This window comes from Vibrio sp. Isolate22 (assembly GCF_022398115.1).
Classification (GTDB): Bacteria; Pseudomonadota; Gammaproteobacteria; order Enterobacterales; family Vibrionaceae; genus Vibrio.
On the sequence record NZ_JAKEUW010000002.1, the window covers coordinates 230,686 to 278,134 of the forward strand.

Consider the following 47,449-nt stretch of genomic DNA (forward strand, 5'->3'; position numbering starts at 1 on the left):
ACAGTTCAATTCATTGCTGAGAATGCGAAAGAGTGTGTGCAGTGGCTGATTGATGGCGGTGTTCCATTTGATAAAGATGAGAACAGCACTGATGGTCAACCTAAGTACCACCTAACTCGTGAAGGTGGACACAGCCACCGCAGAATCCTGCACGCTGCCGATGCAACTGGCATGGCGATGCAAACCTCATTGCAAGATAACGTCAAGAATCACCCGAACATCGAGATCTTCGAGCGCCACAACGCGCTGGATTTGATCACTGAAGATAAGATTGGTGGCTCGAAAGACAAGGTTATCGGTGCCTACATCTGGAACCGTAACCAAGAACACGTAGAAACCGTACGCGCTAAATTTGTTGTGCTTGCTACTGGCGGCGCATCAAAAGTGTACCAATACACTTCTAACCCAGATGTCTCTTCTGGTGATGGTATTGCTATCGCTTGGCGTGCGGGTTGTCGTGTAGCAAACCTAGAGTTCAACCAATTCCACCCGACTTGCTTGTTCCACCCAGAAGCACGCAACTTCCTACTAACGGAAGCACTTCGTGGCGAAGGCGCTTACCTGCGTCGTCCGGACGGTACGCGCTTCATGAAAGACTTCGATGAACGTGGTGAATTGGCGCCTCGTGATGTGGTTGCTCGCGCAATCGACTTCGAAATGAAGCGATTAGGTGCAGACTGCATGTACGTCGACATCAGCCACAAGCCTGAAGAGTTCATCACTGCGCACTTCCCAATGATCCATACACGTTTGATGGACTTGGGTATCGATATGACTAAAGAGCCGATCCCGATCGTACCGGCTGCGCACTACACCTGTGGTGGTGTGATGGTCAATAAAGATGGTCAAACGGATCTGCAAAACCTCTACGCAATTGGTGAAGTGAGCTATACCGGCCTTCACGGTGCGAACCGTATGGCATCAAACTCACTACTAGAATGTGTGGTTTACGCGTGGTCGGCAGCAAAACACATTGTAGAGAACATTGAACAGTCCCAATTGTGTGCGGAACTTCCAGCATGGGATGAAAGCCAAGTCACCAACAGTGATGAAGAGGTTATTATCCAGCACAACTGGCATGAACTTCGCCTATTCATGTGGGATTACATGGGTATCGTACGTACAGACAAGCGTCTTGAGCGCGCAATGCGTCGTATTCAGATGTTGCAGCAAGAAACTCACGAGTATTACAGCAACTTTAAGGTGTCTAACAACCTTTTAGAGCTGCGTAACCTACTTCAAGTCGCTGAGCTAATGGTTCGCTGTGCAATGCAACGCAAAGAGAGCCGCGGCCTGCACTACACATTGGATTACCCAGAGCTGGCTGAAGACAGTGGCCCAACGATTCTGACACCAGAGAAACGTCAATCGTAACTTGGCGCATTCGTCAGTCACGAAAAGTAATCAAACGAAAGGGAGCCTAGTGCTCCCTTTTCTTTTAGCTCATGACTTGTCGATTACTTTAGCTTAGCGAACGCATTCGTTGTAAGTTTGCCAAAAAGTGCCGATATTCTTGCTCTTGGCAACTGTCTCGCCATAGTAGTACCGAGTGACCACATTCAAATTGTAATTTTACGAAGAATTGCGCCCAAATCTGATCGACCGACTTTAAGCTATATGTACTGCCATTCAAACGCACTTCACCATCATCCTTATAATCAAGACATCCTTGAGCGCTGGTGATAAGCATGTGGTTGGAACGAAACAGATTGAAGGTTAAATACAGACAATAAAGGCTGACAGCCAATGGAAGAGAAGAGACAACGATAAAAAACAAAAGGCACCCGAAAACAGTGCCTTTTGTTAATAATGCGAAATACGAAGGGTTAAGCTGGAGCTTAACGAACCTTGCTGAGGTTGTGTGCGACAATTTTATCAACCATTGATGCGTGACCCAAGTTTTCACTACGGCCGTGGCCCATCACCCAAGTAAACAGGTCTGGATCATCACACTCTAGTAAAGAAACAAACTCGCGCTGTTCCTGCTCTTGCAATGAATCAAAACACTCTTCGAAAAATGGCATGATGACTACATCAAGTTCTAACATGCCGCGACGGCAACCCCATTTAATTCGTGCTTTCTGCTCTGCAGTGTACATTGGCTATCCTCACCTATAATTTTTCTTTCTTGGAGTGTAACAAGTCATACGCTCTGCAACTACTATGTGGGTCACAGTCCCTATCTCCGCTCACAAAAAAACCTAGGCTGACAAAGAAACAGAACAGGATTAACATAGAGCCAAATAAAATTCTTAGGAAAGATAAAATGGATTGGAAAAACACCTTTCAGCCGCACGCTCATACGCAAAACGATTCGCTTCCAGAACTGATGATGACACACGTGTCAGACTGGAGTGCAATTACCATGGTAGGCGATGACAAAAAATCGTACCTACAAGGTCAAGTAACGTGCGACGTCGTGACTCTTCCTAATGATGAATCTACATTAGGCGCTCACTGTGATGCAAAAGGAAAGGTATGGAGTATCTTCCGCCTATTCCACCACAACGGTGGTTACGCGCTTATGCAGCCTAAGTCAGCGATTGAAGTTGAGCTCGTAGAAATCAAAAAATACGCGGTCTTCTCTAAAGTCGATATTGAGCAAAGCAGCGATGTGGTTATCGGTGTGATGGGCGCTGCTGCGGATCAGTACATCGACTCTATCTCAGAGAGCCAAGGTAAAGTTCGTGCGATTTCAGGCGGTACAGCTGTTCAAGTTGCTGACAACCGCTGGGCTCTGCTTGTGACAGAACAAGCTGCAGAAGCGTTGGTAACTAACAGCTCTGCGGAGAAAGTTTCAGAGGCGCTATGGCAGTATCATGAAATTATCGATGCTCAGCCTAACCTAACCAAAGCAGAGCAAAATGAACATATCCCTCAGGCGCTAAACCTACAAGCGATTGGTGGCATCAGTTTCACCAAGGGCTGTTACACAGGTCAAGAAACAGTAGCTCGCGCTAAATACCGTGGCATGAACAAACGTGAAATGCGCATTGTTTCAGGCCCAACAGCGGAAGTTTTAACACTAGAAAGCCCTATTGAGCTAGAGCGCAGCGTTGGTGAAAACTGGCGTGGAGCGGGTCAACTGATCAACGTATATCAATTTGCTGACAGCCAAGCAATTGGCCTAATGGTACTACCGAACAACTTAGATGACGATGTTCAGCTGCGTTTGACAGCACAACCCGATCAAATCTGGAAGATCCTGCCACTGCCTTACAGCCTTGACGACGAGTAATTACGTGGAAACAGTGATTACACAATGGCTAGATCAACAGCAGGTGAACTATCGCCTGCTGTTACAAAGTAAGCCAACCACCAGCATCGAGGAAACCGCGCAAGAACGAGGCATCGACCCATCTCAAATGGTGAAATGTATTCTACTCAAAGACATGGGTAATCAGTACGCGCTAGCCTGCACGTCGGGTGATCGCTCAGTCGATCCGAAGAAAGTGCGCTCAATTCTAAATTGCCGCCGCATGACCTGTGTCTCGTTAAGCGATGTAGAGTCTATTACTGGCTTTAAGGCCGGTTGTGTTGGCCCGCTTGCATTAAAGAGGCACATGCCGATCATCTTTGATCCTTCGATCCAGAACAATTCAACGGTGACCATCAGCTCTGGGGATCGAATGGCAGGTATCGCTCTGGATCCCAATGATCTCATGACGCTATGTGCGCCGATCATCGCTGAGATCAGTCGATGATCGGATCAATACAGTGATTGATCGCAAACTCTTTCCCTAGTTTTCACCGGATACATATTTAGTGTGAAGTTCGTCATAAGATAACTAGATTAAAGTTAAATATTTAATCAAAATTAAAGCATAAGTAGTCACAGGTAAAAATCTGCGTTATTGTGAATTTACTGACTAGCCCCTAGGCAAATCAGTACAAGTGAATCCACTGAGTAACATCAGTATCCACTTTTGTGTAATGCATCTGTGACTATTCGCCCGTTTTAGACGGGCTTTTTTTTGTCTTAATTTTACAATTTGATTACACAAACAAAAAAATCCCGCCTATTCTTATACTTGTCACATTTAAGCTGCTTAATACCGAACAGGAAAGTTCACGGCAGTTCACTACTCAGTATTATTTTGGGGAGGAGCTCACGTAAAAATAGATATTTACTGTAGAAAGTGCTTAGAACAGCACAAATATCTAATTAACGTCAACGCTACTGCATATTACTCCATGCTTATCACAATTATTATCTCGGAGTTTTTCTATAATGTGCAGGCTAGGTAAATATAAGGATAATTAAAAATGAGACTGTTTAAGCGCTATACACCGAGTATGATTGCTAAACATGTAAGTCGACTTTTCAAAGGGCGAATCTACATTTACGGCGTAGGGAAATTTGAGTTCGATAACGGCAAGCTAGTGCTGCCAGACCGAGCAGAGAAACGCCACTTTGAAACAGTGAAAGAAATAAATAGTGAAATTATGAAGCTGCGCTGTGCTTACGCATAATCAAATTATCTAGAGAATTCAAAACAAAAAGGGTTGGCTAACGCCAACCCTTTTTTCATACCAATGATTCGAACGAAACTTTGGTGCGAAAAATTGGTACGAAACATTAGAAACAAAGTCACTATCGATGAATCACAGGGGGCTTCGCTAAGTCAGGAAGGTTGCCCGCAAGACCTAAAGCTCGCTTCATGATTTCATCTTTCGCACCAGGAAGTTGACCTGCGAGCTTCATACCGATACCACGAATCAGCTTCTTCGCCGGATTATCGCCTTCAAATAGGTCTTTAAAGCCTTGCATTGATGCAATCATCTTCGCGGCTTCTGCTTTTCTCCAACGCTCATAACCACGTAAGTTACGTTTGGTACCAATGTCCTCGCCCGCAGCCCAGAGCTTTAACAGCTCTTGTGCTAGGCTGGCAGCATCTAACAACCCAAGGTTAACGCCCTGCCCTGCAAGCGGGTGAATGGTATGCGCGGCATCCCCCACCAAAGCCACACGCTCTACGGCGAAGTCTCTCGCGTATCGCATGCGCAGCGGGAAAGCAAAACGCTCGCCAACCACTTCACACAAGCCTAGTTTAGAGTCGAATTCAGCTGTTAGCTGTTTATTAAACTCCGCATCCGACATAGATACGAGCTTCTCGGCACGATTCGGCTCAGTCGACCAAACGATAGAGCTCATGTTACTCGGCTGCATTGGTAAAAATGCCAATGGGCCCTGTGGTGTAAATATTTGACGAGCCACACTATGGTGCGTTTCTGCAGTTTTAACGTTCGCAACAATTGCACTGTGTCCGTAGTCCCAATGTGTTAGAGGGATATCTTGCTGCTTGCGAACCCAAGAATTGGCACCATCTGCGCCTACGACAAGCTTAGCCGTCAGTGCTTGACCATTGTCTAAAGTCAGCCATGCTTCGCTTTCACCAATTGCCATTGTTTTGCACGTTGCTGGCATGTATAGACTGACGTTTTCTTGCTTTTTAACCTGCTCAAGCAACGCCAATTGAATCACACGGTTCTCAACAATATGACCTAAATTAGGCTGCGCTAAACGCGTTGAATCAAATTCAATGCGAGCGAAGCTATCTTGTTCCCACACTTCCATCGCTTGATAAGGTGCAGCACGTCTTTGCTCAATTCCCTGCCACGCACCTAGATTACGCAAAATCACTTCACTAGAACGGCTCAATGCAGAAACACGTACGTCAGGCAGTTCATTAAGCCCTTCGCTTGGTGCCTTGCCTTCAATTACTGCCACTCTCAGATCACTGTCTTTCAAAGCCGCTGCAAGGGCTAAGCCAACCATGCCTCCACCAACAATTGCGATATCAACACTTTGCATCATTATTTATCTACCTTATCTTTCTACTAGGCCAAGCGTATGACGCAAAAGTGGACCTTTAAGTGGTGGAAGGTTATCCATAACAGCTAACCCAAGGTTTCGCCCGATACGAGCGGTTAAAAAGTCATTTGAGAACAGATGTACTAGGCTCGATGTCAGTGTAATCGTCGCCCCTCTGTCCTGTTCTCTACGTTTTCTAAAGTTAACAAGACCAGTGTATCGACCAACATCATCCAACTGAGTACACAACTCTTCGGCTAAAGAAGCCACATCACGAATGCCGAGGTTAAAGCCTTGACCCGCGATCGGGTGAAGAGTTTGAGCGGCATTGCCGACAATCGCAAATCGATGAGAGATATTTTGCTGACGATGACGAAGGATTAGAGGATAGCTCGCACGCTTACCCACCTTCTCTAAACGACCTAGTCGCCAACCAAAATCATTCTGCAGCTGTTCAAGGAACTGGCTGTCATTTAAAGCCATGACTTTGTCAGCTTGTTCTGGCGGTAAGCACCACACTAGCGATAGACGGTTGTCCGTCATTGGTAATAACGCAACTGGCCCATGATGGGTAAAACGCTCAAAGGCGCGACCTTGATGAGGCTCGCTCGCCACAATGTTAGCAATGACAGCTACTTGCTCAAAGTCATGCTCGCTCAACGAAATATTCAGTTGTTGGCAGCAGGTAGAGATCGCTCCGTCAGCAGCAACCAACAACTTAGTAGTAATGGTTTGCCCGCTATTAAGGTCAATGGTCGTCAGTAAATCACTACGCTCAATTTTCGCTACTGAGTCAGGGCACAGCATCGTGATGCTCGATTCAGACTCCAGTTTTTGCTGATAGATTCGACCGACATCCGCCAACTCGACCACATAACCAAGCGCATCAACCGCAAGATCTTCGCTGTAGATATCAGTCATTCCTGCATGCCCGCGATCCGAGACATGAATATCTTTAATCGGAGTTGCTACTGGAGCGATCGATTGCCACAACTGCAATGAACCAAGGATCTGCACTGTGCCATAAGACAAAGCAATAGAACGAGAATCAAACCCAGGGTGAGCTTGATGATCAACCTGATAAGGTTCCACTACCGCAATCGATAGCGAACCTTGGCTTAGGTGATTCAAGGCAAGCGCTAAAGTCGCCCCTGCCATCGCGCCACCAGCAATTACAACATCATACTGAGCCATCATAACCTCAAACTGGCAAACGATTAGTGAATGGTTGGAGCTACATCTTCAGACGGGCGTGCACCAAACTCAGCATGAATGGTTAATGCACACGCTTTTACGTGCTCAATGACGTGCTCTAGAAGTTGCGCTTGCTCTTCTAGATCATCATCTTCATCAATGCCTAGCTTTGCCATCTCTTCAAGATCAGCCAGCGCTTCTTTAGTGCCTTCCGACGCCTTATTTAACTGAGCGCCAACGAGTCCTAAACCAGAGATGAAGTGGTTGATCCAATCAGACACACCGTCAGCTAAATCAAACAGGCTCGCACTTGCGTCTTCGTCAGGCAGTAGCATAGACAATTCCATGCCTGAACCCGTAATCTCACTAGTGGTTACTTTCAATGTAGCTTCCGCTAACGTTAATGCGCGATCCGGCCAACCCATACCTTCGTTGGTGTAATCAAAGATCAGTGGTTGCCAGCTCTTATCTGCTAGGCTTAAGCCTCCGCTTAACATACCCGTTAATAAGCCATGCATCTCAGCAGGGGTTACGGCTAGACTTGCCGATTGAAGTTCAGTCGCAACCGTTAGGTAGTCAGGTAAAGTAGTTTCGCTCATCAGATAGCTCGCTCAGTTATTCTTTATATCGATAGTATAATCGTACCACTTCACCCCAATTCTGGTAAGCATCGATCCCTAGCAATTGAAGGATGACTGACTACCAATTGTTCAATTTGCTGAATTACTGTGTGCTCAAGCTCTCATTTACAAACAGTCACTCTGAAAAGCTTGAATCTTAATAGCGGTTTACCTATAGTTTCTCCCTCAGAGGAGATTGCTTCCTCATCGGTACTTGCACTTTTTGTTTCAAGAAAATAACGAAGAGCAACAGCCTTAAAATAGCGCGTTAAAGAGTTCATCCATCATGAGTAATCAAGCGGTAGACGTTGAAATATTAGGAAAACTGACTCGAGTAAATTGTCCAGCAGGGCAAGAGGAGTCATTGATTGCAGCGGCGGCCGATCTTGATAATCGATTGAAAGAGATGGCTGAACGTACTAAGGTAACTAATGAAGTGAAGCTGCTGACTATCGCAGCTCTGAACATTTGCTATGAATTACAAACCAAGAAGTTTGAAGCAAATGACGAACAAAACGCACTGACCGAGCGAATGGAACAGCTCACAACATCGCTTTCAGATGTTCTCAGTAAGGTTAAGCACGGACAGCAATAGCGTACACAAAATTTACCCTGGAGTGTTTGTCAGAGGATTCACGTCCCCGAGCCGATAAGCAATCCCTAAGGGTTAGTACTTGAGTGCTATTGAGCATGCTCGGCCCGACCGAGAAGCCTACGGTAATCATTGCTGATCCGCCTTGAACTCGCTGGTTCAAGGGCCATCTATTCTCAACGGCACTTTGGGGTATCCCTTCTTATGAAGACGCTCACACGCAGCGAATTTCGCAAACAGATCCGCATCAAACGCAATTCCCTATCTAGCGAACAACAAACTCAATCCAGCATAGACCTAGTTAAGCAGTGCGCTCAACTTGATGATATTCAGTCTGCCCAACATATCGCACTTTATATCTCTATCGATGGTGAGCTTGATACCCAACCTTTAATCGAGTGGTTGTGGGCGCAAGGTAAGCAGACCTATTTACCTGTATTGCACCCCTTCTCTGACGGGCACCTACTGTTTTTGCACTACTCTCCGACAACCCCTACGGTATTAAATAAATACGGCATCGTTGAACCAGAGCTTAATCAAACGTTGGTGAAACCTTGCCATCAACTCGACCTGATTCTTACACCGCTGGTTGGTTTTGACTCTCATGGCCATAGGTTAGGCATGGGTGGTGGCTATTACGATCGTACTCTGGCGAAATGGTTCGAGACAGGACAAGGGGCAACACCAATTGGTTTGGCTCACGATTGCCAACATGTCGATACCCTACCAATTGAAGAGTGGGATGTTCCGTTACCTAAAATCGTGACTCCAAGTAAAACTTGGCAATGGGAAAACAACCGTTAAAGCGCTATAATCGCGCCGCAAACGTTAACCTCGATACTCAAACGTTAACCTCGATACTCAAACGTTAACTTAATACGCGAAAGACTAATTCAAAGCGCAAGATCTTATTCAGGAGAATGGCATGACTCAAGATGAAATGAAAAAAGCAGCTGGTTGGGCAGCACTTAAATATGTTGAAGAAGGCAGCATTGTAGGTGTTGGTACTGGCTCTACAGTAAATCACTTCATCGACGCACTAGGCACAATGAAAGACAAAATCAAAGGTGCAGTTTCAAGCTCTGTTGCTTCAACGCAACGCCTAGAAGAGCTAGAGATCAAAGTGTATGAGTGTAATGATGTTGCTAAGTTAGACATCTATGTTGATGGCGCAGACGAGATCAACCCAACTCGCGACATGATCAAGGGCGGTGGTGCAGCTCTAACTCGTGAAAAAATCGTAGCGGCTATCTCTGATAAATTTGTATGTATTGTTGATGGTACAAAAGCTGTTGATGTACTAGGTAAATTCCCTCTACCGGTAGAAGTTATCCCAATGGCGCGTTCATACGTTGCGCGTGAGCTAGTTAAGCTTGGTGGTGACCCGGTTTACCGTGAAGGTTGTACAACGGATAACGGCAACGTGATCCTAGATGTTTACGGCATGGCGATTGAGAACCCGAAACAACTAGAAGATATCATCAATGGTATCGCTGGTGTGGTAACAGTTGGCCTATTCGCACACCGTGGTGCAGATGTGGTTATCACAGGTACACCTGAAGGTGCAAAAATCGAAGAATAAATAATAGAAGATTGAGTTTTTCTGTTACTTCATTACATACGGTGCCCAAGGGCGCCGTTTTTTTTGCTTTGCACCTGTAAAATTATGTCTTATTCCGTAATTTTCTTACCCAAAACAATTTTTTTTTGTTACTTTATTGTTCAGAAGACGCACAGGGAAAACGTTTGTCTCCTAACAAAGTGGTGAATTTGTTCCCCTTTCAGCCATTTTGTAGCACGTGCGCCGCATTTGCCCAACCTTTCCATTTTAAGGACGAGAACAATGGCCAAAGTTTCACTGGAAAAAGAAAAAATAAAAATTCTACTTCTAGAAGGTCTACATCCTTCTTCAGTAGAAGTACTTCAAGCCGCTGGTTACACAAATATTGAGTACCACAAAGGCTCACTACCTGAAGATGAACTACTTGAAGCAGTTAAAGATGCTCACTTCATCGGTATTCGTTCTCGCACAAACCTTTCCCAAGAAGTGATTGATGCTGCTGAAAAATTGGTTGCTATCGGTTGTTTCTGTATCGGTACTAACCAAGTAAACCTTGAAGCAGCTGCAAGACGTGGCGTACCTGTCTTCAACGCACCATTCTCAAACACTCGAAGCGTTGCTGAGCTAGTTCTTGGTCAGGTTCTATTGCTGCTACGTGGCATCCCAGAAAAGAATGCTCTTGCGCACCGTGGCATTTGGGAAAAGAGTGCAGACAACTCTTACGAAGCTCGTGGTAAGCGTTTAGGTATTATCGGTTACGGTCACATTGGTACTCAGCTGGGTATCATTGCGGAAAACCTAGGTATGCGCGTTTACTTCTACGATATTGAAAACAAGCTTTCACTGGGTAACGCAACGCAAATTCACACCATGACTGAACTGTTGAACAAGTGTGACGTGATCTCACTACATATTCCAGAGACAAACGAAACCAAGAACATGATGGGTAAAGAAGAGTTCGATCGTATGAAGCCGGGCGCAATCTTTATCAACGCTGCGCGTGGTACTGTGGTAGATATCCCAGCTCTGTGTGGCGCTCTAGATTCTGGTCACTTAGGTGGTGCGGCGATTGACGTATTCCCAACCGAACCAAAAACCAATGCTGACCCATTTGAGTCACCATTGATGCAGTTCGATAACGTGATTCTAACTCCACACGTTGGTGGTTCTACTCAAGAAGCTCAAGAGAACATCGGTGTAGAAGTGGCAGGGAAACTGGCGAAATACTCTGATAACGGTTCAACGCTATCAAGTGTTAACTTCCCAGAGGTATCGCTACCATTGCATACGGGCACATCTCGCCTATTGCACATTCACCAGAACCGTCCAGGCATTCTGACTCAAATCAACACCATCTTCGCAGAAGAAGGCATCAACATCGCAGGTCAGTACCTACAGACTGCCGCTGATATGGGTTACGTAGTGATCGATGTTGAGGCAGACCGCTCTGAAGAAGCACTGCTAAAACTAAAAGAGATCGAAGGCACTATCCGTGCTCGTCTACTTCACTAATCATCGAATTCGATATTAGAAAAACAAAAAGGCTCTCATTGCGAGAGCCTTTTTAGTATTCGGCCTATGGTAGGCAATTAGATCATGATGATCTAATTACTCTTCAAGCTGATAGATCACATTCACACGATCACGAATGGTGATCGTTGAATCTTCATAAGAGTTCGACTCCGTTCTCGCATCCATCGCCATAGAACGCATTAGTACCGGCTGAGAAGACTGTGCGTTGTAATCAACACGCCACACGCCTCCAAGCTCACGCTCAAAACCAGTCGCTAATGATTTAGCTTTTGCTCTTGCGTCTTTGATTGCTTCTAAACGCGCTTGCTCTTGATATTTCGCTTGGTCACGCACTTGCAATTGGATGTTATCGATCTGATTAATCCCTTGAGCAATGGCAATGTCCATATACTCATTAAGATTCGACAAATCCTTAACTTCAACCGTCACATTACGCGAAGCTCGGTAACCGACTAACTCCGGCCTACCGTCTTTCGGGTAGTGATATTGAGGCGCTAGGTACAGGTTAGAGCTATGAACACTCGCCTCATCAACCCCAGCTTTATGCAGCTTATTAAGGAAGCTCGTCACCACTTTATCAACGGTGATCTTTGCTTGCTCTGCGGTCATCGTTGACTCTACAACTCTGACTGAAAATGTCGCCATATCTGGCGTCGCCACCACTTCACCGTAACCGGTCGTCGAAATGTGTGGAAAAGATGGCGAATTAGCCAGTGCTGTGAAACTTACAGCACTCAGAGCAGCTGTAAGAGTAAGAGAGGTTGCTAACATCTTTGGTACAAACTTCATGGGGGGAGACCTATGCTAAACAAATGTCTTTTCATCATAGAGTAATTTGCCGTTTATCCAATCTAGACGCCGCACTTCTAACAGAACTTTGACGCTGAAAAAACCACCAGCTTACTGTGGTAAATGTTCGTGAGCAAAACTCAAAATCGCTTGTGAGATCTCTTTAAGTACCCCACTTTCAAGCTGCCAATGGTGCCAGTAAATCCGATAGGACAATAAAAAACCGGGCGTAATATCAATCAACGAACCTGATTCTAGCTCCTCGATGATCTGTAACCTTGGAATCAAACAGTAGGCAACACCCGACAATGCCAAACGCACAAATGCTTCAGAGCTGCCAACTGTATGGTTGATGACACTATCTCTAGGCACGTTAAAGTGATCATGCAGAAACTTCTTATGAAGGTCATCATATTGATCATAAGACACTGCTGGAGCTTTTCTCAATGTGGTGTAGTTGACCCCTTCCGAGAAGTAACGTTTATGAAAGTCTGGACTCGCCACACACACATAATCCATACGACCAAGGTAGTCGGCACTGCAACCTGGAATCGCTTGAGACTCCAAACTAATTGCACCTGCAACTTCACCACTTTTTATCTTCTCTATGGTTCTCGATTCACCATGGATAGCGAGGTTCAATTCCACTTGGCGCGACTTCATCACATCCGACAAAGCTGGCAGTAACCAAGTTGCTAAGCTATCCGCGTTGGTAGCAATAGATATTGATAGAGGTTGATTACCATCTTCATTCATCAGCTCGGGAACCAGTTCATGCTCCAGCAAACGGACTCGGCGATATAAGCCTAGTAACTTTTTACCAGCCGGGGTTGGCCTAGGTGGATTTTCCCTTACCAAGGCTGGTTGAGCGAGCCACTTTTCTAGCTGTTTAATGCGCTGCGATACTGCTGATTGGGAGATATATAACTGCTCTGCAGCCCTTTCGAAGCTACGTTGTTTCACCACAGCATCCAGCGCTTCTATCCACTTATAATCCAATCCACGCATCAATTTGCTTCCTTTTTAAGCTAACTCACCCCCCACATTAGCAACTCTAATAATAGATTAAAATCATTAATTATACTTATTTTAAGGGTCGGAGTATCTTCGCCATATAGCACGTAAATATCGTTAAATAAGTGGAGGTTAAAATGAGTTTTTGGGTTTTATTACAAGGTTTTGGTCTAGGGGCAAGCATGATTATCCCTATTGGCGCTCAGAATGCGTACGTCCTAAATCAAGGGATAAAACGCAATCACCATTTAACCACAGCAACAATTTGTAGCTTGCTCGACACCCTATTTATCTCGCTAGGCATTTTTGGTGGTGGCGCTATCTTGTCGCAAAATGAAGTCCTGCTCACTTCAGTGACACTAGGTGGTATCGCTTTCCTGACTGTCTATGGTTTGTTGTCACTGCGGAGTGCTTTTAAAGCACCATCAGACAAGGAATCAAAAGGTGAAATATTGGCTCGTGGTAAACGTACTGTCATCCTAGGAGCATTGGCAGTTACAGTATTAAACCCACACCTCTATTTGGATACTGTTGTGATTCTTGGTTCCATCGGTGGGCAATTTGAAGGCAATGATAGAATCGCGTTTGCTATCGGGACCATCTTGGCATCATTTGTTTGGTTTTACTCGCTCTCACTGGGTGCTGCAAAACTTGGTCCAACGCTATCTAAACCAAGTGTTAAGAAAGGGATTGATATCGCTGTTGCGACCATGATGTTTGCTATCGCAGCGGTACTCGCCAATGGACTTATTGAGCAGTATTGGTAGAAGTCGTTTGAAAATATAAGCTCCAAGAAAAAAGGCGGATAACCTAAGTTATCCGCCTTTTTATTCAACTTGTCGAAGCTTTATTAGCCCTCAACTTTGTTCATGTGAACATCCATTTGTGGGAATGGGATTTCGATACCTTCTTTATCCAAGCCTTCTTTGATTGCTTGCATTAGGTCGAAGTAAACATTCCAGTACTCAGCAGTGCTAACCCATGGGCGAACCACGAAGTTAACTGAAGAGTCAGCTAGCGTGTGAACACCAACTTGAACACCAGGTTCTTTCAATACACGCTCGTCAGATTCACAGATCTTAGTCAAAAGTTCTTTGGTCTTTTGTAGATCTGCACCGTAAGAAACACCGATCATTAGGTCGATACGACGTGTCGCATGACGAGAGTAGTTAGTGATTGGGCTGCCGATAACGCTGCCGTTTGGTACGACAACCATTTTGTTATCAGGCGTTGTTAGAACCGTTTGGAAGATTTGAATCGAATCAACTGAACCTGCAACACCGCCAATTTCTACGTAATCACCAGATTTAAATGGGCGGAATGCAACGATAAGTACGCCTGCTGCAAAGTTCGATAGTGAGCCTTGTAGTGCAAGACCAACGGCTAAACCAGCGGCACCAATTACCGCAACGACAGACGCAGTTTGAACACCAAGGCGACCAAGAGCTGCAATCAGAACGATAACAAACAACAAGTAACGAACTAAACCATGGATGAACTCAACAACCGCTCGGTCCATCTTTTTCTTCTGAAGAACCTTAGCCACACTGTTCGCTACAGCTTTTACGATTAGGTTACCAATAAACAGAATAACCAGCGCAGATATAATGTTTACCCCGTACTGAATAAACAAATCTGAGTTATCCGTTAACCACTGTTCTGCGTTTGAAAGACCATCCACAAGCGGGGTCTCAATCGCTGTAGAACTCTCAGCCATAATGTGCATCCTCTATGTAATATGCTATGAGCTAAACTGCCTTAAACCAAGCCTTACCATTTAACCGCCACCTTTAGTTTATGTAATTAAATCATAACGTTAACGTAAAAACTTGCTAAGTCCTTTTTACGAAACAGAGTGTCTACCCCTGTTTTTCGGCACGATATCCTATCTTTGACAGATTGCAAAGTCATATTTATGTAAGCCTTTGAATAAACGAAGCTTACGCATAAACACAAATACCGATAACTAAAAGACTACGAAATTTATTCACCACACGCTAGGTTTTTCACATAAATAATACAACTTTTTATCAGACATAAAAAAACCCGCTCAATGAGCGGGTTTTTAAAACTTAGAGAGTACTTAATTCAAAGAATTATAGTACGTCTACAGCGTTAAGGTCAGCGAATGCTTTCTCAAGACGAGTAACCATAGAAGCTTGACCAGCACGTAGCCATACGCGTGGATCGTAGTACTTCTTGTTTGGTGCATCTTCACCAGTTGGGTTACCGATTTGACCTTGTAGGTAGTCACGGTTTTCCGCTTCGTATGCACGGATACCATCCCATGTAGCCCACTGAGTATCAGTATCGATGTTCATTTTGATAACACCGTAGCCGATAGACTCTTGGATTTCTGCTTCAGTAGAACCAGAACCACCGTGGAATACGAAGTTTAGAGCGTTAGGTGCAATACCAAACTTCTCTGCACAGTATGCTTGAGAGTCACGTAGGATAGTTGGAGTTAGAACAACGTTACCTGGCTTGTATACACCGTGTACGTTACCGAAAGATGCAGCGATAGTGAAACGTGGGCTAACAGCGCTTAGTTTCTCGTATGCGTAAGCAACGTCTTCTGGAGAAGTGTAAAGCTCAGATGCATCCATATCAGAGTTATCAACGCCGTCTTCTTCACCACCAGTACAACCAAGTTCGATCTCGATTGTCATGTTCATTTTAGCCATGCGCTCTAGGTACTTAGCACATGTTTCGATGTTCTCTTCTAGAGACTCTTCAGAAAGGTCTAGCATGTGAGAAGAGAATAGAGGCTTACCAGTTTGAGCGAAGAACTCTTCACCAGCGTCTAGTAGACCGTCGATCCATGGAAGTAGTTTCTTAGCAGCGTGGTCAGTGTGTAGAATAACTGGAACACCGTAAGCTTCAGCTACAGCGTGTACGTATTTAGCACCAGCTACAGCACCAAGGATTTGTGCACCTTGACCTTCAAGTTTAACGCCTTTACCTGCGAAGAATGCAGCGCCACCGTTAGAGAACTGAACAACTACTGGAGATTTAACTTTAGCAGCTGCTTCTAGTACTGCGTTTACAGAGTCAGTACCAACAACGTTTACAGCAGGAAGAGCAAATTTGTTTTCTTTTGCTACTTCAAATACTTTCTGTACGTCATCGCCAGAAATCACACCAGGTTTTACAAAATCGAAGATCTTAGACATGGAAATAGTCCTATTTATTCTATCGTTTTAAGATTAAAAAACTTAAGTTTAAAAACTTGCAATCGTTTGCTCACAACTTATGCCATTCTAGCAAAAAAGTGTGATATGCAGCAAACGTTAAAAGGCGAGATTCGCATCTCGCCTTTCTAAATCAATTATGCTTTAGCACGCTCTTCAAGCATTGCTACTGCAGGAAGTACTTTACCTTCAACGAACTCAAGGAAAGCGCCGCCGCCAGTAGAGATGTAAGAAACGTCAGCTTTGATACCGAACTTGTCGATAGCTGCTAGCGTGTCACCACCACCTGCTACAGAGAAACCTGCAGACTCAGCGATTGCTTTAGAAATACCAGCAGTACCCGCTTCGAAGTTCTTGAATTCGAATACGCCCACAGGGCCGTTCCAAAGGATAGTTTTTGCGTTGCCGATGATTTCAGCTAGAGCAGCAGTTGAATCTGGACCTAGGTCGAAGATCATGTCGTCGTCTGCAACTTCAGAAACGTGCTTGATTTCAGCTTCTGCGTTCTCGTCGAATGCTTTCGCACATGCAACGTCAGTTGCTACTGGAATAGCACACTCTTTCATTAGTTTTTGAGCAGTTTCAACTAGGTCTGCTTCGTATAGAGACTTACCTACGTTGTGGCCTTCAGCAGCGATGAACGTGTTCGCGATACCACCACCAACAACAAGTTGGTCAGCAACTTTAGATAGAGACTCAAGAACAGTTAGCTTAGTAGAAACTTTAGAACCACCAACGATAGCAACTAGTGGACGCTCTGGGTTGTCCATTGCTTTACCTAGTGCTTCTAGTTCAGCAGCAAGAAGAGGGCCAGCACATGCTACAGGAGCGTGAGTACCAACACCGTGAGTAGATGCTTGTGCACGGTGAGCCGTACCGAATGCATCCATTACGAAGATGTCACATAGAGATGCGTATGCTTTAGATAGCTCTTCTTCGTTCTTCTTTTCGCCTTTGTTGAAGCGAACGTTTTCTAGAACAACTAGTTCACCAGCATTTAGCTCTAGGCCGTTTAGGTAGTCTTTAGCTAGTTTAACTTCGCAGTCTAGTGCGTCGTTTAGGTAGTTAACTACAGGAGCTAGAGAGAACTCTTCGTTGTACTCGCCTTCAGTAGGACGACCAAGGTGAGAAGTAACCATTACTTTTGCACCAGCTTCTAGACAAAGCTTGATAGTTGGTAGAGATGCTAGGATACGTGCATCTGAAGTTACTTTACCGTCTTTTACTGGTACGTTTAGGTCAGCACGGATAAATACGCGTTTACCTGCAAGTTCCAGGTCAGTCATCTTGATCACAGACATGATTTGTCCTCTCAAATTTAAATAAAAATAAAGTTTGGAAACTCAGCAACCCTGCTAAGCCTATAAATTATTCAACTGGTAGTTCTTTAACTACTAGTAATATGTGGACTCTCGTTATTTATTTCAAGCTAAAAAATAAATAATCCGCACATTTGCTCCTAGGTCTTACTTCTTGCCTTCAGAAGCTTGCATTGCAAGAACCGTATCTAGCATTCGGTTCGCAAAGCCCCATTCGTTATCACACCACACTAGCATTTTCACTAAGTGGCCATTGCTCACTCGAGTTTGTGAACCATCAACAATTGCGCTATGGGGATCGTGATTAAAGTCGATGGAAACAAGCGGCGCTTCAGTATAGTCAACTATATTGTGTAATGTACACTGGGATGCATTAACAATGGTTTGATTTACGTCATTAACTTTCACATTTGTATTAATTGTGACACTTAAATCCATCGCTGTTACGTTTACCGTCGGTACACGCACAGATATTGCTTCGAACTTGTTAGAAAATTTCGGGAAGATTCTTTCAATACCTTTATGCAATTTGGTATCGACAGGAATAATGGATTGGCTTGCTGCACGAGTACGGCGAAGATCGCTGTGGTAAGCATCAATAACTTGCTGATCATTCATTGAAGAGTGAATGGTCGTGATGGTGCCTGACTCGATGCCAAAGGCTTCATCAAGAACCTTAATGATAGGCACGATACAGTTAGTAGTACATGAACCGTTAGAAACGATTCTGTGGTCAGCTTCGATAGTATCGTGATTCACGCCGTAGATAATGGTGTTGTCTAAGTCGTTAGCACCCGGGTGAGAAAACAGCACCTTTTTAGCGCCAGCCGCAATATGTGCTAGACCATCAGCTCGACAGCCGTAAACACCGGTACAATCGAGAACGATGTCCACTTCTAGGTCGCGCCAAGGCAACAACTCGATATCAGCAAGGTGCAAAATACGAATCGTATCGAAGTCACCTTTGTCTTCCGCACCGAGGCCATGATGGACATAGATGTGCTCTTGGTCGTTAGAGATCTTCTTACCGAAGCGACCGTGACTGGTATCGTACTGTAATAGGTGAGCCATAGCGTCAGGCTGAGCCAGCTCATTGACAGCTACTACTTTGATTTGTTGGCTTTTGCCACTTTCGTAAACAGCGCGTAATACGTTACGCCCTATTCGTCCAAATCCGTTTATCGCGACTTTTAGCATAGTTCCGTACATCTAACCAAAATTTCGTGCAACAGATAATAACTGAATCCTACCCAAAAGGCATTAGTTGAATAACCCCGTTGATTTAAGACAGGTTAATCTGTTGCTAGTAGAGATAAGCCTAGAAGAAAACGAATCCCAAATACAAAAAAACCGAGCTCAGCGCTCGGTTTTTCTTGCATTTCACTGTTAGCTCGAGGCTAACAATCAATGATTAAGCAAGAAGCTCTTTTGCTGTGTTTACTACGTTTTCAGTAGTGAAACCGAACATCTTGAATAGCTCACCAGCAGGTGCAGATTCGCCGAATGTTGTCATACCGATGATCTTGCCACCGAAGCCAACGTACTTGTACCAGAAGTCAGCGATGCCAGCTTCTACAGCGATACGAGCTGTTACGTCAGATGGAAGTACAGATTCACGGTACTCAGCATCTTGCTTATCGAATGCGTCAGTTGCAGGCATAGATACTACACGTACTTTCTTGCCTTCAGCTGTCAGTTCAGCCGCAGCGTTAACCGCTAGCTCAACTTCAGAACCTGTAGCGATAAGGATTAGCTCTGGCTTGCCTTCACAATCTTTTAGGATGTAACCACCCTTCGCGATGTTCGCTACTTGCTCTTCGCTACGCTCTTGCTGTGCAAGGTTTTGACGAGAGAAGATTAGAGACGTTGGACCGTCTTTACGTTCGATAGCCAGTTTCCAAGCTACTGCAGACTCAACTTGGTCACATGGACGCCATGTGCTCATGTTTGGAGTTAGACGTAGAGAAGCCATTTGCTCAACTGGTTGGTGAGTTGGGCCATCTTCGCCAAGACCGATAGAGTCGTGCGTGTAAACTTGAATGTTCTGAACTTTCATCAGAGCAGCCATACGCATTGCATTACGAGCGTATTCCATAAACATTAGGAAAGTAGCGCCGTATGGCACGAAACCACCGTGCAGAGCGATACCGTTCATGATAGCCGTCATACCGAATTCACGTACACCGTAGTGGATGTAGTTACCAGAGAAGTCATTTGCTTCTAGAGACTTAGAACCAGACCACATTGTTAGGTTAGAAGGTGCTAGGTCAGCAGAGCCGCCCATGAATTCTGGAAGCATTTGACCGAACGCCTCTAGAGCATTTTGAGATGCTTTACGTGAAGCGATGTTTGCAGGGTTAGCTTGAAGGTCAGCAATGATTGCGTTTGCTTTCTCTTCCCACTGTGCTGGAAGCTCACCGTTAGTACGACGTTTGAATTCTGCTGCTAGCTCAGGGTAAGCCGCTGCGTATGCGTCAAACTTCGCGTTCCATGCCGCTTCTTTTGCTGCGCCCGCTTCTTTCGCATTCCACTCAGCAGCGATATCTGCAGGGATCTCGAAAGGACCGTGTTCCCAACCAAGCGCCGCTTTAGTTGCTGTAATTTCATCAGCGCCTAATGGAGCACCGTGGCAGTCGTGTGTACCCGCTTTGTTTGGAGAACCAAAACCGATGATAGTTTTAGTACAGATAAGTGACGGACGAGGGTCAGCTTTAGCCGCTTCGATAGCTGCGTTGATTGCTTCAGGATCGTGACCGTCTACTGCTGGAATTACGTGCCAGCCGTATGCTTCAAAACGCTTAGGTGTATCGTCAGAGAACCAACCTTCCACTTCGCCATCGATAGAGATACCGTTGTCATCCCAGAAAGCAACCAGCTTACCAAGACCTAGCGTACCAGCTAGTGAACATGCTTCGTGAGAGATACCTTCCATCAGACAGCCATCACCCATGAATGCATAAGTGTAGTGGTCTACGATGTCGTGGCCTTCTTTGTTGAACTGTGCAGCCAGTGCTTTCTCTGCCATTGCCATACCAACAGCGTTAGTGATGCCTTGACCTAGAGGACCCGTCGTTGTCTCGATACCAGGAGCGTAACCGTACTCTGGGTGACCAGGAGTCTTAGAGTGCAGTTGACGGAAGTTTTTCAGATCTTCAATTGAAAGCTCGTAGCCTGCAAGGTGAAGCAGAGAGTAAATCAACATTGAACCATGGCCGTTAGACAGGATAAAACGGTCGCGGTCAGCCCACTCTGGGTTTGCTGGGTTGTGGTTCAAGTGGCCACGCCAAAGAACTTCAGCGATGTCAGCCATACCCATAGGTGCGCCTGGGTGGCCTGAATTTGCTTGTTGAACACCGTCCATGCTAAGTGCGCGGATTGCATTGGCTAGATCTTTACGAGAAGGCATGTCTGCTCCTGGATACATAAGCGATTTAAAAAAGAGATAGTGCTAATGTTTTCATTTTAATTAGCGCGGGTATTCTCTCAAACGAATATTGCGACTGCAAACGTTTTACTGGCATTTTAACGGTCATTTTTCGCAATTTTCGAACATTTACATCACTTGTCAGCCGCTTATCTCAACCAACACGCAAACGTTTAGTTATGGCATATCATAAAAAAGAGCTTGTAATTCGACCGCTGGAATTTAGAATAGACGTCTAGATGTAGAAACACCTACAAAATATACTGTATTTAATGGCGGCGCTTCCTAGCTTGCGACGCCATGAACTATTTACACCAAAAACTAAAAGTGGAGCTCTCATGGCTAAGCACCTATTCACTTCTGAATCTGTTTCAGAAGGTCATCCAGATAAAATTGCAGACCAAATCTCTGATGCTGTTCTTGATGCCATCTTAGAACAAGATCCAAAAGCACGTGTTGCTTGTGAGACTTACGTAAAAACCGGCATGGTTATGGTTGGCGGTGAAGTAACAACTTCTGCATGGGTTGATATCGAAGAGATCACTCGTGAAACCGTTCGTGAAATTGGTTACGTTCACTCTGATATGGGCTTTGACGCTGACTCTTGTGCCGTTCTAAACACAATTGGTAAGCAGTCTCCAGACATCAACCAAGGTGTTGATAAAGCAGACCCGAAAGAGCAAGGCGCAGGCGACCAAGGCATCATGTTTGGTTACGCGACTAACGAAACTGAAATCCTAATGCCAGCTCCAATCACTTACTCTCACCTTCTTGTTAAAAAGCAAGCTGAAGTACGTAAGAGCGGCAAGCTAGACTTCCTTCGTCCAGATGCGAAATCTCAGGTTACTTTCCAGTACGACCAAGGTAAGATCGTTGGTATCGATGCTGTTGTTCTTTCTACTCAACACTGTGATTCAGTAACAACACCTGACCTACGTGAAGCGGTAATGGAAGAGATCATCAAGCCAGTACTTCCTTCAGAGTGGATCAACAAAGACACTAACTTCTTCATCAACCCAACAGGCCGTTTCGTAATCGGTGGCCCAATGGGTGACTGTGGTCTAACTGGTCGTAAGATCATCGTTGATACCTACGGCGGCGCAGCTCGTCACGGTGGCGGTGCATTCTCTGGTAAAGATCCATCAAAGGTTGACCGTTCTGCAGCTTACGCAGCACGCTACGTTGCGAAAAACATCGTTGCCGCTGGTATGGCTGACCGTTGTGAGATTCAACTGTCTTACGCTATCGGTGTTGCTGATCCAACATCAATCATGGTTGAAACGTTCGGTACTGAGAAAGTAGCGCACGAAATCATCATTGAAGCAGTTCGTCAAAACTTCGACCTACGTCCATACGGTCTTCAAGAGATGCTGAACCTTCTTCAGCCTATCTACAAGCAGACTGCAGCATACGGTCACTTCGGTCGTGAAGAGTTCCCTTGGGAAGCGACTGACAAAGCAGCAATCCTTGCTGACTTCGCTGGCCTAAAATAATTTAGCCACTGCGATTTGTTTCTTTAAAGCCCTTACTGCTTAGTAAGGGCTTTATTTTTATGTACTTACCGAACCTTCACTAGCTACTTCTTTCTCTAACGCCCTTCTTTACCGTTAACCACTAAGTATAAAAAGCCGCTGATAATTTGTGTTTTCTAACACTACTGACAATAGTTAAGGTAACTCCTAAGCGATCAAGCTCACATTTAACTTAAATTAATTCAGTCTGATAACGCTCGTTAAATGCACGCTAGAACAAAAACTGGGATGACAATGAGCAATTTAGCTCAACACCATAACTCTCACACAAGCCACACCGATGAGCCTTATGGAATTATAACTAGGACGTTATTTAACTAGGGGGATCTATGCCTCGTACCGCGCACCCATCCGAACTGAACGATAAAAAACACAAGGTCAGCGATAAGGATTACGCTCGCACCATTCCTTGCAACCAAATCAGTATTTCCGCACCCTTTCATTGGTTGTCGCTTGCTCTGCATGACTTAGTAAGAATGCCATTAATCAGCGCATTTTACGGTTTGTGCTTTATGGGAGCGGCAATCGCCATTGTTCAACTTGTCCAATGGCAAGGAACACACTTGGTGGTGATGCCAAGCTTAATTGTGTACATGCTGATAGGACCTTTTCTTGCTCTGGGCTTGTATGACGCAGCCTGGGAAAGAGAAAAAGGGCACAACGCCAGCCTATTCCATTCAATGAAAGCCATTACTCGCAACTCGACTCACCAGTGGGCCTTTGCGATTGTATTAATGGTCGCGATGATATTCTGGATGCGTATCGCCGCTCTATTGCACGCTTTGTATCCATCTGTACAAGGCGCACCATTAGCAGAGTTTGCGCCCTTCTTGATCACGGGTTCTGTCATTGGATTTGTTATCGCCAGCCTAATCTTCAGCATCTCGGCATTTTCTATTCCATTGATGATGGAGAGACGCGTGGATGTGATGAGCGCAATCTTCACCAGCTTCAATGCCGTGAAATCCAACATCCCTGCAATGGTGGTGTGGGCAAGTATTATTTGTGCCGGTATTCTGGTGGGCTTTGCAACCTACGGCATTGGTATGATCGTCACCATGCCGCTACTTGGTTATGGTACATGGCATGCTTATCACGAAATCATCAAGAAAAAACATCACGTCTAAATAGTCGCCAGACTAACGAGCAATGTTATGATGAGACCTCAGCTACAGTGCTGAGGTCTTTTTTTGGAGTTAACAAAGTTTGTCTTACACCCCGCAACAGCACAGAGCAAATAAGAAACTGGCCGAATGCCTAGCTATCGCCAACCAGCATTTCTCTCGTGAATTTCCCTCCCCAACGATCACTTACAAGCTAAGAGGCAAAGCGGCGGGAAAAGCCTACCTTCAACTCAATGAGATTAAACTCAATCCGGTTCTATTCACCGAAAACGAAGACGCCTTCATCAACGAGGTATTACCCCATGAGCTTGCACACCTGATCACTCACCAAGTGTTTGGGCGAGTGAGACCTCATGGAAATGAATGGAAATACGTAATGGAAAAGGTATTCAACGTGCCAGCCAAAACAACTCATAGCTTTGAGGTTTCCTCTGTGCAAGGAAAGACCTTTGAGTATCGCTGTGCCTGCACGGTTTACTCACTTTCCATAAGACGCCATAACAAGGTATTGCGTAACCAATCAAGCTATCGCTGCCAACAGTGCAATCAAACCTTATCCTTCACAGGCACACAACTCAGCTAGTGCTCTCAACCGGCGCTAGCTTTCTTTTATAGCGTTCTCCCTCTCCAATTTAGAAAACTGTACTCAATAGAGTTAGTGATAGAAATGTAATGGAGAAATCCATCCTTTGAGTGCTAGACTGATGTTTATCATACTTTTATCAGTCTTTTTCTATGCAAAAAATCACTCCCAAAGCATTTGGCCTATCAGTGTCTTTTTACTTAACGATAGTATTTGGCCTACTGGTAACCCAAAGCGTTTCTGCCGCTCCGCCCAGTTCATTTTCCAAAGCCAAAAAAGAAGCGGTGAAGATTTACCTTGATCACCCAACGTCATTTTATTGTGGCTGTGACATAACATGGAAAGACAAAAAGAAAGGCATTCCAGACCTTGATGGCTGTGGCTATCAAGTGCGAAAGCAGCAAAAACGTGCCAGTCGAATTGAGTGGGAACATGTGGTTCCCGCTTGGCAATTCGGCCACCAGCGTCAATGCTGGCAAGATGGCGGGCGTAAAAACTGTACCCGCAATGATAAAGTATTCAAATCCATGGAAGCCGATCTTCACAACTTGACGCCGGCGATTGGTGAGGTTAACGGAGATCGCTCCAACTACAATTTCAGCCAGTGGAATGGTATGGATGGAGTAAGTTATGGTCAGTGTGAAATGCAGGTCAACTTCAAGCAACGTAAAGTAATGCCGCCAGACAGAGCGAAAGGCTCTATCGCACGAACTTATCTGTACATGAGCCAAGAGTACGGTTTTAAGCTATCGAAACAACAAACCAACCTGATGATGGCCTGGAATAAACAGTTCCCTGTCAACGAATGGGAATGTACTCGTGATGAGCGTATCTTTGCCATTCAAGGGAATCACAACCCGTTTGTTTACCAAGCTTGCAAATAACACTTATTGCATCACAGCAACATTCAACAGAGTAGTCTCACCCAAGAGTTTCAGAATTGCCCCTGAAACTCTTGCTCTACCCTTGTTTTTTCAACTAAAAGCATCCATGTTAGGCAGAGACAAAATACCCTAATGACACTATTTATAGGTTTACCAGCATGAGAATCCCTCGTATCCATCACCCTGAACTCATTCACCAGTTAGGTTCACTCGCTTTAGGCGAAGATGCCGCGGGTCATGTTGGTCGTGTCCTTCGTATGAAAGAAGGTCAAGAAGTTCTTCTTTTTGATGGCAGCGGCGCTGAATTTCCAGCGACAATCACTGAAGTATCAAAGAAGAATGTCACTGTTGACGTGACTGAGCGTATCGAGCGCAGCAGTGAATCTCCATTAGACTTACACTTGGGACAAGTGATCTCACGTGGTGACAAAATGGAGTTCACGATCCAAAAGTCGGTAGAGCTTGGTGTAAACACCATCACACCTCTGATTTCAGAACGCTGCGGCGTTAAACTGGATGCTAAACGCTTCGAGAAAAAACTCGCCCAGTGGCAAAAAATTGCTATCGCAGCATGTGAACAGTGCGGTCGTAATACAGTTCCAGTGATTCGCCCTATCATGCAACTTGAAGAGTGGTGTAGCGAACCTAGTGAAGCATTAAAGCTGAACCTGCACCCTCGCGCAAAATACTCAATTAATACCCTTCCAGAACCTATCAGTAAGGTACGCCTATTGATCGGCCCTGAAGGTGGCTTGTCTGCTGAAGAGATCGGCATGACAGAACAATACAAATTTGAAGAGACGCTACTCGGCCCACGTGTACTTCGTACCGAAACAGCAGCTCTAACCGCAATTACTGCCTTACAAGTCCGTTTTGGCGATCTAGGCTAGGAGAAAAAAATGATCAAACTTGGCATCGTAATGGATCCAATTTCATCCATTAACATCAAAAAAGACTCTAGCTTTGCCATGATGCTTGAAGCTCAGCGTCGTGGTTACGAAATCCATTACATGGAAATGAATGATCTACACTTAGATCAAGGCGTAGCGATTGCAGACACTAAAGTCGTTGAGCTAAAAGAAGATCCAAATGGCTGGTATGAATTCAAGTCAGAGCAAACTATCGCGCTATCTGATTTAGATGCAGTGCTGATGCGTAAAGATCCTCCGTTTGATACTGAGTACATCTACGCAACCTACATTCTTGAGCGTGCTGAAGAAAATGGCGCACTGATCGTAAACAAACCACAAAGCCTACGTGACTGTAACGAGAAGCTATTCACAGCGTGGTTCCCTGAGCTAACACCAACTACTATCGTGACTCGTAAAGCGGAGAAAATTAAAGAATTCCGCGAGAAGCATGGTGATGTGATCCTTAAGCCACTTGATGGTATGGGTGGTGCATCGATCTTCCGCGTAAAAGAAGGCGATCCAAACGTATCAGTGATTATCGAGACACTGACTAACCATGGCCAAAACTACGCGATGGCACAAACTTTTGTTCCTGACATCAGCAACGGTGACAAGCGTATTCTTGTAGTTGATGGCGAACCAATGCCTTACTGTCTAGCTCGTATTCCAGCTAAAGGCGAAACTCGAGGTAACCTTGCAGCTGGCGGTACTGGTGAAGCGCGTCCTCTCAGTGACACAGACTGGGCGATCGCAAGAGCCGTTGCTCCTGCGCTAAAAGAAAAAGGTCTAATCTTCGTTGGCCTAGACGTTATCGGTGATAAGCTAACTGAAATCAACGTAACAAGCCCTACATGTATCCGCGAAATTGAAGCCGCTTTCGATATCTCGGTAACGGGCAAGTTAATGGATGCAATTGAGCGTCGCGTTAACGCAAAATAACCTAAGCTAAAAGAAAGCCCTAGCGCTTCACACATACGTCTTAGGGATAGAATGAGCGGCTTTACGCCGCTCTTTTCCTTTATTGGTGACACACTGGCAGGAGGCTCTATGAACCTAACGAACCACTTTTTGGTCGCTATGCCCGGGATGAAAGATCCGTACTTTCAAAACTCGGTAATCTACCTCTGTGAACACAACGAGGAAGGTGCGATGGGGTTAATGATAAACGCTCCTATCGATGTCACTGTCGGCAGTATGCTTAAACAAGTTGAGGTTGAGTCTGAACAACCAAAACAGAATCAAGCTAGCCTCGATAAGCCAGTATTAAATGGTGGACCGGTTGCTGAAGACCGTGGGTTTATTCTGCACAAACCTAAAGGCAGCTATCAATCAAGCATCAGCATGACCGACCAAATCTCGGTAACGACCTCAAAAGATATTTTAATGGTGTTAGGCACTGAAGATGAGCCGATGCACTACTTGGTCGCCCTTGGCTATGCAGGTTGGGAACCCGGCCAACTAGAAACCGAGCTAACGGAAAACTCATGGTTAACCGTTGAAGCGGACCCGAAAGTCATCTTTGATACGCCAATTTCAGAGCGCTGGAAAGTTGCGGTACAAATGTTAGGTATCAACGCCGCGCAGCTTTCGTCTGACGCTGGTCACGCCTAACCTCAAAACAGAAACACTCAAACACAGATAAATTTGGAAGCCCCATGTCACGAACAATTATGGCATTTGATTACGGTACAAAAAGTATCGGCAGCGCGATTGGACAAGAAATCACTGGCACAGCAAGCCCTTTAAAAGCGTTTAAAGCTAAAGACGGTATCCCGAACTGGGACGACATCGAAAAACAGATTAAAGAGTGGCAACCAAATCTTATCGTCGTCGGGCTACCTACCGATCTTCACGGTCGTGACCTAGAAACCATCACGCCTAGAGCTAAAAAGTTTGCTAACCGCTTAAAAGGCCGTTTTGGTGTTGATGTTGAGCTGCATGACGAAAGGTTATCGACCGCCGAAGCAAGAGCCGACCTCTTTGACATGGGTGGCTACAAAGCATTAAGTAAAGGGAATGTCGATAACCAGTCCGCAGTTGTCATTCTCGAAAGCTGGTTTGAAGCACAATATTCTTAACGAAAATTAAGTGAGCAAAAAGCAATCTAATTTGTGATCCCGCACGAATTTCGCGCCGTAAAGACGGTGCAATTCATTAATAGGTAAGTGGGAGTTCACATGAAAATTTATCTAGCAATCTTCGCCGCTCTAGCTATAACTGCATGTAGTTCAATGGGTGGTGGTTCAGCAGGTTACGATGGTCAGCAATATCCAACAAAAATCAAATTAGAGAAAGAGCGCGGTTACTCAGGTGACAACGGCAGATTTGCTAATCACTAGCTATACAGTTCTAAAAAACCCGCTGCAGAGCGGGTTTTTATTTATACAAAGCAAGATTCCTATAGACGCCTAGCATTTAATCCATATCAATCTTCACGCCAGATAAAGATCCATTACCGTAATCACCATCACCTCGTCTGGTTTTAAGCATTAAGCGTAAGTCATTAGCCGAATCGGCGCTGTGGAACGCATCTTCTTCGCTAATCTTTCCTGCTACGACCAAATCATACAAAGCTTGATCAAAAGTCTGCATGCCGACTTCTTTCGATTTTGCCATCGTTGCTTTTAACTCGTGTAACTCACCGCGGCGAATCAAATCAGATACGCGTGGGCTGTTGAGTAGAATCTCAAACACACCATGGCGCCCACTGCCATTTTTATCTCTGATTAACTGCTGAGCAACCACACCACGCAGGTTCATCGACAGATCAAACAGGAACTGCTCTTTCTGCTCTTTCGGCACCAAGTGGAGAATACGCTCTAGCGCTTGGTTGGCATTATTCGCGTGTAAAGTTGCCATACACAGGTGACCCGTCTCAGCAAAGGTCATCGCATATTCCATGGTTTCACGGCTACGGATTTCACCAATCAGAATCATATCTGGCGCTTGGCGTAATGAGTTCTTTAGTGCGACTTCATAACTCTCAGTATCAAGCCCAACTTCGCGCTGAGTCACGATACATTTCTTGTGCTCGTGAACAAATTCAATCGGGTCTTCAACCGTCAAGATATGCCCCGAGCGATTGGTATTGCGATAGCCTGTCATTGCGGCCATTGAGGTCGACTTACCAGAGCCTGTCGCCCCAACCACCAGCACGAGTCCACGTTTAGCGATAGACAAGTCCTGTAGTACATCAGGAAGCTTTAATTGTTCAAAGGTCGGGATGTTGGTCTCGATGCGTCGAATTACCGCACCAGGTAGTTCTCGCTGAAAGAACGCACTAACACGAAAACGACCAAAATCGCGCACAATCGCAAAGTTAGCCTCGCGTGTTTGCTGATATTCATCACGTCGTTCTTGATCCATCATCGCATCAAGTAATTGAGCGACCTGAGCTGAATTCAGCTTCTCGCCTTGCGGTCGCAGCTCACCATCGACACGGAACAAAACCGGCGCATCAACCGTGATGTAAAGATCGGACGCTTTTTGAGAAAGCATTCCTTCAAGGATTTGATTCAATTCCATTGTGTGCACCTTGATTAGAACATTGAGGTTTCAATTTCGATCTTTTTCTCGACCTCTTCCGAGTCAACCAAGCCTTGGGCCATCAGCTGCTTCGCATTTTGCTCCATAGTTTGCATGCCATGTGCCGCACCCGTTTGAATGATCGAATACATCTGAGCGACTTTATCTTCACGAATCAAGTTTCTGATCGCCGGTGTCGCCATCATGATTTCATGACAAGCCACACGCCCACCACCGACACGCTTTAATAGTTTCTGTGCAATCACCGAGCGTAATGATTCAGACAACATCGAGCGAACCATGTCTTTATCGCTACCAGGGAAAACATCAATGATACGGTCAATCGTTTTTGCTGCTGAACTGGTATGTAAAGTACCAAAAACCAAGTGACCAGTTTCTGCAGCCGTAAGCGCTAAACTAATGGTTTCTTGGTCACGCAGTTCACCAACAAGGATAACGTCAGGGTCTTCACGTAACGCACTGCGCAGCGCCGCTTTAAAGCTATGAGTATCACGATGAACCTCACGCTGGTTCACTAGGCACTTATTGTTGGTGTGAACAAATTCAATCGGGTCTTCTATGGTGAGAATATGCTTATTGTGGTTACGGTTTACGTAATCGACCATCGCCGCAAGAGTGGTTGATTTACCAGAACCTGTAGGGCCTGTCACTAGCACTAGACCCTTTTCAAAATTAGCAATCTTTTCAAAGATATCAGGAGCGCCTAACTGTTCTAACGTCGGAATCTCGACAGGGATAGTACGAAAGACAGCTGAGCAACCACGGGATTGGTTAAAAGCGTTAACACGGAAACGACCGACATTGGGTAATTCAAAAGAGAAGTCGACTTCCAGTTTTTCCTCGAACTCACCGCGCTGTGAGTCGCTCATGATCTCAAAAACTAAACGGTGTACATCAGCATGACTCAAAGCTGGTATTCCAAGCTTCCTTACTTCACCATCTATACGTACCATTGGAGATACACCCGCAGAAAGATGTAGATCTGACGCGTTATGCTTTACACTAAAATCTAGTAACTCAGTGATATCCATTTATTTTCCCTTAAGTAAAGTCAGCTATGAGTAGTATTCAACAAAACATCGAACAAATCACCTCACAGATTCGTAGCGCTGAGCAAAAGTGCGGACGAGCTCCAGAGTCCGTACAACTTTTAGCCGTCAGCAAAACTAAACCGATTGATGCGATTCTAGAAGCCGCGCTCGGAGGCCAAGTTGCCTTTGGTGAAAACTATGTTCAAGAAGGTGTCGATAAAGTAAAACACTTTTCAGAACAACATTCTAACCTAAATTTGGAATGGCACTTTATTGGTCCAATCCAGTCAAATAAAACTCGCCCTATTGCAGAAAGCTTCGCATGGGTACATTCCATCGATCGCGATAAGATCGCTCAGAGACTGAATGACCAACGTCCAAGCGAGCTTCCCCCTTTGCAAGTGTTAATTCAAGTAAACACCAGTGGTGAAGCGTCCAAGTCTGGCACATCTGAAGAGTCAGTTTTTGCACTAGCAGAGTTGATTTCCTCACTGCCCAACCTCACTTTAAGAGGGGTGATGTCGATTCCTGCAAACGTTTCTGACTATCAATCACAGCTTAGCGCTTTCTCTCAACTGGCAGAGCTTAAAGATAAGCTAGCTGCAAAGTATCCTGATATTGATACCCTTTCGATGGGCATGAGTGGTGATATGGAAGCAGCAGTCGAGGCTGGCAGCACCATGGTTCGTATTGGAACCGCGATTTTCGGTGCTCGTGATTACGCGAAATAGCAACACCTTAACAACCTAAAAAGTATAAGTATTGATACCGCTCCGCTTTCACCGCGTAGCGACACGCTCAGGATTTGATATATGGAACATAAGAACATCGCCTTCATCGGGGCGGGAAACATGGTTCGCTCAATTGTAGCGGGCTTAGTAGCGAGTGGTTACCCAGCGCAAAAGATTACAGCGACAGCACCTTCTGACACCAGAAGAGTACCGTTAGAGCAAGAGTACGGCATCAATACCACCAGCGATAACATTGCCGCAGCAGAGCAAGCAGACGTTGTTGTATTATCAGTGAAGCCACAGATGATGGCTGATGTATGTAAACCCTTACAAAGCATCGGTTTTAGCAACAAACTAGTAATCTCAATTGCCGCAGGTATTAATGCGAATCGACTCAATGAGATGTTAGACTGCCAACTGAACTTGGTGCGTGTGATGCCAAACACGCCATCACTGCTTGGTAAGGGTATGAGTGGCCTTTATGCTGATTCAACTGTTAGCCAATCAGATAAAGACTTTGCATCACAGCTAATGCAAGCTGTAGGTGAAGTGAGCTGGGTTGAACAAGAATCTGGTATCAACAACATCATTGCGGCGGCAGGTAGCGCTCCGGCTTACTTCTTCCTATTTATGGAAGCGATGCAAGCAGAAGCAATCAATCAAGGCTTCGACCAAGAAACAGCCCGTAAATTAGTGCAACAGTCAGCACTAGGTGCGGCAGAGATGGTGGTCGCGAACCCTGACACAGAATTATCAACACTGCGTGAGCAAGTGACTTCAAAAGGCGGCACAACCGCAGAAGCGCTACGCACGTTTAACGAACATCAACTATCAGACATCGTAGCTAAAGCCATGCAAGCGGCAGTCGCTCGAGCTGAAGAGATGGAAAAACTGTTTTAGTACCAACCAAGGTACAAAAGCATTGTGCCGTTTGGGTGGTACCTGAGCGGCAAGTAAATCCGAAAAAGGAAACAATATGAACTCGATGAGCTTTCTGATCTCGACCGTTTTTGATCTTTACATCATGGTTGTGATCTTGCGTATCTGGCTACAAGCATCACGTGCAGATTTCTACAACCCATTCTCACAATTCATCGTAAAAGCGACACAACCAGTTGTTGCACCACTACGCCGAGTTATTCCATCAATCGGCAGCATTGACTTAGCGACAGTCGTTTTCGCTTACGTGCTATGTGTACTTAAGTTCGTCGCTCTGAACCTGATTATCTCTGGTGGCGCGGCAGTGTTCGATATCAGCTTCCTAATCTTTGGCGGACTCTCTCTGATCAAAGCAGCTGGTGGTTTGATTTTCTGGGTACTACTAATCCGTGCAATCCTAAGCTGGGTTAGCCAAGGTCGTAGCCCAATCGAGTACGTGTTCCATCAACTGACTGAGCCTATGCTAATGCCTATCCGTCGCATCCTGCCAGATATGGGTGGTTTCGACCTAAGCGTGTTGGTTCTGTTCATTGTTCTTCAATTTGCGAACTTCCTAATGGGCGACATGATTGGTCCTATTTGGTACCAGCTATAATTCAAGTACGAACATCAGGTACTTTGACGATGCCAAAAGCGGTTTGGGTCGAAGAAGAAGACATTCTCCTTAGGCTCTATATCCAGCCCAAAGCAAGCCGAGACAAAATCGTCGGCTTGCACGGCGAAGAACTAAGAATTGCCATCACTGCACCACCTGTTGATGGCAAAGCCAATGCCCACTTAGCGAAATACCTTGCAAAGCAATTTAAGGTCGCTAAAGGGCAAATTAAAATTGAAAAAGGAGAACTCGGCCGGCACAAACAAGTTCGAATATGCTCGCCAAGCCAAATCCCCACTGAAGTCAAAGCCATCCTATGATGGCTTTTTGCTATTTATTGGAGTCATTATGCGTCTATGGATAACAGCACTACTTACCGCTCTCATTGCCCTGCCAAGCTCAGCAGGACAATTTAAAAACATTAAAGATATCGAGGTTCACTACTCGGCCTTTAACTCGACATTTTTAACGGCTCAAGTCGCTAAACAATACAAGCTCAAGCGAAACGGCTACTCAGCTATTTTAAACATCAGCGTACTAGACAATGCCTCCCTTGGAAAACCTGCGACAACCGCTAAAATAACGGGAACAGCCAAGAACCTGGTGGGCAATACTCGCACGCTTAACTTCCGTAAAATTAAAGAAGGTGATGCCATCTATTACCTTGCAGAGTTCCCTATTACGCACGAAGAAAACATCACGTTTAATATCGATGTTAACGCCGGTTTGAAAGGCACTGGCCCATTACGTTTCACGCAAAAATTCTATACAGAAGAGTAAGCTCACTGTTCTGTTCATTAACTTATTTAGAGCCCCATTCCATGAGTAAGATTGTTTTAGCTACAGGCAACCAAGGCAAAGTCCGCGAGATGGCAGATATTCTGTCTGAGTTCGGTTTTGACGTTGTCGCACAAAGTGAATTTAACGTTTCAGAAGTCGCTGAAACAGGAACAACATTCATTGAAAATGCCATCATTAAAGCCCGTCATGCAGCGAAAGAAACCGGTCTACCAGCAATTGCGGATGACTCTGGTTTAGAGGTGGATTACTTAAATGGCGCGCCAGGAATCTACTCAGCTCGTTATTCAGGAGAAGGCGCTACTGATAAGCAGAACATCGAAAAACTGCTTGATGCTATGCAAGGTGTAGATACTGAAAAGCGTACCGCTCGTTTCCACTGTGTGTTGGTTTTAATGCGTCACGAAAATGATCCGACACCATTGGTATGTCATGGTAAATGGGAAGGAAAAATCCTGATTGAAGAGCACGGTGAGAACGGCTTTGGCTACGATCCTGTATTCTTTGTTCCAGAAGATAACTGTGCATCTGCTGAGCTTGACCCTTCACGAAAAAAGCAACTATCACACCGTGGTAAAGCCCTTGCGTCACTATTCAAAGCACTGAAAGAGCAAGCTCTGTAATGCACAACGCAGCACTCGTTCCACCAGCTCTTAGCCTTTATGTACACATCCCATGGTGTGTACAAAAGTGTCCCTATTGTGATTTCAACTCACACGCTCTGAAAGCCGAGATCCCAGAAAAAGAGTACATCGATGCGCTACTTGAGGATCTCGATACTGATATCGAAAAGTACCAACTCAATGGTGTACCTCGTCCGCTGCATTCGATCTTTATTGGTGGCGGCACTCCAAGCCTGTTCTCTCCAGAAGGTATCGGTCGACTGCTTCAAGGTATTGAGCAACGCATCCCATTCAAACCTGAAATTGAAATCACCATGGAAGCCAACCCGGGCACCATTGAAGCTGAGCGTTTCGCTGGTTACCAAAAAGCAGGGATTACTCGTATATCGGTTGGTGTACAAAGCTTTGAGCAAGAAAAGCTAGAAAGACTGGGCCGTATCCATGGTCAAGATGAAGCGGTCAACGCTGCTCACCTTGCACATAAAATCGGTCTAAACAGCTTTAACCTCGATCTTATGCATGGCTTGCCGGATCAAAGTATCGATCAAGCATTGGCAGATCTAGATAAAGCGATCGAGCTAAATCCGCCACATTTGTCTTGGTACCAGCTAACAATAGAACCTAACACCATGTTCTATTACAAAACGCCAATCCTACCGGACGACGATGATCTCTGGGATATCTTCGAATTAGGCCACAAAAAGCTCGCTGATGCAGGGTATGTGCAATACGAAATTTCAGGCTACAGCAAGCGGGGCTACCAGTGTCAGCACAACCTCAACTACTGGCGCTTCGGCGACTACTTAGGCATTGGCTGCGGCTCTCATGGCAAGCTGAGTTTTGCTGATGGACGAATTATTAGAACGACTAAGGTTAAGCATCCAAGAGGCTACCTAGCGGCTTATCAGAATATGGTGAAGCCTTATATTTCGGATGAATTTGAAGTAGCAAACGAGGACCGCCCTTTCGAATTCTTTATGAACCGTTTCAGGTTAATGGAAGCGTGTCCTAAGCAAGATTTCATTGATACGACAGGTCTTGGTTTTGACGCTGTTCAATCAACGATTGAGTGGGCAAAAGAGCTAGGTTACTTGAACGAAACCGACACTCACTGGCAAATCACAGAAAAAGGGAAACTTTTCCTCAACGATTTGCTGGAAGCCTTCATGGCCGAGGAAGACGAATAGTTTGAGATTCGAGATTCGAGATTCGAGATTCGAGATTCGAGATTCGAGATTCGAGATTCGAGATTCGAGATTCGAGATTCGAGATTCGAGATTCGAGATTCGAGAAAAATGATAAAAGGGTTGGCTTTAGGGTCAACCCTTTTTATTGGAAGAGTCTTTCTCGAAGCGAAGCGCTCTATAGGACGAAGTCCGTGCTCGCATCTCGCATCTTTCTTCTAAAAAATCGAACGACCAATACGTTCTGAAAGCAGCTCGAGAGCCTTAGTGCCAGCCAGTGAGTTACCAGAAGGATCCAGCTCTGGAGACCACACAGCAATCGTCATTTCACCAGGAACGATAGCGATAATCCCGCCACCTACTCCCGATTTGCCCGGCATGCCGACGCGATAAGCAAACTCACCTGCGCCATCATACAAACCACAAGTTGCAAGCAAAGCATTCAGCTGCTTGGTCTGTACCGGCGTGATGATCTCTTTCTTAGTCTGTACTGATACACCTTTGTTCGCTAAGTAACTAAAGGTTTTCGCCAAATCCACACAAGTCATCTTGAGTGCGCAAGCATGGAAGTAATTATTGAGTACAGGGATAACATCGTTCTCAAAATTACCAAATGAACGCATCAAGTACGCAATAGCGGCATTACGATCGCTGTGCATCATTTCTGAAGCCGCTACTACCTTGTCGTACACGATATGCGTATCGCCCGATAACTGACGCACGAACTCCAATAAACGCTGTCTTGGCGCTGACAAGCGGCTTTGTAATAGATCAGCAACAACAATCGCACCAGCATTAATAAATGGGTTTCGAGGGATACCCTGTTCCATCTCAAGCTGAATCATCGAATTAAAGGCTTGCCCTGAAGGCTCTTTACCTACACGCTGCCAAATCTCTTCCGGCTTATAGAGCACCATTGCTAACGTCAAACTCAAAGCCTTAGAGATCGATTGTACAGAGAAGGCTTCCTCTGCATCACCAGCTTGAATCACTTCTCCTTCATTGGTGTATACCGCAATCGCCAGTTTCTGGTTCGATACACGCGCTAATGCAGGAATATAATCAGCGACCTTTCCCTGACCGATTAAAGGGCGAACTTCTTCTAAGATCTCGGCCAAAATAGCTTGAGTTGGTTTCATGTGTGCTTACTTCTATATTGTTATTTTTGTAGGGACGTAACATATACCAATCGTAATAAATAACGGCTCACTCTAGCTTGTTAAAATACTCGATAACTGCGTTAGAATTTTTGATTGTAGAGTAACTACTTATCGAAAAATGCTGCCTTGTTCTCAAGCCTTTTTCCTACGCTATTTCTGATCACTTACTTACTGTGATTGGTATTACTTTCTGTCGTTAAGCCTTTACTGAAATAAAAGCCTAAGGACAAAAAAGCCAACACTACAATAATGTTGGCTTTTATCAATCCCACAAAGTGTAAGGTTAAGATCCTAATCAAATCTCACCTTATATTTGTTGAGGTTCAGAATTACTTAGTACGCTTGTACTTAATATCCCAAACACCATGACCTAAACGGTGGCCACGAGCTTCAAATTTAGTCAATGGACGCTCATCCGGGCGAGGGATGTAATCACCATCTTCAGCGATATTCTCGAAACCTGGTGCAGCATTCATTACTTCAATCATGTGCTCTGCGTAGTTTTCCCAGTCAGTTGCCATGTGGAAAATACCAGTTTCAAGGTGTAGTTTAGCGCGAACCATTTCAGCAAATTCAGCTTTAACGATACGACGCTTGTGGTGACGAGCTTTGTGCCATGGGTCAGGGAAAAACAGTTGCAGTGTATGCAGGCTGCTATCTGGAATCATGTGTTCAAATACTTCAACAGCATCGTGACACATTACACGTAGGTTAGTTACGCCAGCATCGCGCGCAGTACCCAAACAAGCACCAACACCAGGGCTATGAACTTCAATACCTAAGAAGTTCTTCTCAGGTGCATTCTTTGCCATTTCAACCAGTGATGCACCCATACCGAAGCCAATCTCTAGTACAACTGGGTTATCGTTGCCAAATACTTCTTTCCAGTTAAGAAGCTCTGGGTTGTAGTCGATACCCATTGTTGGCCAACATTCATTCATCGCGTTCTCTTGGCCTTTTGTTAAGCGGCCTTCGCGGCGAACAAAACTACGGATCTTACGAACCAGTTTGCCGTCTTCAGTATATTCGTTAGTGGTCACTTCACTCATTGATTTTTGCCTGCACATTGATTAATCAAAGCGGGGATTATCCAAAGAATTGCCTTCGAAGCAAGTCTTTCCGTGGATAAATTCCCACACAATTTGTCTGTTTTACATCCAACGTTAAGTGTGGTGCAATTTCGCTTCTAATAATAGCAAAGCATAGAGCATGTCGTGACTCCTTTCGCAACCGCCATATTAAAGTGGTATGACGCTTACGGGCGCAAAGAATTACCTTGGCAACAAAACAAAACCGCCTACACCGTTTGGCTATCTGAAATCATGCTTCAGCAGACTCAGGTCACCACGGTGATTCCATACTACCAGCGTTTCTTGGAACGTTTCCCAACAGTTATCGACTTAGCAAACGCCGAGCAAGATGAAGTGCTTCACCTATGGACAGGGCTTGGTTACTACGCACGAGCTCGTAACCTACACAAAGCTGCCAAGATTGTTGCAGAGCAGTATGGTGGGGAGTTTCCACTTTCCCTCGAAGAGATGAATGCGCTTCCAGGCATTGGTCGTTCAACAGCGGCAGCCGTTCTATCTTCTGTCTACAAGCTCCCTCATGCGATTCTTGATGGTAACGTGAAGCGAACGCTTGCAAGAAGCTTTGCTGTCGAGGGTTGGCCTGGTCAAAAGAAGGTTGAAAACCAACTTTGGGAACACGCAGAGGCACATACACCAAAGCAAGATGTTGATAAGTACAATCAAGCTATGATGGATATGGGAGCAATGGTTTGTACTCGTAGCAAGCCTAAATGCACTCTTTGCCCAATTGAAAGCATGTGTGAAGCTAAAAAGCTCGATAGACAGCTCGACTTCCCTGGTAAAAAGCAAAAGAAAGAGAAACCAGTAAAAGAGACCTGGTTTGTAATCCTGTATCACGATAACCAAGTGTGGCTTGAGCAGCGCCCTCAATCAGGTATCTGGGGAGGCTTATTCTGTTTCCCTCAAAATGAAAATGCAGAGATCGAACACCAATTGGATCTTCGTTCGATCAAAAACACAGATTCAATCAAAACCATGATTGCGTTTAGGCACACTTTCAGCCACTACCACTTAGATATCACTCCAGTATTAGTAAAATTAGATAAACAACCAAATTTGATAATGGAAGGGACTAAAGGTCTCTGGTATAACTTATCAAAACCAGAAGAAATTGGCCTAGCCGCTCCTGTAAAGCAGCTTATTGAAAGCCTACCCTTTGAACTGAATGACGACGTTTGAATCAACGAACGCGATAAGAGGAACCACTATGAGCCGCACTGTATTTTGTGCTCGCCTCCAGAAAGATGCTGAAGGCTTAGAATTTCAACTTTACCCAGGTGACTTAGGTAAGCGTATCTTTGACAACATCTCTAAAGAAGCTTGGGGACAATGGCAAAGCAAACAAACCATGCTTATCAATGAAAAGAAGCTGAATATGATGGATCCAGAACATCGTAAACTTCTTGAAACTGAGATGGTTAACTTCCTTTTCGAAGGTAAAGATGTCGTTATTGATGGTTACACTCCACCAAGCGAATAAGACATTTATTTAAGCAAATTTTAATGACATCATGGTTTACGCTGCGATGTCATTTTTGTATGAGGAACTATGAAAAAGCTAAGTTACTTCCTAACCGCCATGCTACTCACAGGTTGCAGTCGAGAGTTCGTTGAGAGCATTTATGATGTGAATTACGAGCCAACCAACCGATTCGTAAACAACTTGGCGGAGCTACCCGGTCAGTTTGAAAAAGATACAGGCGCATTAGACGCTTTGATCAATAGCTTTTCTGGCAATATCCAAAAGCGCTGGGGTAGCAGTGAAGTAAAAATGGCAGGTAAGAGTAACTATGTGAAATATATAGACAATTACTTAAGCCGTTCAGAAGTTAACTTTAGCGAAGGTCTGATAACGGTAGAAACTGTCTCCTCTACAGAGCCTAAAAAACACCTCAAAAACGCCATTATGACAACGCTGCTTACGCCAGATGACCCAGCGCATGTCGACCTATTCTCTTCAAAAAGCATCAAGTTAGAAGGTAAACCTTTTCTCTACAATCAAGTTGTAGACCAAGAGAAGAAACCGATCCAATGGACATGGCGCGCCAACAAATTTGCTGATTACCTGATAGCCAACAATCTAAAAACCAAAGAAGTCGACTTTAAAAAAGCCTACTACGTTGAGATCCCTATGGTGGCCGATCACGCAAGCCAACGTAGTTACCAGTATGCAGATATCGTTCGACGCGCATCTAAACGTTATGACATCCCAGAAGACTTAATCTACGCAATCATTAAGACTGAGAGCAGCTTTAACCCGTATGCGGTTAGTTGGGCAAATGCATACGGCTTGATGCAGGTCGTGCCGAAAACAGCAGGTCGAGATGTCTTTAAGTTGGTCAAAAACAAGCCCGGAGAGCCGACTCCTGAGTATTTATTTAACCCAGAAAACAACATTGACGCGGGTACTGCGTACTTTTACATCCTTAAAAATCGCTATTTGAAAGACGTGCAACACCCGACAACACTCGAATACAGCATGATCTCTGCGTACAACGGTGGCACGGGTGGTGTACTCAATACCTTCAGCAAGGACAGAAAACGAGCAATGCGTGACTTAAATTCACTGCAACCTAGCCAAGCTTACTGGGCACTCACCAAAAAACACCCGAATAAAGAATCGCGCCGATACCTAGAAAAAGTAACAAAGTTCAAGAAAGATTTTAACCAAGGTAAAACGTAAGCCTCACTTTTGAATAAAAAAACAACTAACGAACGTTTTTTTTAATTATTTTCAAAAAAGGTGTTGACGGTTATGCAGAAAATCCGTTTAATAGCGCTCCGTTGCCCGGATAGCTCAGTCGGTAGAGCAGAGGATTGAAAATCCTCGTGTCGGTGGTTCGATTCCGCCTCCGGGCACCACAAATTGATTTGTTGGTGTCATTACTCTTTAACAGGGAGTAGCACGGACAAAAGCACAAAGAATACAGTGTGCCGACTTAGCTCAGTAGGTAGAGCAACTGACTTGTAATCAGTAGGTCACCAGTTCGATTCCGGTAGTCGGCACCATTCTTTTGCCTCGATAGCTCAGTCGGTAGAGCAGCGGATTGAAAATCCGCGTGTCGGTGGTTCGATTCCGCCTCGAGGCACCATTATTTGGTGTTTAACTTAATTAAGTTAACGCAAGTAATTCCCCCTTAGTTCAGTTGGTAGAACGGCGGACTGTTAATCCGTATGTCGCAGGTTCGAGTCCCGCAGGGGGAGCCATTTACAATTGAAGTGATTGATATCATTTCATATAAAACCGAAGATTAACGTCTTCAGTAAAAGATATAGTGTGCCGACTTAGCTCAGTAGGTAGAGCAACTGACTTGTAATCAGTAGGTCACCAGTTCGATTCCGGTAGTCGGCACCATACTTTTGCCTCGATAGCTCAGTCGGTAGAGCAGCGGATTGAAAATCCGCGTGTCGGTGGTTCGATTCCGCCTCGAGGCACCATTATTTGGTGTTTAACTTAAATAAGTTAACGCAAGTAATTCCCCCTTAGTTCAGTTGGTAGAACGGCGGACTGTTAATCCGTATGTCGCAGGTTCGAGTCCCGCAGGGGGAGCCATTTTAGAGAAAGCCTCATCACATGATGAGGCTTTTTCGTATCTAACGCTCCTACTTTTTGCCAAAGCAATATCTCAGTCCCCTCCCTAACCGGTCACGTCGAACTCCAATACTGAAACCTCTTTCAATTCAGGCACGCATTAAATTCTGAAACCGGAAAACCACCCTCTTCCCTCGATACCTCTGTTCAACGACAATCTTTGACTAATACCGCTCCCTTTCAGCCATTCTCAAGACACAATCAAACACACTAAAGGTAACAAACTAGCGTTCTATTACTTTTTTTTCTTCGTAAATTTAATCTTCATCATGTTTTGATATCTTTCTAATATCTGCCCTACACGACTTAGATTAAGATTCGATGAAACATACCTAATATTTATTATCGAATTGCTGCGCGGGGAAATATGAAACTAAAAACGCAAGCTTATTTACTATCGGGCATCATTTTAATCGCCCTACTAGCGTTGACCGCTACAGGTTTATGGACCTTAAGAGTCGCTAGCAACATGGATAACAAAGCTCGTGTAACTGAGCTATTTAAGAGTGCATACAGCATTCTTACAGAAGTTGAAAAGATGGCCATTGACGGCACTTTAGAGGAACAACAAGCAAAACAGTTAGCGACTCGCCTGCTACGTAACAATATTTATAAAGACAATGAATATGTATACGTTGCCGATGAGAATATGACGTTTGTCGCTACCCCATTAGATCCTCAGTTACACGGAACTAGCTTTAATGACTTTAAAGATGGAGACGGCAATAGCGTTGGTCAGTTAATCCAAAGAGTACTTGGTAACCGAACGGGTCAGATCGTTGAGTACACCTGGACCCAAAAACAGCCTGATGGAACTATTGAAGAAAAACTATCTATTGCAGAGAAAACACCGCATTGGGGCTGGGTTGTAGGTACTGGTATCGGATTCAACGAAGTAAATGCGCGTTTCTGGTCTACCGCTCAATGGCAGCTATTCCTATGTGTTGTTATTGCAGGCCTTATTCTTTCAAGCTTAATCGTGTCTATTAAACGAATGCTGGCACTACTTGGTGGCGAGCCTAAAGACGTGAGAGAGGCCGTACAAGCGGTAGCAGAAGGACGTATTCAGACCTCTTTCGAAACTAAAGCGGTCGATGGCAGTATCTATCATGCAGTACAACAGATGAGTAAATCGCTGGCTGAACTGGTATCTAACCTTAATGCTTCAATGTTGGCATTACGAGGCGAGCTTCAACGCGTAGAAGACCGCGCTGGTTCAATTGCTCAACTGACTGAAACACAACAGCAATCCACTGAAATGATCGCAACTGCGATGACAGAGATGGCATCTTCAGCGAACAACGTTGCTGATTCTGCAGGAGACACGGCGCGCAACACTGATGAAGCAGACAAACAGAGCCAACATACTCAGCGTTTGATTCATAACACAGTAGACAATATCCAAGGCCTCGCTGGACAACTAGGGACAGCAAGTGAAGCGGTCGCTAACCTAGATAACGATGTAAACAACATTGTGAAAGTGTTGGATGTGATTGGTGATATTGCAGAACAAACAAACCTATTAGCGCTTAATGCTGCAATTGAGGCTGCTCGTGCAGGTGAGCAAGGTCGTGGATTTGCGGTGGTTGCTGATGAGGTACGTAATCTTGCAGGCCGAACGCAATCAAGCACCAAAGAGATCCAGTTAATGATCAATAACCTTCAGGACGGGTCTCGCAACGCTATCCAAACCATGGAAGTGTGTGCAGCGACCAGCCAGAGCACAGTAACCGAATCTCAAAACGCCTCAGAAGCGCTACAACAGATTGTTATTGCTCTTGAGTCAATCTCTTCAATGAGCCATCAAATCGCGACAGCGGCGGCTGAGCAAACTCAAGTGAGTGATGATATCTCGAAGCGCATCAACATGATTGAGGAAAGTGGCAATCAACTAAGCAATGTAGTGACCGAAAGTCATAACAGCACCCAAACCTTAGCCTCTCTATCTAATGAATTAGAAGCTTGGGTAAATAGGTTTGAAGTAAAACACTAAAGTTTCGGGAAGGTTTTTAAATATAAAAGCACGTTTTCATACGTGCTTTTTTTATTTCGGCACTCATTCCGTCTAGTTAAACGTAGTTTCTCAATCTTTTAGGGCATGCTAGACCTAGGTTTTTCACCGCAAATGAACAAAAACAACCCACTAAGTATAGAAAAACATCAAACAATACTTTTTTTGCAATTTAATGTTGACCCAGAACGCGAAAACACGTTTAATACACCTCGTCGCCCGGATAGCTCAGTCGGTAGAGCAGAGGATTGAAAATCCTCGTGTCGGTGGTTCGATTCCGCCTCCGGGCACCACAATTTATTTGTTGGTGTCTTAGACAACAGCAGTAAAGCACAAAGAAATATTATGTGCCGACTTAGCTCAGTAGGTAGAGCAACTGACTTGTAATCAGTAGGTCACCAGTTCGATTCCGGTAGTCGGCACCATTTCTTTAAAGCTTTAAGAATAATTCCCCCTTAGTTCAGTTGGTAGAACGGCGGACTGTTAATCCGTATGTCGCAGGTTCGAGTCCCGCAGGGGGAGCCACATTTAGTGTGCCGACTTAGCTCAGTAGGTAGAGCAACTGACTTGTAATCAGTAGGTCACCAGTTCGATTCCGGTAGTCGGCACCATTTATATTATTGAGAAGTTTACTCTTCTTAAATAATTCCCCCTTAGTTCAGTTGGTAGAACGGCGGACTGTTAATCCGTATGTCGCAGGTTCGAGTCCCGCAGGGGGAGCCACATTCAAGAAGCCAAGTCGAAAGACTTGGCTTTTTTTGTTTTAAGATGCGACTTACTTGTTCCAAGTAATTGTCTCAGAGCTAGCCGCCTGCATTGAGTCCCGCAGGGGGAGCCATAAAGAAGAAACTTCATCATCAATGCAGCTTTTTTGCATATGAAGATCACGCATCTCTTTCCTAGCTGATTTAAGTGTCCTTACTTTTTATCACATCCTAAATGTCTTTATTTATCTAGAGATAATCAAACAAACCATAACCAGTCATCTCAAGTGGTAAAGCTCACTTAATAAGAGCACTTCATAGAAAACTACCCTGGTACAACGACGACCATAAATCGAAAATCTGTATAGTGTGACAATTTAGAGCTCACCTACTTCAAAACATCGCGCAGATCGCTTCAGCTGTCACGGTAAAGTGCCATGAGCTCCTTAGCTACACTGATTTACTCTTTATCAAAACTATCCACCACAATCGCTCCCATAGAGGCTGGCATAGAAATAACAATCACCCTCTTGATTGAAACTACAGGGTCAGTCAATAAAGGGAGTTTATCTAAACAAGTCAATACTAATGCTACGACCATGGCCGTCATGACATAAGCGATAACGATTCTAAAAATGAATACAGGTATTCGAGCAACAACATCCTTTTGAAAGACGCTCTCATAAGTATAAAAACCAAGAAAGACTGCAGATAATATAAATAGCAGCAATAAATTTTCGATAGGTAGCGTCTCTCCTAGTCTCCAGGCTTCTTCAGAAAAAGAGATAGGAACAGCCAGAGCAAAAGATCCGACAAAGATCTGACCTGCATCTTCAAAATTAAAACTCAGTTTCATTACATTACCTACTCGAGCTTTCTCTGCGATCCCACAGTAATTATTCTCACCGATTCAAATGCTGGAATGACTAGAAATTGAAAATGACTTCCGGCACTTCATATTAACCACCTAAAGCCAACTAAGATTTGAACCAGAGAGCAACAAATCAAATTCTACTAATTATAATCTTAACGCTTACAAACGATCGTAGAATGTATACAGGCTTTGAGTCCGAGGTAGTTGAAGGCAATAGTCTCTTCGTCGTTCCTACCAATATAACTGAAAAAGCTTACCTTCTAATCTGCTGTTACTAAAACAATATAGTTGAAGATACCAACTCTAGAGGGTGTAAGGACTGCAATGTCAATGAGAAGTAAAAGAGCCGTGTTCGACAGTGGATAACTTAGGGATTCTTACTTTGAGAGCTTAACTACAACTTTGAGAGCTTAACTACAACTTTGAGAGCTTAACTACAACTCTGATAACTCACGCACTCAAAACCGAATTAAAGGCGAGAGCTATCATAGTGAACAGTCTTCTATACCCTCTGAGTACAAAGAAATAGGTTACGGTTTGTAGAACATGTGAATAAGCAAAACTAGCGCCTTGTCGGTGATTCTATAAACAGCTCACAGGTGCAATTACCAACAGCATAGTTCTATTGTGTATTAATCAAGACCAGCCACCAGGTCACATGGAAACTAGTCTCGATTACACTCTAGGCCGCAAGGCTCCGTCCACACAATGAGAGCCAGTTACAGTTACAGTGACAAAACGCAATAAGGAGAACTGAGAGTCCAAGCATCAGAGGCTAGGAAGTAGTTAGGCTGCCGAGATGTTTCGATTATTCATTGCAATAAAAAGCTTAAAACGAAATTGTCAGTAGAGTACCACTCCCTGGTAATTCAGGGCTTCTTAAAGGCCTATTAGAACTATCATTTAACCGCAGACTAGGTTGCCATACATCAAAGAAATAGCGCTTCACGACACTATCTGGTTTCTCGGCAAGCACCGAAAAACAGGCAAACTATAGTGAGTGCTCCGAGAGTTGTTTAACGCACCTCAAAGAGAGAACATCATAATTCGGAAGTAACCAAGCCAAACTACTTCTAACAAGGCATGTCGAGAAATAGAGGCTCTTCTGGACCTTTGCTCCTAGCAAACCAAAATGTACATTCCAAGGTAAATTAACAATACTCACAAACGACGTAAGCCTAATCGTAAGGCTAGATTTTTGACCATTGATGGCATGAGCGGGGGTTGCTGGCAGTCAAGGCTCGCAGACTATTTGGACTCGTTGATCGAAGACCAAATTATCTATTCCCCAAAACTGCGAAAGCCTAGTCATAAGACTAGGCTTTCTAATAAGTGGTGGAATGGCCGGGATTGCAGGCAAACCTCTTGCGGGTATCTTTCGACCGAAGGATGAACACAATCATTCAAACGTAAAAAAGCCCAAGCAGTTATGCTTGGGCTTAGTATAAGTGGCGGAATGGCTGGGGTCGAAGGCGACCGGGGCTCTTTGGTCAAAGAGCCCCCCCCCCAGAAACGACGAAAGCCTAGTCGTAAGACTAGGCTTTCTGATAAGTGGCGGAGTGGACGGGACTCGAACCCGCGACCCCCGGCGTGACAGGCCGGTATTCTAACCAACTGAACTACCACTCCGCAGTGTCTATTCAGCTTAAAGCAATTTGAGCCTGACGATGTCCTACTCTCACATGGGGAAGCCCCACACTACCATCGGCGCTATTGTGTTTCACTTCTGAGTTCGGCATGGAATCAGGTGGGTCCACAATGCTATGGTCGTCAAACAAATTCTGTTGTTAACTTGATTAATCAAATCAAATCAACTGAATCATGGTGCTGATACCCAGACTCGAACTGGGGACCTCACCCTTACCAAGGGTGCGCTCTACCGGGCTGAGCTATATCAGCAATTCAAGAACCGTTTAAAAACGATTCTAAAAATTTAAAGCCTGGCGATGTCCTACTCTCACATGGGGAAGCCCCACACTACCATCGGCGCTATTGTGTTTCACTTCTGAGTTCGGCATGGAATCAGGTGGGTCCACAATGCTATGGTCGCCAAGCAAATTTTAAAATTCGGAAAGCTTATCTAAAAGTCTATCTCTTCAAACTCATTCAAGGTCTGTCTTTGAGTCCACAAAACCCCTTGGGTGTTGTATGGTTAAGCCTCACGGGCAATTAGTACAGGTTAGCTCAATGCCTCACAGCACTTACACACCCTGCCTATCAACGTCGTAGTCTACGACAACCCTTTAGGACACTTAAAGCGTCAGGGAAAACTCATCTCAGGGCTCGCTTCCCGCTTAGATGCTTTCAGCGGTTATCGATTCCGAACTTAGCTACCGGGCAATGCCATTGGCATGACAACCCGAACACCAGAGGTTCGTCCACTCCGGTCCTCTCGTACTAGGAGCAGCCCCCTTCAATTTTCCAACGCCCACGGCAGATAGGGACCGAACTGTCTCACGACGTTCTAAACCCAGCTCGCGTACC

General features: G+C 44.9%; 46 protein-coding genes, 14 tRNA genes, 3 rRNA genes and 1 other RNA gene (1 of these 64 cut by a window edge). 42 read left to right on the top strand and 22 right to left on the bottom strand.

Annotation, left to right across the window (positions count from 1 at the left end; genetic code table 11):
* Positions 1–1,374 carry the 3' portion of an L-aspartate oxidase gene (gene nadB, locus L1D55_RS02525; RefSeq protein ID WP_008223964.1) on the top strand. It extends 243 nt beyond the left edge of the window, so only the last 1,374 of its 1,617 coding nucleotides appear in the window; its start codon lies off the left edge, out of view; it ends in the stop codon at positions 1,372–1,374.
* 88 nt (positions 1,375–1,462) lie between these two features.
* Here nadB and L1D55_RS27675 read toward each other — a convergent pair whose 3' ends face one another.
* Both L1D55_RS27675 and L1D55_RS02530 read right to left on the bottom strand, forming a co-directional pair.
* Complete coding sequence (locus L1D55_RS27675; protein ID WP_345772772.1) at positions 1,463–1,906, bottom strand: protein YgfX; 444 nt, start codon at positions 1,904–1,906, stop codon at positions 1,463–1,465.
* The gene (locus L1D55_RS02530; protein ID WP_004735374.1) at positions 1,839–2,099 is read right to left on the bottom strand and encodes a succinate dehydrogenase assembly factor 2; all 261 of its coding nucleotides are present in this window, start codon (positions 2,097–2,099) and stop codon (positions 1,839–1,841) included. The genes L1D55_RS27675 and L1D55_RS02530 overlap by 68 nt, the downstream gene beginning before the upstream one ends.
* A 167-nt stretch (positions 2,100–2,266) precedes the next feature.
* Here L1D55_RS02530 and ygfZ point away from each other — a divergent pair, with 167 nt between their 5' ends.
* From ygfZ to L1D55_RS02545, 3 genes are all read left to right on the top strand, one after another.
* On the top strand, positions 2,267–3,238 hold the full coding sequence (ygfZ, locus tag L1D55_RS02535; protein WP_239916409.1) for a tRNA-modifying protein YgfZ: 972 nt from the start codon (positions 2,267–2,269) through the stop codon (positions 3,236–3,238).
* 4 nt (positions 3,239–3,242) lie between these two features.
* Positions 3,243–3,704, top strand: coding sequence for a YbaK/EbsC family protein (locus L1D55_RS02540; RefSeq protein WP_239916410.1), 462 nt, complete (start codon positions 3,243–3,245; stop codon positions 3,702–3,704).
* A 562-nt stretch (positions 3,705–4,266) separates the two neighbouring features.
* Positions 4,267–4,473 carry a DUF1107 domain-containing protein gene (locus tag L1D55_RS02545; protein ID WP_004739018.1) on the top strand — a complete coding sequence of 69 codons (207 nt, stop codon included), beginning with the start codon at positions 4,267–4,269 and terminating at the stop codon, positions 4,471–4,473.
* 121 nt (positions 4,474–4,594) lie between these two features.
* Here L1D55_RS02545 and L1D55_RS02550 read toward each other — a convergent pair whose 3' ends face one another.
* Genes L1D55_RS02550 through L1D55_RS02560 form a run of 3 tightly spaced genes read right to left on the bottom strand, consistent with a single transcriptional unit; the run spans position 4,595 to position 7,608 of the window.
* Positions 4,595–5,818 (bottom strand): FAD-dependent 2-octaprenylphenol hydroxylase, encoded by a 1,224-nt coding sequence (locus L1D55_RS02550; protein WP_137408544.1) that lies wholly within the window; start codon positions 5,816–5,818, stop codon positions 4,595–4,597.
* Positions 5,819–5,830: 12 nt separating this feature from the next.
* Positions 5,831–7,009, bottom strand: coding sequence for a 2-octaprenyl-6-methoxyphenyl hydroxylase (ubiH, locus tag L1D55_RS02555; protein WP_239916411.1), 1,179 nt, complete (start codon positions 7,007–7,009; stop codon positions 5,831–5,833).
* A gap of 23 nt (positions 7,010–7,032) precedes the next feature.
* Entirely contained in the window at positions 7,033–7,608 is a 576-nt protein-coding gene (locus L1D55_RS02560; protein ID WP_004739012.1) for a YecA family protein, read from the bottom strand.
* 307 nt (positions 7,609–7,915) lie between these two features.
* On the opposite strand from L1D55_RS02560, the gene zapA reads away from it, so the two are divergent.
* The 5 genes from zapA to serA all read left to right on the top strand — a co-directional run bounded on the left by zapA (position 7,916) and on the right by serA (position 11,294).
* On the top strand, positions 7,916–8,224 hold the full coding sequence (zapA, locus tag L1D55_RS02565) for a cell division protein ZapA (RefSeq protein WP_004739010.1): 309 nt from the start codon (positions 7,916–7,918) through the stop codon (positions 8,222–8,224).
* An 11-nt stretch (positions 8,225–8,235) separates the two neighbouring features.
* A non-coding RNA gene (gene ssrS, locus L1D55_RS02570) (6S RNA) lies at positions 8,236–8,419 on the top strand.
* Between the two features lie 6 nt (positions 8,420–8,425).
* On the top strand, positions 8,426–9,025 hold the full coding sequence (locus tag L1D55_RS02575) for a 5-formyltetrahydrofolate cyclo-ligase (RefSeq protein WP_239916412.1): 600 nt from the start codon (positions 8,426–8,428) through the stop codon (positions 9,023–9,025).
* 121 nt (positions 9,026–9,146) lie between these two features.
* The gene (gene rpiA, locus L1D55_RS02580; protein ID WP_004739007.1) at positions 9,147–9,803 is read left to right on the top strand and encodes a ribose-5-phosphate isomerase RpiA; all 657 of its coding nucleotides are present in this window, start codon (positions 9,147–9,149) and stop codon (positions 9,801–9,803) included.
* A 261-nt stretch (positions 9,804–10,064) separates the two neighbouring features.
* Positions 10,065–11,294 carry a phosphoglycerate dehydrogenase gene (gene serA, locus L1D55_RS02585; protein WP_239916413.1) on the top strand — a complete coding sequence of 410 codons (1,230 nt, stop codon included), beginning with the start codon at positions 10,065–10,067 and terminating at the stop codon, positions 11,292–11,294.
* Between the two features lie 96 nt (positions 11,295–11,390).
* On the opposite strand, the gene L1D55_RS02590 is transcribed toward serA, so the two are convergent.
* Together L1D55_RS02590 and L1D55_RS02595 are read right to left on the bottom strand one after the other, a co-directional pair.
* The gene (locus tag L1D55_RS02590) at positions 11,391–12,104 is read right to left on the bottom strand and encodes an oxidative stress defense protein (RefSeq protein ID WP_239916414.1); all 714 of its coding nucleotides are present in this window, start codon (positions 12,102–12,104) and stop codon (positions 11,391–11,393) included.
* A gap of 111 nt (positions 12,105–12,215) precedes the next feature.
* Positions 12,216–13,112, bottom strand: a complete 897-nt coding sequence (locus tag L1D55_RS02595) for a LysR family transcriptional regulator ArgP (RefSeq protein WP_239916415.1) — start codon at positions 13,110–13,112, stop codon at positions 12,216–12,218.
* Between the two features lie 143 nt (positions 13,113–13,255).
* Between L1D55_RS02595 and L1D55_RS02600 the strand changes: the two genes are divergently transcribed.
* The gene (locus L1D55_RS02600) at positions 13,256–13,885 is read left to right on the top strand and encodes a LysE/ArgO family amino acid transporter (protein ID WP_008223979.1); all 630 of its coding nucleotides are present in this window, start codon (positions 13,256–13,258) and stop codon (positions 13,883–13,885) included.
* A gap of 83 nt (positions 13,886–13,968) precedes the next feature.
* On the opposite strand, the gene mscS is transcribed toward L1D55_RS02600, so the two are convergent.
* From mscS to tkt, 5 genes are all read right to left on the bottom strand, one after another.
* Entirely contained in the window at positions 13,969–14,835 is an 867-nt protein-coding gene (gene mscS / locus L1D55_RS02605) for a small-conductance mechanosensitive channel MscS (protein ID WP_128159390.1), read from the bottom strand.
* Positions 14,836–15,214: 379 nt separating this feature from the next.
* The gene (gene fbaA / locus L1D55_RS02610; protein WP_032549831.1) at positions 15,215–16,291 is read right to left on the bottom strand and encodes a class II fructose-bisphosphate aldolase; all 1,077 of its coding nucleotides are present in this window, start codon (positions 16,289–16,291) and stop codon (positions 15,215–15,217) included.
* A 155-nt stretch (positions 16,292–16,446) separates the two neighbouring features.
* A complete protein-coding gene (locus L1D55_RS02615; RefSeq protein WP_063524064.1) occupies positions 16,447–17,610 on the bottom strand; it encodes a phosphoglycerate kinase in 1,164 nt (387 codons plus the stop codon).
* Positions 17,611–17,775: 165 nt separating this feature from the next.
* Positions 17,776–18,825 carry an erythrose-4-phosphate dehydrogenase gene (epd, locus tag L1D55_RS02620; protein ID WP_105025625.1) on the bottom strand — a complete coding sequence of 350 codons (1,050 nt, stop codon included), beginning with the start codon at positions 18,823–18,825 and terminating at the stop codon, positions 17,776–17,778.
* Positions 18,826–19,039: 214 nt separating this feature from the next.
* Positions 19,040–21,034 (bottom strand): transketolase, encoded by a 1,995-nt coding sequence (gene tkt / locus L1D55_RS02625; protein ID WP_239916416.1) that lies wholly within the window; start codon positions 21,032–21,034, stop codon positions 19,040–19,042.
* 356 nt (positions 21,035–21,390) lie between these two features.
* Here tkt and metK point away from each other — a divergent pair, with 356 nt between their 5' ends.
* The 9 genes from metK (at position 21,391) to L1D55_RS02670 (ending at position 28,425) form a co-directional block, all read left to right on the top strand.
* Positions 21,391–22,545, top strand: coding sequence for a methionine adenosyltransferase (metK, locus tag L1D55_RS02630; RefSeq protein ID WP_004738986.1), 1,155 nt, complete (start codon positions 21,391–21,393; stop codon positions 22,543–22,545).
* A gap of 368 nt (positions 22,546–22,913) precedes the next feature.
* Positions 22,914–23,711, top strand: a complete 798-nt coding sequence (locus tag L1D55_RS02635; RefSeq protein WP_239916417.1) for a DUF2189 domain-containing protein — start codon at positions 22,914–22,916, stop codon at positions 23,709–23,711.
* 79 nt (positions 23,712–23,790) lie between these two features.
* Positions 23,791–24,291 carry a SprT family zinc-dependent metalloprotease gene (locus tag L1D55_RS02640; protein ID WP_239916418.1) on the top strand — a complete coding sequence of 167 codons (501 nt, stop codon included), beginning with the start codon at positions 23,791–23,793 and terminating at the stop codon, positions 24,289–24,291.
* A gap of 152 nt (positions 24,292–24,443) precedes the next feature.
* A complete protein-coding gene (locus L1D55_RS02645; protein WP_239916419.1) occupies positions 24,444–25,175 on the top strand; it encodes an endonuclease in 732 nt (243 codons plus the stop codon).
* Between the two features lie 158 nt (positions 25,176–25,333).
* On the top strand, positions 25,334–26,065 hold the full coding sequence (rsmE, locus tag L1D55_RS02650) for a 16S rRNA (uracil(1498)-N(3))-methyltransferase (RefSeq protein ID WP_128159380.1): 732 nt from the start codon (positions 25,334–25,336) through the stop codon (positions 26,063–26,065).
* 9 nt (positions 26,066–26,074) lie between these two features.
* Positions 26,075–27,025: a glutathione synthase gene (gene gshB, locus L1D55_RS02655; protein WP_102424750.1), complete on the top strand. Its 951-nt coding sequence runs from the start codon at positions 26,075–26,077 to the stop codon at positions 27,023–27,025.
* A gap of 108 nt (positions 27,026–27,133) precedes the next feature.
* Positions 27,134–27,697, top strand: a complete 564-nt coding sequence (locus L1D55_RS02660) for a YqgE/AlgH family protein (RefSeq protein ID WP_239916420.1) — start codon at positions 27,134–27,136, stop codon at positions 27,695–27,697.
* A 44-nt stretch (positions 27,698–27,741) separates the two neighbouring features.
* Positions 27,742–28,164: a Holliday junction resolvase RuvX gene (gene ruvX / locus L1D55_RS02665; protein ID WP_004738973.1), complete on the top strand. Its 423-nt coding sequence runs from the start codon at positions 27,742–27,744 to the stop codon at positions 28,162–28,164.
* Between the two features lie 99 nt (positions 28,165–28,263).
* Complete coding sequence (locus L1D55_RS02670; RefSeq protein WP_239916421.1) at positions 28,264–28,425, top strand: hypothetical protein; 162 nt, start codon at positions 28,264–28,266, stop codon at positions 28,423–28,425.
* Positions 28,426–28,501: 76 nt separating this feature from the next.
* Here the strand turns inward: L1D55_RS02670 and L1D55_RS02675 are convergent, their stop codons facing one another.
* Together L1D55_RS02675 and L1D55_RS02680 are read right to left on the bottom strand one after the other, a co-directional pair.
* Entirely contained in the window at positions 28,502–29,611 is a 1,110-nt protein-coding gene (locus L1D55_RS02675; protein WP_239916422.1) for a PilT/PilU family type 4a pilus ATPase, read from the bottom strand.
* A gap of 14 nt (positions 29,612–29,625) precedes the next feature.
* A complete protein-coding gene (locus tag L1D55_RS02680; protein WP_008223597.1) occupies positions 29,626–30,663 on the bottom strand; it encodes a type IV pilus twitching motility protein PilT in 1,038 nt (345 codons plus the stop codon).
* Between the two features lie 26 nt (positions 30,664–30,689).
* On the opposite strand from L1D55_RS02680, the gene L1D55_RS02685 reads away from it, so the two are divergent.
* The 7 genes from L1D55_RS02685 (at position 30,690) to hemW (ending at position 35,536) form a co-directional block, all read left to right on the top strand.
* Positions 30,690–31,394, top strand: coding sequence for a YggS family pyridoxal phosphate-dependent enzyme (locus tag L1D55_RS02685; protein ID WP_239916423.1), 705 nt, complete (start codon positions 30,690–30,692; stop codon positions 31,392–31,394).
* Positions 31,395–31,475: 81 nt separating this feature from the next.
* A complete protein-coding gene (gene proC / locus L1D55_RS02690) occupies positions 31,476–32,294 on the top strand; it encodes a pyrroline-5-carboxylate reductase (RefSeq protein ID WP_239916424.1) in 819 nt (272 codons plus the stop codon).
* Between the two features lie 76 nt (positions 32,295–32,370).
* The gene (locus tag L1D55_RS02695) at positions 32,371–32,928 is read left to right on the top strand and encodes a YggT family protein (protein WP_004738965.1); all 558 of its coding nucleotides are present in this window, start codon (positions 32,371–32,373) and stop codon (positions 32,926–32,928) included.
* Positions 32,929–32,957: 29 nt separating this feature from the next.
* The gene (yggU, locus tag L1D55_RS02700; protein ID WP_239916425.1) at positions 32,958–33,248 is read left to right on the top strand and encodes a DUF167 family protein YggU; all 291 of its coding nucleotides are present in this window, start codon (positions 32,958–32,960) and stop codon (positions 33,246–33,248) included.
* 28 nt (positions 33,249–33,276) lie between these two features.
* Positions 33,277–33,708: a DUF4426 domain-containing protein gene (locus L1D55_RS02705; RefSeq protein ID WP_239916426.1), complete on the top strand. Its 432-nt coding sequence runs from the start codon at positions 33,277–33,279 to the stop codon at positions 33,706–33,708.
* Positions 33,709–33,749: 41 nt separating this feature from the next.
* On the top strand, positions 33,750–34,349 hold the full coding sequence (locus tag L1D55_RS02710) for an XTP/dITP diphosphatase (protein ID WP_239916427.1): 600 nt from the start codon (positions 33,750–33,752) through the stop codon (positions 34,347–34,349).
* On the top strand, positions 34,349–35,536 hold the full coding sequence (gene hemW / locus L1D55_RS02715; RefSeq protein ID WP_239916428.1) for a radical SAM family heme chaperone HemW: 1,188 nt from the start codon (positions 34,349–34,351) through the stop codon (positions 35,534–35,536). Before L1D55_RS02710 ends, hemW begins: the two co-directional genes overlap by 1 nt.
* Positions 35,537–35,751: 215 nt before the next feature.
* On the opposite strand, the gene glsB is transcribed toward hemW, so the two are convergent.
* The gene (glsB, locus tag L1D55_RS02720) at positions 35,752–36,672 is read right to left on the bottom strand and encodes a glutaminase B (protein ID WP_004738957.1); all 921 of its coding nucleotides are present in this window, start codon (positions 36,670–36,672) and stop codon (positions 35,752–35,754) included.
* A 350-nt stretch (positions 36,673–37,022) separates the two neighbouring features.
* Complete coding sequence (gene trmB / locus L1D55_RS02725) at positions 37,023–37,742, bottom strand: tRNA (guanosine(46)-N7)-methyltransferase TrmB (protein WP_004738956.1); 720 nt, start codon at positions 37,740–37,742, stop codon at positions 37,023–37,025.
* A gap of 165 nt (positions 37,743–37,907) precedes the next feature.
* Here trmB and mutY point away from each other — a divergent pair, with 165 nt between their 5' ends.
* The 16 genes from mutY to L1D55_RS02805 all read left to right on the top strand — a co-directional run bounded on the left by mutY (position 37,908) and on the right by L1D55_RS02805 (position 44,110).
* Complete coding sequence (gene mutY / locus L1D55_RS02730) at positions 37,908–38,963, top strand: A/G-specific adenine glycosylase (protein ID WP_239916429.1); 1,056 nt, start codon at positions 37,908–37,910, stop codon at positions 38,961–38,963.
* A gap of 28 nt (positions 38,964–38,991) precedes the next feature.
* On the top strand, positions 38,992–39,264 hold the full coding sequence (locus L1D55_RS02735) for an oxidative damage protection protein (RefSeq protein WP_004738952.1): 273 nt from the start codon (positions 38,992–38,994) through the stop codon (positions 39,262–39,264).
* 69 nt (positions 39,265–39,333) lie between these two features.
* A complete protein-coding gene (gene mltC / locus L1D55_RS02740; RefSeq protein ID WP_128159354.1) occupies positions 39,334–40,467 on the top strand; it encodes a membrane-bound lytic murein transglycosylase MltC in 1,134 nt (377 codons plus the stop codon).
* Positions 40,468–40,570: 103 nt separating this feature from the next.
* Positions 40,571–40,646, top strand: a tRNA-Phe gene (locus L1D55_RS02745).
* A 71-nt stretch (positions 40,647–40,717) separates the two neighbouring features.
* Positions 40,718–40,793 (top strand) — tRNA-Thr (locus L1D55_RS02750).
* Positions 40,794–40,800: 7 nt separating this feature from the next.
* Positions 40,801–40,876 (top strand) — tRNA-Phe (locus L1D55_RS02755).
* Positions 40,877–40,915: 39 nt separating this feature from the next.
* Positions 40,916–40,991 (top strand) — tRNA-Asn (locus L1D55_RS02760).
* Between the two features lie 72 nt (positions 40,992–41,063).
* Positions 41,064–41,139 (top strand) — tRNA-Thr (locus L1D55_RS02765).
* A gap of 7 nt (positions 41,140–41,146) precedes the next feature.
* Positions 41,147–41,222, top strand: a tRNA-Phe gene (locus tag L1D55_RS02770).
* A 39-nt stretch (positions 41,223–41,261) separates the two neighbouring features.
* Positions 41,262–41,337: transfer RNA gene (locus L1D55_RS02775), tRNA-Asn, on the top strand.
* 406 nt (positions 41,338–41,743) lie between these two features.
* Entirely contained in the window at positions 41,744–43,369 is a 1,626-nt protein-coding gene (locus L1D55_RS02780) for a methyl-accepting chemotaxis protein (RefSeq protein WP_171369415.1), read from the top strand.
* Between the two features lie 235 nt (positions 43,370–43,604).
* Positions 43,605–43,680, top strand: a tRNA-Phe gene (locus tag L1D55_RS02785).
* 56 nt (positions 43,681–43,736) lie between these two features.
* Positions 43,737–43,812, top strand: a tRNA-Thr gene (locus L1D55_RS02790).
* Between the two features lie 24 nt (positions 43,813–43,836).
* Positions 43,837–43,912, top strand: a tRNA-Asn gene (locus L1D55_RS02795).
* 10 nt (positions 43,913–43,922) lie between these two features.
* Positions 43,923–43,998, top strand: a tRNA-Thr gene (locus L1D55_RS02800).
* A gap of 36 nt (positions 43,999–44,034) precedes the next feature.
* Positions 44,035–44,110 (top strand) — tRNA-Asn (locus tag L1D55_RS02805).
* Between the two features lie 441 nt (positions 44,111–44,551).
* Here L1D55_RS02805 and L1D55_RS02810 read toward each other — a convergent pair.
* The 6 genes from L1D55_RS02810 to L1D55_RS02835 all read right to left on the bottom strand — a co-directional run.
* Positions 44,552–44,947: a DUF2391 family protein gene (locus L1D55_RS02810; RefSeq protein ID WP_239916430.1), complete on the bottom strand. Its 396-nt coding sequence runs from the start codon at positions 44,945–44,947 to the stop codon at positions 44,552–44,554.
* Between the two features lie 1,570 nt (positions 44,948–46,517).
* Positions 46,518–46,594: transfer RNA gene (locus L1D55_RS02815), tRNA-Asp, on the bottom strand.
* A gap of 30 nt (positions 46,595–46,624) precedes the next feature.
* Positions 46,625–46,740 (bottom strand): 5S ribosomal RNA (rrf, locus tag L1D55_RS02820).
* Between the two features lie 47 nt (positions 46,741–46,787).
* A tRNA-Thr gene (locus L1D55_RS02825) sits at positions 46,788–46,864 on the bottom strand.
* Between the two features lie 39 nt (positions 46,865–46,903).
* A 5S ribosomal RNA gene (rrf, locus tag L1D55_RS02830) occupies positions 46,904–47,019 on the bottom strand.
* Positions 47,020–47,113: 94 nt separating this feature from the next.
* A 23S ribosomal RNA gene (locus tag L1D55_RS02835) occupies positions 47,114–47,449 on the bottom strand; the annotation flags it as partial.

Bases quoted from the DNA above. Each gene is read 5' to 3' on its own strand.
- yggU (WP_239916425.1), top strand. From the start codon at position 32,958: ATGCCAAAAGCGGTTTGGGTCGAAGAAGAAGACATTCTCCTTAGGCTC.
- L1D55_RS02660 (WP_239916420.1), top strand. From the start codon at position 27,134: ATGAACCTAACGAACCACTTTTTGGTCGCTATGCCCGGGATGAAAGAT.
- L1D55_RS02705 (WP_239916426.1), top strand. From the start codon at position 33,277: ATGCGTCTATGGATAACAGCACTACTTACCGCTCTCATTGCCCTGCCA.
- L1D55_RS02710 (WP_239916427.1), top strand. From the start codon at position 33,750: ATGAGTAAGATTGTTTTAGCTACAGGCAACCAAGGCAAAGTCCGCGAG.
- proC (WP_239916424.1), top strand. From the start codon at position 31,476: ATGGAACATAAGAACATCGCCTTCATCGGGGCGGGAAACATGGTTCGC.
- hemW (WP_239916428.1), top strand. From the start codon at position 34,349: ATGCACAACGCAGCACTCGTTCCACCAGCTCTTAGCCTTTATGTACAC.
- L1D55_RS02680 (WP_008223597.1), bottom strand. From the start codon at position 30,663: ATGGATATCACTGAGTTACTAGATTTTAGTGTAAAGCATAACGCGTCA.
- L1D55_RS02645 (WP_239916419.1), top strand. From the start codon at position 24,444: ATGCAAAAAATCACTCCCAAAGCATTTGGCCTATCAGTGTCTTTTTAC.
- L1D55_RS02675 (WP_239916422.1), bottom strand. From the start codon at position 29,611: ATGGAATTGAATCAAATCCTTGAAGGAATGCTTTCTCAAAAAGCGTCC.
- glsB (WP_004738957.1), bottom strand. From the start codon at position 36,672: ATGAAACCAACTCAAGCTATTTTGGCCGAGATCTTAGAAGAAGTTCGC.
- metK (WP_004738986.1), top strand. From the start codon at position 21,391: ATGGCTAAGCACCTATTCACTTCTGAATCTGTTTCAGAAGGTCATCCA.
- L1D55_RS02735 (WP_004738952.1), top strand. From the start codon at position 38,992: ATGAGCCGCACTGTATTTTGTGCTCGCCTCCAGAAAGATGCTGAAGGC.
- fbaA (WP_032549831.1), bottom strand. From the start codon at position 16,291: ATGTCTAAGATCTTCGATTTTGTAAAACCTGGTGTGATTTCTGGCGAT.
- ygfZ (WP_239916409.1), top strand. From the start codon at position 2,267: ATGGATTGGAAAAACACCTTTCAGCCGCACGCTCATACGCAAAACGAT.
- L1D55_RS02695 (WP_004738965.1), top strand. From the start codon at position 32,371: ATGAACTCGATGAGCTTTCTGATCTCGACCGTTTTTGATCTTTACATC.
- L1D55_RS02545 (WP_004739018.1), top strand. From the start codon at position 4,267: ATGAGACTGTTTAAGCGCTATACACCGAGTATGATTGCTAAACATGTA.
- mltC (WP_128159354.1), top strand. From the start codon at position 39,334: ATGAAAAAGCTAAGTTACTTCCTAACCGCCATGCTACTCACAGGTTGC.
- L1D55_RS02575 (WP_239916412.1), top strand. From the start codon at position 8,426: ATGAAGACGCTCACACGCAGCGAATTTCGCAAACAGATCCGCATCAAA.
- ubiH (WP_239916411.1), bottom strand. From the start codon at position 7,009: ATGGCTCAGTATGATGTTGTAATTGCTGGTGGCGCGATGGCAGGGGCG.
- L1D55_RS02670 (WP_239916421.1), top strand. From the start codon at position 28,264: ATGAAAATTTATCTAGCAATCTTCGCCGCTCTAGCTATAACTGCATGT.
- zapA (WP_004739010.1), top strand. From the start codon at position 7,916: ATGAGTAATCAAGCGGTAGACGTTGAAATATTAGGAAAACTGACTCGA.
- L1D55_RS02635 (WP_239916417.1), top strand. From the start codon at position 22,914: ATGCCTCGTACCGCGCACCCATCCGAACTGAACGATAAAAAACACAAG.
- epd (WP_105025625.1), bottom strand. From the start codon at position 18,825: ATGCTAAAAGTCGCGATAAACGGATTTGGACGAATAGGGCGTAACGTA.
- L1D55_RS02560 (WP_004739012.1), bottom strand. From the start codon at position 7,608: ATGAGCGAAACTACTTTACCTGACTACCTAACGGTTGCGACTGAACTT.
- L1D55_RS02685 (WP_239916423.1), top strand. From the start codon at position 30,690: ATGAGTAGTATTCAACAAAACATCGAACAAATCACCTCACAGATTCGT.
- L1D55_RS02590 (WP_239916414.1), bottom strand. From the start codon at position 12,104: ATGAAGTTTGTACCAAAGATGTTAGCAACCTCTCTTACTCTTACAGCT.
- ruvX (WP_004738973.1), top strand. From the start codon at position 27,742: ATGTCACGAACAATTATGGCATTTGATTACGGTACAAAAAGTATCGGC.
- trmB (WP_004738956.1), bottom strand. From the start codon at position 37,742: ATGAGTGAAGTGACCACTAACGAATATACTGAAGACGGCAAACTGGTT.
- mscS (WP_128159390.1), bottom strand. From the start codon at position 14,835: ATGGCTGAGAGTTCTACAGCGATTGAGACCCCGCTTGTGGATGGTCTT.
- L1D55_RS02780 (WP_171369415.1), top strand. From the start codon at position 41,744: ATGAAACTAAAAACGCAAGCTTATTTACTATCGGGCATCATTTTAATC.
- rsmE (WP_128159380.1), top strand. From the start codon at position 25,334: ATGAGAATCCCTCGTATCCATCACCCTGAACTCATTCACCAGTTAGGT.
- L1D55_RS02550 (WP_137408544.1), bottom strand. From the start codon at position 5,818: ATGATGCAAAGTGTTGATATCGCAATTGTTGGTGGAGGCATGGTTGGC.
- L1D55_RS02810 (WP_239916430.1), bottom strand. From the start codon at position 44,947: ATGAAACTGAGTTTTAATTTTGAAGATGCAGGTCAGATCTTTGTCGGA.
- L1D55_RS02615 (WP_063524064.1), bottom strand. From the start codon at position 17,610: ATGTCTGTGATCAAGATGACTGACCTGGAACTTGCAGGTAAACGCGTA.
- L1D55_RS02600 (WP_008223979.1), top strand. From the start codon at position 13,256: ATGAGTTTTTGGGTTTTATTACAAGGTTTTGGTCTAGGGGCAAGCATG.
- gshB (WP_102424750.1), top strand. From the start codon at position 26,075: ATGATCAAACTTGGCATCGTAATGGATCCAATTTCATCCATTAACATC.
- L1D55_RS02595 (WP_239916415.1), bottom strand. From the start codon at position 13,112: ATGCGTGGATTGGATTATAAGTGGATAGAAGCGCTGGATGCTGTGGTG.
- tkt (WP_239916416.1), bottom strand. From the start codon at position 21,034: ATGCCTTCTCGTAAAGATCTAGCCAATGCAATCCGCGCACTTAGCATG.
- L1D55_RS02530 (WP_004735374.1), bottom strand. From the start codon at position 2,099: ATGTACACTGCAGAGCAGAAAGCACGAATTAAATGGGGTTGCCGTCGC.
- rpiA (WP_004739007.1), top strand. From the start codon at position 9,147: ATGACTCAAGATGAAATGAAAAAAGCAGCTGGTTGGGCAGCACTTAAA.
- serA (WP_239916413.1), top strand. From the start codon at position 10,065: ATGGCCAAAGTTTCACTGGAAAAAGAAAAAATAAAAATTCTACTTCTA.